The 56,888-nt window shown below is 62.3% G+C and carries 44 protein-coding genes, 2 pseudogenes and 1 riboswitch; of the genes and pseudogenes, 26 read left to right on the forward strand and 20 right to left on the reverse strand.

The window, feature by feature from the left end:
* Nucleotides 1-291: 291 nt before the first annotated feature.
* Nucleotides 292-2,130 carry an ABC transporter ATP-binding protein gene (locus tag V8P77_RS33000; RefSeq protein WP_335916526.1) on the reverse strand — a complete coding sequence of 613 codons (1,839 nt, stop codon included), beginning with the start codon at nt 2,128-2,130 and terminating at the stop codon, nt 292-294.
* On the opposite strand from V8P77_RS33000, the gene V8P77_RS33005 reads away from it, so the two are divergent.
* From V8P77_RS33005 to V8P77_RS33015, 3 genes are all read left to right on the forward strand, one after another.
* Nucleotides 2,123-2,323: a hypothetical protein gene (locus V8P77_RS33005; protein ID WP_335916528.1), complete on the forward strand. Its 201-nt coding sequence runs from the start codon at nt 2,123-2,125 to the stop codon at nt 2,321-2,323. The genes V8P77_RS33000 and V8P77_RS33005 overlap by 8 nt on opposite strands.
* Nucleotides 2,324-2,424: 101 nt before the next feature.
* Complete coding sequence (locus tag V8P77_RS33010) at nt 2,425-2,844, forward strand: GFA family protein (protein ID WP_018072340.1); 420 nt, start codon at nt 2,425-2,427, stop codon at nt 2,842-2,844.
* Nucleotides 2,845-2,949: 105 nt separating this feature from the next.
* Nucleotides 2,950-3,597 carry a VOC family protein gene (locus tag V8P77_RS33015; RefSeq protein ID WP_105008164.1) on the forward strand — a complete coding sequence of 216 codons (648 nt, stop codon included), beginning with the start codon at nt 2,950-2,952 and terminating at the stop codon, nt 3,595-3,597.
* A 22-nt stretch (nt 3,598-3,619) separates the two neighbouring features.
* On the opposite strand, the gene V8P77_RS33020 is transcribed toward V8P77_RS33015, so the two are convergent.
* Nucleotides 3,620-4,150: a DUF1003 domain-containing protein gene (locus V8P77_RS33020; RefSeq protein WP_335916571.1), complete on the reverse strand. Its 531-nt coding sequence runs from the start codon at nt 4,148-4,150 to the stop codon at nt 3,620-3,622.
* A 183-nt stretch (nt 4,151-4,333) separates the two neighbouring features.
* Here V8P77_RS33020 and V8P77_RS33025 point away from each other — a divergent pair, with 183 nt between their 5' ends.
* Together V8P77_RS33025 and V8P77_RS33030 are read left to right on the forward strand one after the other, a co-directional pair.
* A complete protein-coding gene (locus V8P77_RS33025) occupies nt 4,334-6,013 on the forward strand; it encodes an NAD+ synthase (protein ID WP_335916530.1) in 1,680 nt (559 codons plus the stop codon).
* Between the two features lie 101 nt (nt 6,014-6,114).
* Nucleotides 6,115-6,942 (forward strand): TolB family protein, encoded by an 828-nt coding sequence (locus V8P77_RS33030; protein WP_335916531.1) that lies wholly within the window; start codon nt 6,115-6,117, stop codon nt 6,940-6,942.
* Here V8P77_RS33030 and V8P77_RS33035 read toward each other — a convergent pair.
* From V8P77_RS33035 to V8P77_RS33045, 3 genes are all read right to left on the reverse strand, one after another.
* On the reverse strand, nt 6,939-8,000 hold the full coding sequence (locus V8P77_RS33035) for a 3-deoxy-7-phosphoheptulonate synthase (protein WP_335916533.1): 1,062 nt from the start codon (nt 7,998-8,000) through the stop codon (nt 6,939-6,941). The genes V8P77_RS33030 and V8P77_RS33035 overlap by 4 nt on opposite strands.
* Nucleotides 8,001-8,381: 381 nt before the next feature.
* Nucleotides 8,382-8,963, reverse strand: a complete 582-nt coding sequence (locus V8P77_RS33040) for a hypothetical protein (RefSeq protein WP_335916534.1) — start codon at nt 8,961-8,963, stop codon at nt 8,382-8,384.
* Between the two features lie 60 nt (nt 8,964-9,023).
* Nucleotides 9,024-10,898 (reverse strand): methyl-accepting chemotaxis protein, encoded by a 1,875-nt coding sequence (locus V8P77_RS33045; protein ID WP_335916535.1) that lies wholly within the window; start codon nt 10,896-10,898, stop codon nt 9,024-9,026.
* A gap of 362 nt (nt 10,899-11,260) precedes the next feature.
* Nucleotides 11,261-11,449: riboswitch (cobalamin riboswitch) on the forward strand.
* A gap of 42 nt (nt 11,450-11,491) precedes the next feature.
* On the opposite strand from V8P77_RS33045, the gene bluB reads away from it, so the two are divergent.
* Together bluB and V8P77_RS33055 are read left to right on the forward strand one after the other, a co-directional pair.
* Nucleotides 11,492-12,178 carry a 5,6-dimethylbenzimidazole synthase gene (gene bluB / locus V8P77_RS33050; protein WP_335916536.1) on the forward strand — a complete coding sequence of 229 codons (687 nt, stop codon included), beginning with the start codon at nt 11,492-11,494 and terminating at the stop codon, nt 12,176-12,178.
* Nucleotides 12,179-12,379: 201 nt separating this feature from the next.
* The gene (locus V8P77_RS33055; RefSeq protein WP_335916537.1) at nt 12,380-13,126 is read left to right on the forward strand and encodes an SDR family NAD(P)-dependent oxidoreductase; all 747 of its coding nucleotides are present in this window, start codon (nt 12,380-12,382) and stop codon (nt 13,124-13,126) included.
* Nucleotides 13,127-13,135: 9 nt separating this feature from the next.
* On the opposite strand, the gene V8P77_RS33060 is transcribed toward V8P77_RS33055, so the two are convergent.
* Complete coding sequence (locus V8P77_RS33060; protein WP_335916538.1) at nt 13,136-14,233, reverse strand: DUF2865 domain-containing protein; 1,098 nt, start codon at nt 14,231-14,233, stop codon at nt 13,136-13,138.
* Between the two features lie 248 nt (nt 14,234-14,481).
* On the opposite strand from V8P77_RS33060, the gene V8P77_RS33065 reads away from it, so the two are divergent.
* Nucleotides 14,482-15,015 carry a ribonuclease H family protein gene (locus V8P77_RS33065; protein WP_335916539.1) on the forward strand — a complete coding sequence of 178 codons (534 nt, stop codon included), beginning with the start codon at nt 14,482-14,484 and terminating at the stop codon, nt 15,013-15,015.
* 69 nt (nt 15,016-15,084) lie between these two features.
* Here the strand turns inward: V8P77_RS33065 and V8P77_RS33070 are convergent, their stop codons facing one another.
* Nucleotides 15,085-17,397, reverse strand: coding sequence for an NADP-dependent malic enzyme (locus V8P77_RS33070; protein ID WP_335916540.1), 2,313 nt, complete (start codon nt 17,395-17,397; stop codon nt 15,085-15,087).
* A gap of 292 nt (nt 17,398-17,689) precedes the next feature.
* Between V8P77_RS33070 and V8P77_RS33075 the strand changes: the two genes are divergently transcribed.
* Nucleotides 17,690-19,129: an FAD-binding oxidoreductase gene (locus tag V8P77_RS33075; protein WP_335916541.1), complete on the forward strand. Its 1,440-nt coding sequence runs from the start codon at nt 17,690-17,692 to the stop codon at nt 19,127-19,129.
* 53 nt (nt 19,130-19,182) lie between these two features.
* Here the strand turns inward: V8P77_RS33075 and V8P77_RS33080 are convergent, their stop codons facing one another.
* Entirely contained in the window at nt 19,183-19,749 is a 567-nt protein-coding gene (locus V8P77_RS33080; protein WP_335916542.1) for a TetR/AcrR family transcriptional regulator, read from the reverse strand.
* A 232-nt stretch (nt 19,750-19,981) separates the two neighbouring features.
* Between V8P77_RS33080 and V8P77_RS33085 the strand changes: the two genes are divergently transcribed.
* The gene (locus tag V8P77_RS33085) at nt 19,982-21,160 is read left to right on the forward strand and encodes an efflux RND transporter periplasmic adaptor subunit (RefSeq protein ID WP_335916544.1); all 1,179 of its coding nucleotides are present in this window, start codon (nt 19,982-19,984) and stop codon (nt 21,158-21,160) included.
* A gap of 5 nt (nt 21,161-21,165) precedes the next feature.
* On the forward strand, nt 21,166-24,318 hold the full coding sequence (locus tag V8P77_RS33090; protein ID WP_335916545.1) for a multidrug efflux RND transporter permease subunit: 3,153 nt from the start codon (nt 21,166-21,168) through the stop codon (nt 24,316-24,318).
* A 65-nt stretch (nt 24,319-24,383) separates the two neighbouring features.
* Here the strand turns inward: V8P77_RS33090 and V8P77_RS33095 are convergent.
* Nucleotides 24,384-25,131, reverse strand: a pseudogene (locus V8P77_RS33095) (histidine phosphatase family protein).
* Between the two features lie 210 nt (nt 25,132-25,341).
* Here V8P77_RS33095 and V8P77_RS33100 point away from each other — a divergent pair.
* Nucleotides 25,342-26,184, forward strand: a complete 843-nt coding sequence (locus V8P77_RS33100; protein ID WP_003540170.1) for a UDP-2,3-diacylglucosamine diphosphatase — start codon at nt 25,342-25,344, stop codon at nt 26,182-26,184.
* Nucleotides 26,185-26,350: 166 nt separating this feature from the next.
* Nucleotides 26,351-27,571: an MFS transporter gene (locus V8P77_RS33105; protein WP_335916546.1), complete on the forward strand. Its 1,221-nt coding sequence runs from the start codon at nt 26,351-26,353 to the stop codon at nt 27,569-27,571.
* Here the strand turns inward: V8P77_RS33105 and dgcA are convergent.
* Nucleotides 27,523-28,506 carry an N-acetyl-D-Glu racemase DgcA gene (gene dgcA, locus V8P77_RS33110; RefSeq protein WP_335916548.1) on the reverse strand — a complete coding sequence of 328 codons (984 nt, stop codon included), beginning with the start codon at nt 28,504-28,506 and terminating at the stop codon, nt 27,523-27,525. The genes V8P77_RS33105 and dgcA overlap by 49 nt on opposite strands.
* A 102-nt stretch (nt 28,507-28,608) precedes the next feature.
* On the opposite strand from dgcA, the gene V8P77_RS33115 reads away from it, so the two are divergent.
* From V8P77_RS33115 to V8P77_RS33135, 5 genes and pseudogenes are all read left to right on the forward strand, one after another.
* Complete coding sequence (locus V8P77_RS33115; protein ID WP_335916550.1) at nt 28,609-29,778, forward strand: ABC transporter permease; 1,170 nt, start codon at nt 28,609-28,611, stop codon at nt 29,776-29,778.
* A gap of 1 nt (nt 29,779) precedes the next feature.
* Nucleotides 29,780-30,619: an ABC transporter ATP-binding protein gene (locus V8P77_RS33120; protein WP_335916551.1), complete on the forward strand. Its 840-nt coding sequence runs from the start codon at nt 29,780-29,782 to the stop codon at nt 30,617-30,619.
* 9 nt (nt 30,620-30,628) lie between these two features.
* Complete coding sequence (locus tag V8P77_RS33125; RefSeq protein WP_335916552.1) at nt 30,629-31,999, forward strand: MlaD family protein; 1,371 nt, start codon at nt 30,629-30,631, stop codon at nt 31,997-31,999.
* 26 nt (nt 32,000-32,025) lie between these two features.
* On the forward strand, nt 32,026-32,637 hold the full coding sequence (locus V8P77_RS33130) for an ABC-type transport auxiliary lipoprotein family protein (protein WP_027667687.1): 612 nt from the start codon (nt 32,026-32,028) through the stop codon (nt 32,635-32,637).
* 42 nt (nt 32,638-32,679) lie between these two features.
* Nucleotides 32,680-32,850, forward strand: a pseudogene (locus V8P77_RS33135) (sensor domain-containing diguanylate cyclase); the annotation flags it as partial.
* A 27-nt stretch (nt 32,851-32,877) separates the two neighbouring features.
* Here the strand turns inward: V8P77_RS33135 and V8P77_RS33140 are convergent.
* On the reverse strand, nt 32,878-33,753 hold the full coding sequence (locus tag V8P77_RS33140; protein ID WP_077978304.1) for a D-alanyl-D-alanine carboxypeptidase family protein: 876 nt from the start codon (nt 33,751-33,753) through the stop codon (nt 32,878-32,880).
* 371 nt (nt 33,754-34,124) lie between these two features.
* On the opposite strand from V8P77_RS33140, the gene V8P77_RS33145 reads away from it, so the two are divergent.
* A complete protein-coding gene (locus tag V8P77_RS33145) occupies nt 34,125-34,874 on the forward strand; it encodes an aminoacyl--tRNA ligase-related protein (RefSeq protein ID WP_131642158.1) in 750 nt (249 codons plus the stop codon).
* 54 nt (nt 34,875-34,928) lie between these two features.
* Here V8P77_RS33145 and V8P77_RS33150 read toward each other — a convergent pair whose 3' ends face one another.
* Both V8P77_RS33150 and V8P77_RS33155 read right to left on the reverse strand, forming a co-directional pair.
* Complete coding sequence (locus V8P77_RS33150; RefSeq protein WP_335916554.1) at nt 34,929-35,489, reverse strand: cysteine hydrolase family protein; 561 nt, start codon at nt 35,487-35,489, stop codon at nt 34,929-34,931.
* 154 nt (nt 35,490-35,643) lie between these two features.
* Nucleotides 35,644-42,786 (reverse strand): apolipoprotein A-IV repeat region-like domain-containing protein, encoded by a 7,143-nt coding sequence (locus tag V8P77_RS33155; RefSeq protein ID WP_335916556.1) that lies wholly within the window; start codon nt 42,784-42,786, stop codon nt 35,644-35,646.
* Nucleotides 42,787-43,248: 462 nt separating this feature from the next.
* Here V8P77_RS33155 and V8P77_RS33160 point away from each other — a divergent pair, with 462 nt between their 5' ends.
* Nucleotides 43,249-43,632, forward strand: coding sequence for an Hpt domain-containing protein (locus V8P77_RS33160; RefSeq protein WP_003540152.1), 384 nt, complete (start codon nt 43,249-43,251; stop codon nt 43,630-43,632).
* Between the two features lie 262 nt (nt 43,633-43,894).
* Nucleotides 43,895-44,215 carry a 2Fe-2S iron-sulfur cluster-binding protein gene (locus V8P77_RS33165; protein WP_003540151.1) on the forward strand — a complete coding sequence of 107 codons (321 nt, stop codon included), beginning with the start codon at nt 43,895-43,897 and terminating at the stop codon, nt 44,213-44,215.
* Nucleotides 44,216-44,532: 317 nt separating this feature from the next.
* Here the strand turns inward: V8P77_RS33165 and V8P77_RS33170 are convergent, their stop codons facing one another.
* Complete coding sequence (locus V8P77_RS33170) at nt 44,533-45,159, reverse strand: DUF922 domain-containing Zn-dependent protease (RefSeq protein ID WP_131666877.1); 627 nt, start codon at nt 45,157-45,159, stop codon at nt 44,533-44,535.
* A 101-nt stretch (nt 45,160-45,260) separates the two neighbouring features.
* On the opposite strand from V8P77_RS33170, the gene folP reads away from it, so the two are divergent.
* From folP to folK, 3 genes are read left to right on the forward strand one after another with little or no spacing between them, the layout of a single operon-like run.
* Nucleotides 45,261-46,130 (forward strand): dihydropteroate synthase, encoded by an 870-nt coding sequence (folP, locus tag V8P77_RS33175; RefSeq protein ID WP_168287496.1) that lies wholly within the window; start codon nt 45,261-45,263, stop codon nt 46,128-46,130.
* The gene (gene folB / locus V8P77_RS33180; RefSeq protein WP_027667693.1) at nt 46,127-46,492 is read left to right on the forward strand and encodes a dihydroneopterin aldolase; all 366 of its coding nucleotides are present in this window, start codon (nt 46,127-46,129) and stop codon (nt 46,490-46,492) included. The genes folP and folB overlap by 4 nt, the downstream gene beginning before the upstream one ends.
* Nucleotides 46,485-47,003, forward strand: coding sequence for a 2-amino-4-hydroxy-6-hydroxymethyldihydropteridine diphosphokinase (gene folK / locus V8P77_RS33185; RefSeq protein WP_335916572.1), 519 nt, complete (start codon nt 46,485-46,487; stop codon nt 47,001-47,003). Before folB ends, folK begins: the two co-directional genes overlap by 8 nt.
* Before the next feature lie 68 nt (nt 47,004-47,071).
* Here the strand turns inward: folK and V8P77_RS33190 are convergent, their stop codons facing one another.
* The 4 genes from V8P77_RS33190 to V8P77_RS33205 all read right to left on the reverse strand — a co-directional run bounded on the left by V8P77_RS33190 (nt 47,072) and on the right by V8P77_RS33205 (nt 51,075).
* Entirely contained in the window at nt 47,072-47,623 is a 552-nt protein-coding gene (locus V8P77_RS33190; RefSeq protein ID WP_027667695.1) for a hypothetical protein, read from the reverse strand.
* Nucleotides 47,624-47,833: 210 nt separating this feature from the next.
* Nucleotides 47,834-48,913 carry a YcjF family protein gene (locus V8P77_RS33195; protein ID WP_335916562.1) on the reverse strand — a complete coding sequence of 360 codons (1,080 nt, stop codon included), beginning with the start codon at nt 48,911-48,913 and terminating at the stop codon, nt 47,834-47,836.
* Nucleotides 48,910-50,382, reverse strand: coding sequence for a YcjX family GTP-binding protein (locus tag V8P77_RS33200; protein WP_335916564.1), 1,473 nt, complete (start codon nt 50,380-50,382; stop codon nt 48,910-48,912). The genes V8P77_RS33195 and V8P77_RS33200 overlap by 4 nt, the downstream gene beginning before the upstream one ends.
* 198 nt (nt 50,383-50,580) lie before the next feature.
* The gene (locus V8P77_RS33205; protein ID WP_335916566.1) at nt 50,581-51,075 is read right to left on the reverse strand and encodes a SixA phosphatase family protein; all 495 of its coding nucleotides are present in this window, start codon (nt 51,073-51,075) and stop codon (nt 50,581-50,583) included.
* Nucleotides 51,076-51,351: 276 nt separating this feature from the next.
* Here V8P77_RS33205 and dksA point away from each other — a divergent pair, with 276 nt between their 5' ends.
* Entirely contained in the window at nt 51,352-51,771 is a 420-nt protein-coding gene (gene dksA / locus V8P77_RS33210) for an RNA polymerase-binding protein DksA (protein WP_003540142.1), read from the forward strand.
* Between the two features lie 63 nt (nt 51,772-51,834).
* On the opposite strand, the gene V8P77_RS33215 is transcribed toward dksA, so the two are convergent.
* Both V8P77_RS33215 and V8P77_RS33220 read right to left on the reverse strand, forming a co-directional pair.
* Nucleotides 51,835-52,470, reverse strand: coding sequence for a DUF1062 domain-containing protein (locus tag V8P77_RS33215; RefSeq protein ID WP_335916568.1), 636 nt, complete (start codon nt 52,468-52,470; stop codon nt 51,835-51,837).
* 412 nt (nt 52,471-52,882) lie between these two features.
* On the reverse strand, nt 52,883-53,953 hold the full coding sequence (locus V8P77_RS33220) for a flagellar biosynthetic protein FliO (RefSeq protein ID WP_335916569.1): 1,071 nt from the start codon (nt 53,951-53,953) through the stop codon (nt 52,883-52,885).
* Between the two features lie 298 nt (nt 53,954-54,251).
* On the opposite strand from V8P77_RS33220, the gene cckA reads away from it, so the two are divergent.
* Nucleotides 54,252-56,855: a cell cycle histidine kinase CckA gene (gene cckA, locus V8P77_RS33225; protein ID WP_335916570.1), complete on the forward strand. Its 2,604-nt coding sequence runs from the start codon at nt 54,252-54,254 to the stop codon at nt 56,853-56,855.
* The last annotated feature ends 33 nt before the right edge of the window (nt 56,856-56,888 follow it).

The following is a 56,888-nucleotide window of genomic DNA, read 5'->3' on the forward strand; positions in this document are numbered from 1 at the left end:
ATCGAACATGAGTAGAATCAACACCGTGCACCATGTCCACTAAATTTAAACCGGACAGCAGTGGCCTTGTGCCGAGGATCTGATGCGCCGGCTGCAGATGCTCGGGACAAGCCCGCTGCTGTCCGGTTCGCGCTGATGGCTGCCCCTCACCCTAGCCCTCTCCCCGTAAACGGGGCGAGGGGACGTGCCAAACGCAGCGTCGAGGTTGGGGGAAGCGGGTGCGGCATCTCCCCTTCGCCCCGTTTACGGGGAGAAGGTGCCGGCAGGCGGATGAGGGGCTGGCCCAGCCACTCAGATGCTGGCCTGGACGCTGTGCAGATTGGCGTAGACGCCGTCTTGTGCCATCAAGTCGTCATGCGTGCCTTGTTCGACGATGCCGTCAGCCGTCAGGACCAGGATGCGGTCGGCATGGCGGACGGTCGACAGGCGGTGGGCGATGACTAGCGTGGTTCGGCCGTTCGCCAGGCTGAGCAGCGCCTGCTGCACCGCCCGTTCGCTCTCGTTGTCGAGCGCGCTGGTTGCTTCGTCGAAGATCAGGATCTCCGGATTCTTGAGGAAGGCGCGGGCGATGGTGATGCGCTGGCGCTGGCCGCCCGAGAGCTTGACGCCGCGTTGGCCGATATCTGTATCATAGCCTTGGGGCAGGGCGATGATGAAGTCGTGCGCATTGGCGGCGCGCGCGGCGGCTTCCAGTTCGGCATCGCTGGCGTCGGGCCGACCGTAGCGCAGGTTTTCCGCCACTGTACCGGCAAACAGGTAGACATCCTGCTGCACCACCCCGACATGGCGCCGGAGCGAGGCCAGTGTCACATCGCGGATATCGATGCCATCGATCCGGATCGCCCCAGCCTCGACATCGTAGAAGCGCGGTATCAGCGCGCAAAGCGTGCTCTTGCCGACCCCTGACGGGCCGACCAGGGCGACGAACTCCCCGGGGGTGATGGTGAGCGACAGCTGCTCGAGCACCCGCGGGCCATCGGCCTCGTAACCGAAGGCGACGTTGGAAAAACTGATCTCTCCCCTGGGCGCCGGCATCGGCCGCGCCGCCGGTCGATCCGTAATATCGGGAGCGATCTCCAGGATCTCCATGGCCCTGACGAAGCCGGTATAACCCTCCTGCCAGAGGCGCACGAAATTCGCCAGCCGCTGCACGGGATCGACCAGCACGGCGACGCAGAGCAGGAAGGTCAGCATATCAGGTACGGTCAGTTCCGCCGCCAGGATGCGCAGGCCGCCGACGATGATCACCAATATGGTGACGAGCTGGGCGAAGGTTTCGGTGCCGACCGAAAACCATGCTTCGCTGCGGTAGCCTTCGGCGCGGCTTTGCAGGAAGCGCCGGTTCTGCTCGGCGAAGCGTTCCCGCTCCAACGCCTCGTTGGCGAAGGACTGGACGACGCGGATGCCCGCAAGCGCATCCTCCACCCGCTCGTTGACGGCGGCGATCTGCCGCTTGCTGGCTTCGAGCGCGCGGTTCATACGCCGGTTGAAATAGAGGGCATAGGCGACCGCGAGCGGAGTGAGCAGCAGAATCAGCGCTGCCAATGGCGGATCGATGAAAAACAATACCAGCATGGCGCCGCCGTATTTGAGTACGGCGATGGAAAGATCCTCGGGGCCGTGGTGAAAGAGCTCGCCCAGCCACAGGCTGTCATTGGTGATGCGGCTCATCAGCTGGCCGGTACGCTGGCGGTCGTAGAAGCCGAACGAGAGCTTCTGGCAGTGCTCGAAGAGTTCCTGCCGCACCGTCGCCTCGATGCGGGCGCCCATCACATGGCCGCGATAATCGACGAAGAAGATGGCGACGATCTGGACCGCCAGAACGGCTAACATGACGCCGCCCATCGCAAGGATGTGTGCGAAGGCCTGCGGCGCGTCGGGGAGAGCCAGAAGGCGGCTCGTGACGATGTTGGCGCAGAGCGGCAGGGCGACCGCCGTGCCGGCGACCAGGATGGCACAAAGCAGATCCGCCAGCAGCAAAGGCAGATGCGGACGGTAGTAGGAGAGGAATTTGCGCATGCGCGACCGGCGCCGCTCGCGGTCGGCGGCATTCGCATCGTCGCGGAAGAATTTCAGGAAGGGGTTATGGCGTCGCGAGTTTTTCCTCGCGCGGGAGAACCGAATGTTCATGAAGCTGAATGTCCTTGTGGGGGATGTTTCCTTTCTGTTCGGACAGGGTCGCTCTCATGTCAGTCTCCCAGGGTTGAATAAATTGGACCTTCAGTATTGCCGACAACAGCCGGCGATTCAATGCCGCGATGAGATGAGGTTGGCGGCTGTTGTCGTCGAGCAACAGGTGCTTGAGCCGACCAAGCATGGATAAGGCCGTCGATTTTCAAGATTTCTGATGATTTCGTTGAACGGAATGGATTTGACGCTGGGGGTGATCGGCGGCAACGTCCCGTCATAAACGGGAGAGCGATGATGACCGAACGGCATACAGGCGGCTGCCTTTGCGGCGCCGTGCGATTTTCAACGACGGCGAAGCCAGGACCTGTCGTCGGCTGCCATTGCTCGCAGTGCCGCCGGCAGACCGGGTTTTATTACGCCGCGGTCAACGTGGCCCGCGCGGCTCTTTCGGTTGATGGCACCGAGGCGGTCCGCTGGTACCGGTCGAGCGAAGAGGCGCAGCGCGGCTTCTGCTCGAATTGCGGCTCCGCGCTGTTCTGGCAGGCGGACGGATCGGCGGAGATTTCGGTCATGGCCGGCGCCTTTGACACGCCGAGCGGCCTTGCCTTCGGCCATCATATCTACTGCGCCGACAAGGGCGATTTCTACGAAATATCAGATGGCCTGCCGCAATATGACGGGAATCCCCCATCGTCATCCTCGCTGGCCCCGTGATTGACAAAGGTTGATCGCCGAGGCTAGGTTTACCGTGCTGCGTAGGGCGCTTCGTCGAATGCCGAAAGGGCAATGCCCGCCTACAATGTATCAACAGTTGCGCCCATGCCGAATCTCGAAAACCTCAAAAAGCAGGCCAAGCAGTATTTGCGATGGCACCGCGAAAGATACTATCCTGTTGCAGCCGAGATCAGAGCTGCGTTGCCGCGCTTCCGTCATCTCGATGACAGCCAAGTGCTGGAGGCGCGCTTCAAGCTTAGCGACGCGCAGGACCTGATCGCACGTCAAATGGGTTTCGAGGGATGGCAGGCGCTCAAGACAGGAGCCGCAGCCATGACAGATCCGAAAAAACAGCCCGCACCGCAAGCCATCCTGAGTTCGCTATCCGCGCAGTTGTTTGTCACCGATATCAAGGCGTCGTGCGAATTCTTCACCGGCAAGCTCGGCTTCAGGGTCGACTTCGTCTATGGCGACCCGCCGTTTTACGGACAGGTCATCCGCGACAATGCTCAACTCGCTCTGAGGCTGGTATGCGAGCCCGTGTTCGTCGGCGATATCAGGCAACGGGAGCATCTGCTTTCAGCCTCGATCACCGTCGATACATCAGACGAGATCAAGCGCCTGTTCCTGGATTTCCAGGCCGCAGGCGTATCCTTCCATCAGCCCCTCAGGAAGGAGCCGTGGGGCGCCAGAAACTTCATCGTGCTGGATCCGGACGGAAATCTCATCCTGTTTGCCGGTCCGGGCGGGTGATCGTTGCGCAATAAGCGCTGCCTCAGCTTCTGGCGGCAAGCGCGGCGCTGAGGCGGGCCACGTCCTCGCGCAGCGCCGTCAGCTCGGTCAGCACGCTCGTATCGATCTTCTGATGCAGGGAGAGCACTTCGAGCTCGGCCTTGAGATTGACCTCATAATCCTTGGCGGCCTCGAAGCGGTCGCGCTCGGCCTGCCGGTTCTGGGACATCATGATGATCGGCGCCTGGATGGCGGCGATCATCGACAGGATCAGATTCAGAAAAATGAAGGGGTATGGGTCGAAGGGATGCGTCACCAGACCGATGGTGTTCATCAGTGTCCAGACGGCGAGAAAGGCGAGGAAGGCGAGTATGAACGACCAGGAGCCGCCGACGCGGGCGATGCCATCGGCGATACGCTCGCCGAAGGATGACTCGGCGGATAAGGCGGCATTGACGTCGGTCGAGATGATCTTGCGCGCGTGCGCTTTCGCCAGCACGCGCTTTTCGACGGCGCCGAGTTCATCGGCCGGCTTGTCGAAATGATGGTGCACGAAATTCGAAAGATTAGACATGGCCTGTTTTCCGATGCCGGTTATCGCTTCGGCGCCAGTATTCTGCTCTGCCGGCAAATTGCAATGCGTATCGGCGCCGCGCGGCGTGATGCGCGATCCGTTCATAAAAATTTCGTCGTCGCGAGGTGCCGCTTTCGGCCCGAACATGTTGCGGTCGCCGAAGGTGCAAGCTAAATAAATGACATGACACAGGAAAACGCTCTTTCTGATATCTTCCGCATCGCCGTCGGCCAGCTCAACCCGACGGTCGGCGATGTCGCAGCCAATCTTGCCAAGGCGCGCGAGGCGCGCGCCGATGCAGGCCGGGAGGGCGCGCATCTGCTCGTCCTGACCGAGCTTTTCATCTCCGGTTATCCGCCTGAAGATCTGGTGCTGAAGCCCGCCTTCATCCGCGCCTGCTGGAAGGCGGTCGAGAGCCTGGCTGCCGATACCGCCGATGGCGGGCCGGGCGTCATCATCGGCTTTCCCCGGCAGGACGAGACCGGGCGCTACAATTCGGTCGCCGTGCTCGACGCCGGCAAGGTGATCGCGGTGCGCGACAAGATCGACCTGCCGAATTACGGCGAGTTCGACGAGAAGCGCGTCTTCGACCAGGGCGCAATGCCGGGGCCGGTGAATTTCCGCGGCGTGCGCATCGGCATTCCGATCTGCGAGGATATCTGGGGCGATCTCGGCGTCTGCGAGACGCTGGCCGAAAGCGGGGCCGAGATCCTGCTGTCGCCGAATGGTTCGCCCTATTATCGCGGCAAGGTCGATATCCGCCATCAGGTGGTGCTGAAGCAGGTGATCGAGACCGGCCTGCCGCTGATCTATGCCGCCCAGCTCGGCGGCCAGGACGAACTCGTCTTCGACGGGGCGAGCTTCGCCTTCAATGCCGACAAGTCGCTCGCTTTCCAGATGAGCCAGTTCGAGACGGCGCTTGCAGTGACGACGTGGAAACGCGGCGAAGATGCTTGGCATTGCGCCGAAGGGCCGATGGCGCATATCCCTGAAAGCGAGGAGGCCGATTACCGCGCCTGCCTGCTGGGCTTTCGCGACTACGTCAACAAGAACGGCTTCAAGACCGTGGTGCTCGGCCTTTCCGGCGGTATCGACTCGGCGATCTGTGCGGCAATCGCTGTCGATGCGCTCGGCGAGGAGCGGGTTCGCACCGTCATGCTGCCCTACCGCTACACTTCCGAGGATTCGCTGAAGGATGCGGCCGATTGCGCCAAGGCGCTCGGCTGCCGCTACGATATCGTGCCGATCGAACAGCCGGTGACGGGTTTCAGCAGCGCGCTCGCCAGCCTTTTTGAAGGCACGGATAGCGGCATCACCGAGGAGAACCTGCAGAGCCGGGCGCGCGGCGTCATCCTGATGGCGATCTCCAACAAGTTTGGCTCAATGGTGGTGACGACGGGCAACAAGTCGGAAATGTCGGTCGGTTACGCCACGCTCTACGGCGACATGAACGGGGGCTTCAATCCGATCAAGGACCTCTACAAGATGCAGGTCTATGCGCTTTCCCGCTGGCGTAACGAAAACGTGCCGCCGGATGCGCTAGGCCCCTCCGGCGAGGTAATCCCGCAGAATATCATCGACAAGGCGCCTTCGGCCGAGCTTCGTCCCGATCAGAAGGACCAGGATTCGCTGCCGCCCTATCCCGTGCTCGACGATATCCTTGAATGCCTGGTGGAAAAGGAGATGGCGGTCGAGGAGATCGTCGCGCGCGGCCATGATGTCGCGACCGTCCACCGGGTCGAGCATCTGCTCTATCTCGCCGAATACAAGCGCCGGCAATCGGCGCCAGGGGTGAAGATCACCAAGAAGAATTTCGGCCGCGACCGGCGCTATCCGATCACCAACCGGTTCAGGGATCGCTGACGCAATCGAGATCGCTGACGGCGGCAATTCAAAGTGCTACAGCGTCCTTTACGCGTCTGAAAAGACGCGTAAAGGACGCTGTAGGTTTTTCGGGAGGAACCATGCGCAGCTCGGTTGAGATCTACAATGTCAGGACGGGCAGGGCCCGCGAGGTCTGGCAGACGGACAGGCTAGTGGAGGCGCCGAACTTCTCGCCGGATGGTTCCTACCTGCTCTTGAACGGTGACGGGCTGCTTTACCGGTTGTCGCTCGATGGCGGCGAAGTGGTCAAGGTCGATACCGGCTTTGCCGTCAACTGCAACAATGATCACGGCATTTCGCCCGATGGCACTGAGATCGTCATTTCCGACAAGACCGAATTCGGCAAGTCGGCGATCTATACCCTGCCGATCGAAGGCGGCACGCCGCGGCTCATCACCCAGAACCTGCCATCCTACTGGCATGGCTGGTCGCCGGACGGGCGCCAGCTTGCCTATTGCGGCATCCGCGACGACCTCTTCGATATCTACACCATCTCCGTCAACGGCGGCGCCGAGACGCGGCTGACGCATGGCGAGGGTCGCAACGACGGACCGGACTATTCCGCCGACGGCCAATGGATCTACTTCAATTCCAGCCGCACCGGGCTGATGCAGATCTGGCGCATCCATCCCGATGGAACCGGGCTCGAGCAGGTGACTTCGGACAACCAGGGCAACTGGTTCGCCCATCCTTCACCCAACAACGACATGGTGCTGCTCCTATCCTACGACCCATCGGTGTTCGACCATCCGCGCGATCTCGACGTGCGGCTGCGGCTGATGGATATGGACGGTGGCAATCTGAAGACGCTGTTCGAGCTTTTCGGCGGGCAGGGCACGATCAACGTGCCCTGCTGGTCCCCTGACGGCGAAGAATTCGCCTATGTCCGGTATTTTCCGGCGGCTTAAGCGCGGGTCAGGCGCCGCTCGCGGGCGGATTTTGCCAAGTCTTCCAGCACCGCGACCGACATATCCCAGTCGATGCAGCCATCGGTGATGGACTGGCCATAGACCAGCGGTTTGCCGGCAACGAGGTCCTGGCGGCCGGCGACGAGGTTGCTTTCGATCATCATGCCCTTGATGTCGCTGTTGCCGGCGGCAATCTGTGCGGCCACGGATTTGACGACGAGCGGCTGGTTCATCGGGTCCTTGCCGCTGTTGGCGTGGCTGGCATCGATCAGGATGCGCGGGGCGACGCCGAGCTTGACGGCTTCGCCGGTGACCGCTTCGACGTCGGCCGTTTCATAGTTCGGCCGCTTGCCGCCGCGTAAGATTATGTGGCAGTCCTCATTGCCCCTCGTTGAGGCGATGGCCGCCTGTCCGTCTTTGGTTACGGCCGGGAAGTGGTGCGGCTGCGAGGCGGCGAGGATGGCGTCCAGCGCCACACGCACGCCGCCGTCGGTACCGTTCTTGAAGCCGATCGGGCAGGAAAGGCCGGAGGCAAGCTGCCGGTGGATCTGGCTTTCGGTCGTGCGCGCGCCGATCGCGCCCCAGCTGACGAGGTCGGCAATATATTGCGGCGTGATCGTGTCGAGGAATTCGACGCCGGCCGGAAGACCCATGGCATTGATATCGAGCAGCAGGCGTCTCGCAATCCTCAACCCTTCCTCGATGCGGTAGCTGCCGTCGAGATGCGGGTCGTTCATCAGGCCCTTCCAGCCGACTGTCGTGCGGGGCTTTTCGAAATAGACGCGCATGACGATCTCGAGATCGCCGGCGAAGCGGCGGCGCTGCTCCTCCAGCCGTGCGGCATAGTCCCGGGCGGCGACAGGGTCGTGGATGGAGCAGGGGCCGATGACGACGATCAGCCGATCGTCCTCGCCCTGGAGGATCTTATGGATCGCATCGCGATTGCTGGTCACGGTCTCGGTGACAGCAGTATTGCGGTGGATTTCCGCAATGATATCGGCGGGTTTAGTCAGCGGGGTGATCTCGACGATACGCAGATCATCAATGGCATCAGACACGGTATGGCTCCTGTTTGGTCATACCGGCGGAACAAAAAAGCCGCCAGGTAGACTAGCGGCTGTTCGGGTTGTCGTCGCGTCGAATTCAGTTACGCATGGACCCGCATCCGCTGTGAGCAGCGGTACCAATAAAATCGCGAGGCGTTGATTGATGTGATCGACATAAGGCGTGTCTAGCGTCAGGGCCACGTTTTGTCACGCAGAATTTGCTGCCTGAGAAGCTGACGCCCTTGTGGGAGATACATCCGAGGAGGCACAAAGCACGTCGCATTCGATCTCACTCATGCGACGTGCTCCAAGTCTTTGTTTATGCGCATCGCCCAATACCTCTGGGCGCTATGCATCGGCACTGCGTTGCGAACTAGGCGCAGGTCCTGAATATCAGAGAGCGTCGACGTTCACACCGACGGTGATGGCGCCGATTGGCGTTCCTTTGTCATCTGATATCGTCACACTTGCCTGCGACTGCAGCGTCTGGGTCGACTCATCCTTTTCGATCTCATCGACGAAGACGGCGTCCTTGCCGGCGCCGAAGGACTTCTGGAATTTGCCCTCGTCGCCCTGCCAGTAGTCGGATGTGGTGTCGCTTTGACCGACATTCAGCCCCTTAGCATCCATGACGAAGATTTCCGTGATCTTGCCGCCGGAAGCCTCCTTCTTCCCCTGAAGGAATTTCGACAGTGCGTTGTTGAGCACGCCGTCGATCATCGAGTGGTCGGAGCCATCGACTTCGGCACGCCACTTCTTGTCGAGGGCGTCGACATCGGCTGCGCTGAGATTGGCGTTGGCAGCGTTCTGCACTTTGACAGCCTCGATGATGGCGGGGTCGTTGAGCCAGGGCTTGACGTCGCTCGTCACGTAGTCGGAGATCGGGGCAAGCTTGGCATCCTGCGCCATGGATACGCCCACGGGCACGGCAAATGCAGTGCAGGCCAAAAGAAATGCGGGCACGATTTTCTTCATAAGTGTTTCCTTCCTGATTATAGGTTGCTGAGAACTACGGCTTATCGGATGCAGACGACGTCAGAACTCCTCCCAGGCACCGGGAGCAGCGGCAACGGCGGCATTTCCTGCATGCCGCTGCGTGAAGACTCTGGGCTCGGGACGCGGTTGGCGGGCGACTTGAACGGGTTTGGGCTGGCTGGCGGTAGATGCGCCGACGACGAACCTGCCGGCCGAGTCCTGCAGAAGGCGTCCCTGCTGCAGCAGTTCCTGGCAGGCCGCGTTGGTTTCCTCGACCATTGCCGCGTTTTGCTGCGTCGCCTGATCCATCTGGTTGATCGCGCCGTTGATTTCCTGCAGACCCGTCGCCTGTTCGCGATAGGACTGGACGATGGAAGCGATACTATCGCTGATGCGGTTGATCTGCTCCTCGATCTTCAGCAGGGCGTCGCCGGTTTCGTTCACCAGCCCGACGCCCGCGGCAACCTCTTGACCGGACACATTGATCAGGTTCTTGATTTCCTTCGCCGCATTTGCCGACCGCTGGGCGAGTTCACGCACCTCCTGCGCGACAACCGCAAAACCCTTGCCGGCTTCGCCGGCACGCGCGGCTTCGACGCCGGCATTCAGCGCCAGCAGGTTCGTCTGGAACGCGATTTCATCGATGACGCCGATGATGCGGCCGATCTGGCTCGATGAGGTCTGAATACGGTCCATCGCGCCGATTGCATCGCGCACCACCGTCGCTGAGACATGGGCGCTCCGCTTTGTCTCCTCGACCAGCTTCCCGGCATTTTCGGCACGCTGCGACGATGTTCTGACCGTCGTGGTCACCTCATCCAGTGCGGCAGCGGTCTGTTCCAGTGATGCCGCCTGTTGCTCGGTCCGCTTGGCGAGCTGATCTGCGGAGGAGGCCAGCTCGCTGGAGCCGCCTTCAACCGCTACGGAGGCGGCCTTGATCTCCGTCAGCGCGGCCGCGACGGCCTGGACCATGTTGTTGAAATCCTGCCGCAATTTATCGAATTCCGGACCAAGATCGGCCAGATGTATCGAGAAGTCGCCTGCGGCGAGCTTTTCCAATGAATTTGCAAGAGCGGTCATGACCAGCCGTTGGGTGTTGCTGGCCTCTTCCGTGAACAATGCGTTGCGCGCCCGTTCGGCGTCGAGCGAGGCGCTCTGCTCGGCAGCGGCCTGCTCTCTTTCGACCTTCGCAATTGCCTCGTGGCGGAAGACTTCCAACGCGCGTGCCAGAAAACCGATCTCGTCGCCATTTTCCTTATAGGTGACGGGAGAGGCCAGATCGCCTTTCTGCAATGCGCTGATTCTTTCGCTGAGGATCCTGATGGGCCGGCCAACAAGGCTGCGCATGGCGAGAAGGAAGGCGACGACGGCCAAGGCGGTGATCAGCGACTGCGTGAGCAGCGAAACGAGAACCTTCTGCCTGACTTCAGCAGCGATTTTTTCGACGGACCAGTTCGTGACGATATAGCCGGTGGCTTTTCCTGATTTGTCGAGCGGGAGCGGCGCTATGATCGTGACCACGCCGGCGGATATCCCGCCGTCATCGATCGTCGTTTTTTCCGGCTTGGCACCGAGGCTCTTGACCAGATCGGCCGGTGCGGGCAGGCCGTTGATGCCGTCGCGTGTCCACGTGTCGACGGCGGCAGGCTCAGCGTTGAATGCGGCAAACTGCACGAGATCGAGCGAAGGGTCGTCGCGGTAGAGCGAATAGGCCTCGCGAACGGCGTTCGCCTTGCCCCACTTCACGCCGCCCGCGGCCAGAGAGGCAAACTGCTCCGCATCCTTGGACCAGTTGGCCTTGGCGCCATCGATCAATGCCCGGGTTTCGTACATCCAGGTATAGGTGGCGAAGGCGGAAATGCCGCAGAGGTTGACGGCAACGATAATCGCCGCCAGCTTGGCTGTCAGAGGCATCGTTTTCAAAAATTGGAACATTCCGCGGCAGCCTAGAATTGCGGCTCAGTCGGAGATGTTCCCGACCGGCGTCTCAATACGGGCATCCTCGCTGGCGGTTACATCACGAGCCCTCATGCCCATGTCCTGATAGCAACCCAAAACGCGCAAACGCAGTGTGTATTTGATGTGTGAATAAATCATAAAGTAGAATGGGATGCCGGAGCACACGCGGGTTATTTCGCTATTGCGCCCGCTGGAGATCTGCCTCGCCCCGGGGAGAAGAGGTATGTCGCGCGTCCATGTTCCCTACGCGGCCGAAGAAAAGAGACAGATGGCACCGCTTGGCGCGCGCGGCTAGAATCAACCATCTGGTTCGCGGCTTGCCGCCGCGCCGGTTTGCTGAAATAGATGCGCCGTCAGGTGCCCGCCGTCCAGGGCGGGAGAATCGGGAATCCGGTGCAAGACCGGAACGTGCCCAACGCTGTAAGGCCGACGCTTGCCGCTTCATCATGCCACTGGCCCTTTGCCGGGAAGGCTGCGGCAGACGGATGACGCCCAGTCAGAAGACCGGCCTGGCAAGATAGACCGATCCGCGCGGACGGCGGGACGGTTGCGTTGTTGGGGATTTGACGATGCGACCCTTTGACGAGGATGCCCTTTCGGCGGCGTCCGGTTTTTCCTTGGCCGAACGCGAGGCCGTCTATCACGCGATCATGACGCGGCGCGACGTTCGCAGCCAGTTTCGACCCGATCCTTTGCCTGACGATGTTGTGCAGCGGCTGCTGACGGCCGCTCACCACGCACCGTCCGTCGGCTTCATGCAGCCGTGGAATTTCATTCTGGTGAAAAGTGCCGCTGTGCGGGCGCGCGTCCGGGATGCCTTCGCGAGCGCCAACGAGGAGGCGGCGCTGATGTTTGCCGGCGAGCGGCAGCAGGCCTACCGCGCCCTCAAGCTCGAAGGCATCGTGGAGGCGCCGCTCGGCATATGCGTGACCTGCGATCCCACGCGCAGCGGCAGCGTGGTGCTGGGGCGCACCCACAATCCGAGAATGGATTCATACTCGACCGTCTGCGCCATCCAGAATCTCTGGCTTGCGGCGCGGGCGGAAGGGGTGGGCATCGGTTGGGTCAGCATTTTTCGCGAAGGCGATCTGAAGGACATTCTCGGCATACCCCAACATATCGAGGTGGTCGCCTGGCTCTGCGCCGGTTTCGTCGACCGGCTCTATGACGAGCCGGAACTCGCCGTCAAAGGCTGGCGGCAGCGGCTACCGCTCGAGGAACTGGTCTTCCACGATGGATGGGGACTGAACACCTAGGGCAGTGCGGTGGGGCATGGCCTCAATCGCACAGTCACGCCATTGACGGTCAAGGTGAGCGAACCGATGCCGGTATCGTGGGCGCCGTGCGAGGCCGAGATATCTTTATTCCTGTCCTCCATATCGATAGGCTGAAGCCGAAATTCCGGAATTTCCAATAGATATTCGGCTTCGGCGGCTCAATCGGAGGATAACGGCCCAATGAACATGATCGACTTGAAGGAACGTATCATCGTGATCACAGGCGGTGCGCGCGGCATCGGCTATGCCATTGCAGAGCGCGTCATCCAATCCGGCGGCAAGGTGGCCATCTGGGACCTGAACGAAAACATGGCAAACGACAGCGCTTCCGCTCTCGGATCCGGCACGGTCGCTTTCGGCGTCAACGTCGCAGATCCCCAATCAGTGAAAAACGCGGCGGCGGCGACCGAGGAGATTTTTGGCCGTATCGACGGCCTCGTCAATTCCGCCGGGATTACCGGTCCGGTCAAGCCCACAATCGAATACGATCTCGGCGAGTGGAAAGACGTTGTCGATGTCTGCCTGACGGGAACCTTCAACTGCTGCCGCCACGTCGTTCCGGTCATGTCAAAGCGCGACTACGGGCGGATCGTGAATATCTCCTCGGTTGCGGGCAAGGAAGGAAATCCGAACATCGCCGCCTACAGCGCAGCGAAAGCTGGTGTGCTCGGCTTCACCAAGTCTCTGGGCAAGGAACTCGCAAAGACGGGGATCGCCGTGAACGCGGTAACGCCGACCACAGCAAAGACACCTATATTGGACGGGCTAACACCCGAATTTATCGAATATATGCGCGTCCGCATTCCGCGCGACCGTTTTGTCGAACTTGGTGAGATCGCTTCCATGGTCGTCTGGCTGCTCTCCGAAGAGAACTCCTTCACGACCGCATCGACGTTTGATCTGAGCGGCGGCCGTACGACCTACTGACCATTTCAATCACTGCTGCTGTTGCGGCTGCGGGCCCGGCGTTGCCGGGTTGGCGAGGTCGATCGAGCCCTGATCGCCGGCCAGAAATTGCGGGCCGACCTGACGGACGCGGTTCTGCGTCGGATCATACGGGCGCTCGGGAACGGACGGTTGCGGTGGGATTTGCGCTGCCGCATCCTTCGCCGGGGGATTGGTGCGGATGGTGGTGATCGAGCCCTGCTGCGGCGGTTCGCTCACCGCCTGCTTGCCGCGCATCTCCTCGTAATAGGCGGTGAGATTGCAGGCGCAGGCGGACTTTTCCCCGGGCGTGCGGTTCTTGTAGGCAAAGGCGTTCTTCATGGCGCTGTAGGGCGTGCCCGTTGCGACCGAGATCATGTTCGAGGCTTCGGTGCTTGTCACGTCACGATAGAACAGTTCGGTCTCGATGCCCGGGCACATCTTGGCGCAGGTTTGGGCGTCGCGGCCGAAATCGACCGATGTGGCGTTCGAGCTGATCGGGAAGAAGCCGCCGTCGCAGCTGCGCACGCACATGGTGCTGACCGGCGAGAGCATCTCGGCCCGCGGCAGGCCGTAACGCGGATCAACCTCTTCACCGCCGCCGAGCGGAATGAAGGTATCGGTGCGCATCGCCTGTTCCTCGACGCTAGGGGCGGGGTCGGCGGCGCTGCGATCGCTCGGGGCATAGAAGTTTTCGCTGTTGCAGCCATTGCGGTCGAGAGCGGCGATCAGTTCACGGCGCGCGTCAGCGGCGCCGTTCTGACCTGCCAGTTCGTTGCGGCGGTCCTGGAGATAGCGAATATTGTCGATCATGCGGGCTTCGGACTGCGAGAGCTCGGCGCAATAATCGGCATTCTCCCCACCGATCACGACCATGCTGCCCGAGGTGCAGTCATTGCTGCGCAGCTCGTTGCGAACCTTGCGCAGCTCGAGGTTCTGTTCGGCCATGGCGCTGGAATATTGGCGCGCTTCCGGGCCGTTGCCATTGCCGATCGATCGCGGCAGGTCGGCAAGGCGACCGCGCAGGTCCTCACAGACGGCGCTGCTTTGCGCGGCGGCAGGCGCCGCAAAGGCAAGGAGAAGGGCAAGAGACAGGTTTCGGCGTTTCACGGCGTCGTCCCGGAATGAGCAAAGAATCGATCGGTCGATTGCGGCGTTGATCGCCGCCAGTTCTCTTAGGGTATTTCTCTTAATAAGCTGGGATAAATTCCTAGCGTATTTTCGCGATTTTATCCAGCGGACCGCCGGAGACCGAGTGTTCGATTATGAAGAGGCTGCCGATGGTAATCAACGAGGCCAAGCGCTCCACTCCAATCTCCTGATCGCTTGGGGAACGTACTCATATCCGGACGTCGAATATGACAGGTATTGCTAACGAACTCAGCTCCCCCGCAACGACAGTCGGGCTGCCGGAAACCCAACACGGCTTCCACGTCTTCGTGGACGGTTGTTATGAACCCGGTTCCGGGCACGGAGGCTGGGCATTCGTCGTTTATCGCGATGCGGCGGAAATCGCGTCCGGCTTCGGTGGCGCCGAAGAGTCCGCCAATAATTCGATGGAATTGACCGCCGTCCTCAAGGCGGCAATCTGGATCAACAGCGAAGCAAGCGGCGAGCCAGCGACCATCTGGTCCGATTCCGTCTACGCCATCAAAGGCTGCAACAGCTGGCGACATATCTGGAAGAACAACGGCTGGAAGAAAAGCAGCCCGAATGGGAATGCCCGAAGGCGAACGATCGCCAATGCGGAACTCTGGAAAGCGGTCGATCTTCAGCTATCCCAGAATGCGCTCATGACCATTGCCTGGTGCAAAGGCCATTCCGGCATTGCCGGCAACGAACGCGCGGATGCGCTCGCGGATAAAGGGCGCCTGTCGATACGGAGTGCCTGATAAGTGTGACATCAGGAGATGTGCCGGGACGGCTTCAGAGACTTTTTCGTTGAGTTGCGGGCAGCCGGCTCACGCCGGCTGTGATGCCTCGACGACGGCGAGTGCTGCCATATTGACGACGCCGCGGGAGGTGACCGAGGGGGCGAGGATATGGGCGGGCAGGGCGGTGCCGAGCAGGATTGGGCCGACATGCAGGCCGTCGGTCATCGACTTGACCACACCGAGGGTGATGTTGGCGGCATCGAGGTTCGGGAAGACCAAAAGGTTCGCCTCGTCGTGCAGCGTGGTGTCCGGCATGACGCGCTTGCGCAGCGCTTCGGTGATGGCGCTTTCGCCGTGCATCTCGCCGTCGACCTCGAGGTCGGGTGCAGCATCGCGCACGAGCTGCAGGGCGTTGCGCATCTTCGTGGCGCTTTCGGACTCACGCGAGCCGAAGTTGGAATGCGAGACGAGGGCAGCGCGCGGCGTAAGGCCGAAACGGCGGATTTCCTCGGCCGCCAGCACTGTCGCCTCGGCGACCTCCTCGGCGGTCGGATTGAAGGTGACATAGGTGTCGGTGAAGAAGGTGGCGCCGCGCTGCGAGATCATCAGGCTGAGGGCTGAGAAGTCGCGGACATTCTTGCGCTTGCCTATGATCTGGCGGACGTCGCGCAGGTGCTTCTCGTAGCGGCCTTCGAGGCCGCAGATCAGCGCATCGGCTTCGCCGCGCCTCAGCGCCAGCGCACCGATGACGGTGGTGTTGGTGCGCACGATCGTGCGGGCCGCTTCCGGGATGACGCCGCGGCGGCCGACGAGGGAGAAATAAAGATCGACATATTCGCGGAAGCGCGGATCGTCTTCCGGGTTGATGACTTCGAAATCCTGCAGCGGGCGGATGCGCAGGCCGTATCGCTTCAGGCGTGTCTCGATGACTTGCGGGCGGCCGATGAGGATCGGTTCGGCAAGGCCTTCTTCGAGCAGCACCTGGGCGGCGCGCAGCACGCGCTCGTCCTCGCCTTCGGAAAAGATGACGCGCTTGCGCTCGGCGGCCTTGGCCGCAGTGAAGATCGGCTTCATGACGAAGCCGGAGCGGAAGACGAAGCGGTTTAGCTGGTCGAGATAGGCGTCGAAATCCTGGATCGGACGGCGCGCCACGCCGCTCTGTTCTGCGGCCTTGGCGACCGCAGGTGCGATGCGCAGGATCAGGCGCGGATCGAAGGGCGAGGGGATCAGGTAATCGGGGCCGAAGACCGGGGTCTCGCCGGAATAGGCACGCGCGGCAACATCCGACGGCTCTTCACGGGCAAGGGCTGCGATGGCGCGCACGGCCGCCATCTTCATTTCCTCGTTGATCGTCTCGGCGCCGCAATCGAGCGCGCCGCGGAAGATATAGGGGAAGCAGAGGACGTTGTTGACCTGGTTGGCGAAATCCGAGCGGCCGGTGCAGATCATCGCGTCGGGACGGGCAGCGCGGGCGAGATCGGGCATGATCTCCGGCGTCGGATTGGCGAGCGCCATGATCAGCGGCTTGTCGGCCATCTGCGCCAGTAGCTCCGGCTTCAATACGCCGGCGGCCGAAAGGCCGAGGAAGACGTCGGCGCCGCCGATATTTTCGGCGAGCGTGCGCGTATCGCTCTTCTGCGCATAGGTGGATTTCCATTCGTCCATCAGCTCGATCCGGCCCTCATAGACGAGGCCTTCGAGATCGTGGACCCAGATGTTTTCGCGTTTTGCCCCGAGAATGACCAGCAGGTTGAGGCAGGCAAGGGCGGCAGCACCGGCGCCGGAGGCAACGATCTTGACGTCGGCGATGTTCTTGCCGGCGAGTTCCAGCCCGTTCAGGATCGCTGCGGCGACGATGATCGCCGTGCCGTGCTGGTCGTCGTGGAAGACGGGGATCTTCATCTTCTCGCGCAGGCGCCGCTCGACCTCGAAACATTCCGGCGCCTTGATGTCTTCGAGGTTGATGCCGCCGAAAGTCGGCTCCAGCGAGGCGATGGTCGAGACCATCTGCTCGACGCCCGGGGCATCGATCTCGATATCGAAGACGTCGATGCCGGCGAATTTCTTGAAGAGCACGGCCTTGCCCTCCATGACCGGCTTGGAGGCCAGCGGGCCGATATTGCCGAGGCCGAGCACGGCGGTGCCGTTCGAAATGACGGCGACGAGATTGGCGCGCGAGGTATATTCGGCCGCCATCTCGGGATTGTCGCGGATGGCAAGGCAGGGGGCGGCAACGCCGGGCGAATAGGCGAGCGCCAGGTCGCGCTGGTTGCCGAGCGGCTTGGTTGCCTGGATCTCCAGCTTGCCGGGGCGGGGATAGCGGTGGAAGAAAAGTGCCTGCTCGTCGAGATCGCCGCTCGTCAGGTTCTTTTCCGTCTTCGATTTTTCCAGGTGATCCATCGCCGCCTCCGTGCACGTCTTTTGAGCTCCCTCCATACATCAATCGGATACGTGCGACAGTATGGAAATGGGGGGTGGGCGAAGTTTTCGTGAGGTGATGGTGCGTCGTGGGATACCCCTCTGCCCGGCAGGGCAGAGGGGTATCGTCAAGGTGTGATGAATTCACTCTATATGCGCGGCGTGTCGTCGTGCCGGCCCTGGTACTAATCCTTTTGGAAACTTGTCTGGCCGCGGCAACAGGAGCAGGATGCCGGCCGCGACGGTGCGGGGCGCCGGTCGCATGGAGGAAATCATGGACAATTTGAACCTCACGACCCTGCAAAAGGGGCAGACGATGGTCAATGACGTGGCCATCGACGCTTTTGCCGCCGGATTTCGCGGCAGTCTCCTGACCAGCAAAGACATGGATTACAACGAGGCGCGGACGATCTGGAATGCGATGATCGACCGCAGCCCCGGGCTCATCGCGCGTTGCGCGGGTGCCGCCGATGTCGTGCGGGCGGTGCGGTTTGCACGCGACAACAATCTGCTCCTTTCGGTGCGCGGCGGTGGGCACGGCATTGCCGGCAACGCGGTCTGCGAGGGCGGTTTGGTCATCGACCTGTCGGCGATGAAATCGGTGCGGGTCGATCCGCAAACGCGGCGTGCCAGGATCGAGCCGGGAGCCACGCTTGCCGATGTCGATCAGGAAACGCTGGCCTTCGGGCTGGTGCTGCCGACCGGTATCAATTCCACCACCGGCATCGCCGGCCTGACGCTCGGCGGCGGTTTCGGCTGGCTGACCCGTAAATTCGGGCTGACGCTGGATAATCTGCTTTCGGTTGATGTGGTGACGGCCGATGGCGAGCTGGTCACTGTGAGCGAGACGGAAAAACCCGACCTTTTCTGGGCGCTGCGCGGCGGCGGTGGCAATTTCGGCGTCGTGACCTCATTCGAGTTCAAGCTCAACCCTCTCAACACAGAGGTGCTCGCTGGCCTCGTCGTGCATCCCTTCGCCGATGCGGAAATGGTGCTCAAGGAGTACCGACAGGCGCTGGAAGCGGCCCCAGACGAACTGACCTGCTGGGTGGTGATGCGCCAGGCGCCGCCGCTGCCGTTCCTTCCCGCTGAATGGCACGGCAAGGAGATCGTCGTGCTGGCCATGTGTTATTGCGGGGATGTCGCGGCGGGAGAAAAGGCGACGGCCAGGTTGCGCGCGATCGGAAATCCGATTGCCGACGTTGTCGGCCCGGTGCCATTCACCGGCTGGCAGCAGGCATTCGATCCATTGTTGACGCCGGGCGCGCGCAATTACTGGAAGAGCCAGGATTTTGCCTCTCTCTCTGATGCGGCGATCGAGGTTCTGCTCAATGCCGTGCGCAAGCTGCCCGGCCCGGAATGCGAGATCTTCATCGGCCATGTCGGTGGTGCGGCTGGTCGTGTGCCCACCGAGGCCACCGCATTTCCGCAACGCAGCTCGCATTTCGTCATGAATGTGCATGCGCGCTGGCGGGAAGCCGGGATGGATGGAAGCTGCATAGGTTGGGCGCGGGATCTGTTCGAGGCAACAAAGCCGCATTCGGTCGGCACCGCCTACATCAACTTCATGCCCGAAGACGAAGGCGACCGCGTCGAGACCGCCTACGGCGCCAACTACGCTCGCCTTGCCGAGATCAAGCGGCGCTACGATCCGAACAATCTGTTCCGGATGAACCAGAATGTTAAACCGATGGCGGCAGTGCGAGCTGCCTAGCCCCGACGATCCCGCGCTCGGGTGATATAGCCGGGCGCGGGATGAGGCGCCAATCACTTATCACCCCCAGTGAGTTCGATCAATTCGCGCAGCAGAACCGCGTCGTCGGACGCGGCATTGTCGTCAGGCCGTAAAACATGGGCAAGCCATGCGCCGTCCGCCGCCAGGCGAACGATCTCGAGCCGCATTCCCATGTCGGTTTCGGCGTGCCTGACCAGCCGGTCATTCATCCATCTGTGCCAGAGGCTCTTGGAGTAGGGGTCGGCGAGCACCGTCATCGTCTGCGCCGACCACGGGCTGTTGTTAAGGGCGCGGTCGGCAAACAGGGTGCGGACATAGGCGCGGGTAAATGTGCCATGGCCGCCCTTATCCTTTTCAAGCTCCTCGTCGATCTCGCGATCGAGGCTTTCCATCATGCCGTCGAACACGGTCTCTATAAGCGCCTGCTTATTGGGGAAGTGATGAAACAGACCTCCCTTGGTCACGCCGGCGGCACTCGCGACCGCCTGCAGGCTAACGGCGGCGAGACCATATTCCAGCGCCAGCTTGGTGGCGCAATCGAGAAGAGCCTGCCGCACGACGTCCGGCTGTTTCTTTCTGTTGCGGGGGCTATCTACCAATGCATGACCTGTGTTCGAGAAGCTTCGCGCCGAGGCGGCCCGAGAAAGATCAGTATCACTCCCGGGATCGCCGGGCCATGGAAGTTCCGATCATGATAATGCTATCATACCTACCGGTAGGTATCTTGCAATGCAAAAAAAGATCGACTATCTGTCGGCTGAGGAGGCCCGCCGAACGTCATTTCGGCGGGCTGTGCTTTTTTGGACCCCAGCGGGACCAGCAGGAAGGCTAATGAACATGCTTTTTCGAACGAAATCATTGCGTTATACGCTTGTCCTGGCGCTCATATTCGGTGCCGGCCTGCCGGCTTACGCACAGGAAGGCAGCACGATGCCGCCAGCAGCCGTCAGCGTCCTGACGCTCAACGCGCGTCCGGTTCCCGTTATCAGCGAGCTGCCGGGCCGTATTGCAGCGACGCGCGTTTCCGAAGTGCGGGCCAGGGTTTCCGGCATCCTGCAGGAACGGGTCTTCGAGCAGGGCAGCCTCGTTCACCAGGGTGACGTGCTTTACCGGATCGATCCGGCGCTGTTCCGGGTCCGCGTGGCGAGTGCCGAGGCAAGCCTCGAGCGCGCCAGGGCGACGCAGCTGAATGCCCGCCAGCAGCTGGAGCGGCAGAAGTCGCTGCGCGACCGCGATGTTGCAAGCGGTATCGAATATGATGCGGCAGCCGTCGCCCTTGCCCAGGCCGATGCCGATGTCGCGCTGGCGCAGGCAGCACTCGACGAAGCGAAGATCAATCTCGGCTATACCGAAGTCCGCGCACCGATATCAGGCATCATCGGCGGCGCGCTGGTGACGGAAGGCGCGCTGGTGACGGCCGACGCCGGCGATGCGCTGGCGATGATCCAGCAGATCGACCCCGTCTATGCCGACTTCACGCAATCCTCCGGGGACCTGCTGGCGCTGAAGCGGGCGGTCGAGAACGGCAGCCTCACATCGACCGAACCAGGCAAGGCCGACATCAAGCTCGTCTTCGATGACGGCACGGTCTATGGCGAAGCCGGTAAGCTGCTCTTCAGCAGCGCCAGCGTCGATGCGACGACGGGCCAGGTCACCCTCCGCGGTGAATTCCCCAATCCCAAGGGCGACCTGCTGCCGGGTCTTTACATCAGGGTCCGCATCGAACAGGCCGTCCGTGAGAAGGCAATCCTCATCCCGCAGCGCGCCGTCATCCGCACGGCCGACGGCAAGGCGCAGGTCTACGTCGTCCAGGAGGGAGACGTAGCACAGCCGCGTGACGTGGAGCTCGGTCAATCCTTCGGCAATGAATGGGTGGTCGAAAGCGGCCTGTCATCCGGTGAGCGTCTCGTTGTCGACGGCAGCCAGAAGCTGCAGCCGGGTGCAAAGGTCGCGCCGGAAGAGTGGCGGGATGGCCAGCTCGCGTCCGGTGACGCCAAGAAGCCGGAGTAAGGTCGATGGCACGTTTCTTTATCGATCGCCCGATCCTAGCCTGGGTCTTTGCGATCTTCATCTCCCTCGCCGGTCTGATCGCGCTGCCGTTCCTGCCGGTCGCGCAATATCCGAAGGTCGCGCCGCCACAGCTCAGCATCACCACCAGCTATCCCGGCGCTTCGCCGCAGGATATCTATCAGGGCGTCACCCGCCAGATCGAAGAAGAGCTGAACGGGGTCGAGCACCTTTCCTATTTCGAGTCGACGTCGGATACATCGGGTGCGATGACGATCACCGCGACCTTTGCGGCCGGAACCGATATCGACCAGGCCTCGGTCGACGTTCAGAACGCCATCCGCCGCGTCGAACCGCGGCTGCCGCAATCCGTCAAGGATCAGGGTATTACGGTCGAGGAGGCGTCGTCGGGCTTCCTGATGTTCATCTCGCTGACGTCGACGGACGGGAAGACCGACGAGGTGGCGCTCGGCGACTATCTCAACCGAAACGTCATCGGCGAGCTGCGCCGTCTCGAGGGCGTCGGCCGCGCCCAGCTATTTGCCTCGCAGCGGGCGATGCGCATCTGGATCGATCCCGACAAGATGGTCGGCCTGAATCTCACCGCGTCCGACATCAGCGCGGCGATCTCGGCGCAGAACGCCCAGGTGGCGGCAGGCCAGATCGGTGCAGCACCCAATCCGATCTCGCAGGACCTGACGGCGACGGTGCTGGTGAAGGGGCAGCTGACCGACATCAAGGAGTTCGGAGACATCGTGCTGCGCGCCAATGCCGACGGATCGAACGTCAGGCTGCGCGACGTCGCGCGCATCGAAGAGGGCAGCGAGAGCTACAGCTTCTCCACCCGCTTGAACGGGCAGCCGAGTGCCGCCATCGCCATCCAGCTGTCGTCGACGGGCAATGCCGTCAATACGTCCAACCTGGTCAAGGCGAAGATGGAGGAGCTCTCGCGTTTCTTCCCTGATGGCGTCGAATATTCCGTTCCCTATGATACCAGCCCGTTCGTCTCGGCATCGATCGAGAAGGTGGCGCATACGCTCGCAGAAGCCGTCGCGCTTGTCTTCGTCGTCATGCTCATCTTCCTGCAGAGCTTCCGCTACACGATCATTCCAACGCTCGTCGTGCCCGTCGCACTGCTCGGGACGCTTGCTGTCATGTTTGCCGCCGGCTTCTCGATCAACGTGCTGACGATGTTCGCGATGGTGCTTGCCATCGGCATTCTCGTCGACGACGCCATCGTGGTGGTGGAAAACGTCGAGCGGCTGATGGCGGTGGAAGGGCTGTCACCGAAAGAAGCGACAAAGAAGGCGATGCGGCAAATCACCGGCGCGATCCTCGGGATTACGCTGGTCCTCTCCTGCGTCTTTGTGCCAATGGCGTTTTTCCCGGGCTCCACAGGCATCATCTACCGCCAGTTCAGCCTGACGATGGTCGTATCCATCCTGTTTTCGGCCTTCCTGGCGCTGTCGCTAACCCCGGCGCTTTGCGCCACCTTCCTGAAGCCGATCAAGGGTCATCACGAGAAGAAAGGCATCGCCGGCTGGTTCAACCGCAACTTCGACCGGCTGACCGGGCGTTATGCCCGCACGGTCGGCGGACTGGCCAAGCGTTCCTGGCGGGTCATGACCGTTTATGTTGCGCTGCTCATCGGCCTTGGCTATCTTTTCGTCAACCTGCCGAGCAGCTTCGTGCCGGATGAGGATCAGGGCTTCCTGATCGTCGACGTGCAGGGACCGCCGGAGGCGAGCCGCAACCGCACGGTGGCCTCGCTTGAAAGCATCGAAGCGATCTTCAAGAAGGAACCGGCCGTTGCCAACGTCGTTGCGATCCAGGGCTTCAGCTTCTCCGGGCAAGGACCGAACGCCGCCCTGGTGTTCGTCACGCTCAAGAACTGGGCCGAACGCGGCGCCGGCAATTCGGTGCAGGACATCTCCAACCGCGCCAACATGCAGCTGTTTGGGCTGAAGGACGCCACATCCTTCGCGCTGTCACCGCCGCCGATCGAAGGTTTCGGCACGACCAACGGCTTCACCTTCCGCCTTCAGGATCGCGGGGGGAAAGGCCAGGCGGCACTGACCGAGGCGGCGGGAATGCTGATCGGCAAGGCATCGCAGAACCCCATCATATCGGGCATCCGACCGGAAGGCATGCCTGACTCCGCCCAGCTCGCGCTCGTCATCGATCGTGAAAAGGCAAATACCTTCGGCGTCGCCTTCGCCGACATCAACAGCACGATCACCGCCAATCTCGGCTCGAGCTATGTCAACGACTTCCCGAATTCGGGCCGCATGCAGCGCGTCATCGTGCAGGCGCAGGACAAGAGCAGGCTTCAGGCGGAAGACCTGATGAAGCTCAATGTCCGCAATGCGAGCGGCGGCATGGTGCCGCTATCATCCTTCGCCGTTGCCGAATGGCAGAAGGGACCGGCGCAGATCGTCGGCTATAACGGCTACCCTTCCGTGCGTATCTCTGGCGCTCCTGCGCCGGGATATTCATCGGGGGCGGCGATTACCGAAATGGAGCGGCTGGCCGCCGAACTTCCCGACGGCTTCGGCTTCGAATGGACCGGCCAGTCGCTGGAGGAGCTCAGATCGGGATCGCAGGCGCCGTTCCTCTTCGGCCTCAGCATCCTTTTCGTCTTCCTGCTGCTGTCGGGGCTTTACGAGAGCTGGTCCATCCCGTTGTCGGTGATGCTGGTCGTGCCACTTGGCGTCATCGGCTGCGTGCTCGCGGTGATGAGCCGCGACATGTCCAACGACATCTACTTCAAGGTCGGCCTGATCGCGATAATCGGACTGTCGGCGAAGAACGCCATCCTGATCGTCGAATTCGCCAAGGACGGCTTTGCCGAAGGGAAATCGCTGATGGATGCCGCGATCGAAGGCGCCCGTTTGCGCTTCCGGCCGATCATCATGACCTCGCTCGCCTTCACTTTGGGCGTGGTGCCGCTGGCAATCGCCACCGGCCCAAGTGCGGCGAGCCAGAATGCCATCGGCACGGGCGTACTCGGCGGCATGATCTCGGCGACGGTGCTGGCGATCTTCTTCGTTCCCGTCTTCTTCGTCTTCGTGCTGCGTCTCTTGAGGACGAAGCGGCCGGAGACTGTAAACGAGGAGGCGCCGGCCGGGCAGGAGCCGGCAACCGTCACGTCGCCGACCTGAGGTGAAGAGTTGGCGGGTTGCCTTGCGCAACCCGCCGCACCGTTGCGCCGGTCCGATTTCAGGAGTTATACAGTCGGCTTCGGCGTGATCGTCACGTCGGCGCCATAGGCTTCGCGCAGTTCGCCTTCCTGTCCCGGCTGCCGGTCGGCGGCCTGATGCAGCAGGATTGACTCGTATCCTTGCGAGCGCGTCCCCTCGATCAAGGTGATATCGGCGTTTCCGGGATTGTCGGAGCGCTCGAACCACTCGACAGGGCGGTGCAGGAAATTCATTTCGACTGCCCGGTTGGTGACGCCATGACCGACGATCACGACGTTGCGGTCGCTATTTTCGGCGTCGTACATGACCGTCTGCAGGAACAGGCGCACCCGCTGGGCCACATCCGCCCGGCTTTCGCCATCCGGCGGCCGTGCGTAGAACTTGCCGCTGTTGCTGCGCAGCCTTGCCCATTTTTCGAACTCGTCGGGAAACTTCTGCTTTTGTTCGGCGTGGTCGTAGATTTCGGTGAAGAGACCGAAATCCTGCTCACGCAGCAGATAATCCTCCCTGATCGCCGACGAAGCTTTCCGGCAGGGCTTCGAGCAGCGCATCCTTGCTCTGCCGGGTCCTGAGAAAGGGCGAATACCAGATATGCAGCTTGCCGAAACCCGCGCTCGGCAATGCCTTGAGATAGGACGCGATCACGCCGCCTGCCTCGAGAGCCTGCCGATGGCCCCATCGCGTCAGCGGCACGTTGTGATCGCCGAATTGGCGATAGGCCTGTTCGTTGATGTTGCCGAGGGATTCGCCGTGGCGAACGAGAAAGAGACGCATCAGCCATCCCGCATTGTCGAATATGAATCGCCGCCATCATGAACGCCCTGAATGCGCACAGCAACATTGTCGCCTGGCCGTGCGGCGACGGCCATGCGGCCGCGCGGCGACAGGCATTCTGCCAGCGCGGGATGAACAGGTTTGCAGGGCTTTTCCCCAGCTTGTCATCTTCCTGAAACACGAGTCTGATTTTGGAAGGTTAGATGAAAGATGGGACATGAGCGGCAGCTCGTGAAAGACATGATGGAACCCAGACATTTCCGCACGCTCTTCATTTCCGATGTCCATCTCGGCTCGAAGGCCGCGAAGGCCGACTTCCTGCTGGATTTCCTGCGTCACCACGAGGCCGATACGATCGTGCTCGTCGGCGACATCGTCGACGGCTGGCGCCTGAAGCGCAGCTGGTATTGGCCGCAGGTCTGCAACGACGTCGTCCAGAAGCTGCTGCGCAAGGCGCGCAAGGGCACGCGCGTCGTCTATATTCCCGGCAATCACGATGAATTCCTGCGAGCCTTCCCGGGCATGCATTTCGGCGGCATCGAGGTCGTCGAGCGCATGATGCATGACGGCGCCGACGGCAAGAAATACCTGATCCTGCACGGTGACGAATTCGATGTCGTCGTCCGCAATGCGCGACTGCTCGCCTATCTCGGCGACTGGGCCTATGACACGGCGATCCGCATCAACATCATCCTGGCGGCAGTGCGCCGCCGGCTCGGCATGCCCTACTGGTCGTTCTCGGCCTGGGCGAAGCTCCAAGTCAAGCATGCCGTCAACTTCATCGGCGAATTCGAGCGCGTCGTGGCCGAGGAAGCCCGCAAAAACGGCGCCGACGGCGTCATCTGCGGACATATCCATCATGCCATCATCCAGGATATGGACGGCATCCGCTACATCAACACCGGCGATTGGGTTGAAAGCTGCACGGCGGTCGCCGAGCACGAGGACGGTACCTTCGAACTGATCACCTGGCGGTCGCTTGCCAGCAGCGTGCCGGCGCTTGCCGCCATCGAAATGCATGACGAGGGTGAGCTGGCCCCGCAGGCCGCCTGATTTTGGCGCCGGCGCATCCGCGCCTGCGCTCCATCGAATTTAGCCGTTACCGTTAGGCGACAGGCCCTATTTTATTTTCTAAAACGTTTCAGAACGGCTATTTCTCGCAATAGTCGCTTCCAGGGTGGTGTGTTAGGACAACGACCAGTTTCCTTCAGGTCCACCCATGATTCCCGCTCAAAATTCCCCGACGGGTGAGGGAGCGCCGCCGCGCTTCCGGCTGCTCAGTGCGCTTTCCTATTGCGCGCCGCTGCTCGTCAACGGCGTCGTCCTGCCGTTCTTCCCCGTCTGGCTTGCGGGCCACAGCTTCAGCGACCATGAAATCGGTGTCATCCTGGCCGTTCCTATGGTGGTGCGCGTGCTGGTGGCGCCTGTTGTCGCCATGATCGCCGACCGCATGAAGGAGCGCGCCGACGTGCTGCTCTGGTCAGGCGGCCTGTCGCTGCTGACGGCGGTAGCACTTTACTGGACGACGACTTTCTGGCCTGTCTTCATCGTCTTTACGCTACAGGGCGCCACCTTCGCGCCCTATGTGCCGGTCGTCGAATCGATCGTCATATCGGGCGTGCGCCGCTGGGGGCTCGATTACGGATCGATGCGGGTCTGGGGCTCGATTGCTTTCATCGTTTCGACGCTGGTTGGCGGCGAACTCATCAACCAGTGGGGCGGGGGGATGGTACTGCCGATCATGGTGTTCGGCTTTATCATGACCGTGGTCATGGCAGCCTTCTGCCCGCGCATCGGGCCGACGCGGCGGCGGGGCCAGCCGATCGATCTTCCGGCCGCCACCGGCAGCGGCCTGCGCGAGCCGCACCTGCTGCTGCTCTTGATCGGCGTTGCCATCCAGCAATCGAGCCATGCGGTGCTCAACGCCTTCTCCTCTATCTATTGGCACCACCTCGGCTTTTCCGGCACCGAGGTCGGCCTGCTCTGGAGCGCTGGCGTCGCTTCGGAAGTGACGGTGTTCTTCCTGTCGAAGCGCCTCAGCCGGCGCTTCGACGCCTGGACGCTGATCCGCTTCGGCTGCGCCATCAGCGTCTGCCGCTGGATCCTGTTTCCGATGAATACGGGATTTGCTGGTTTTTTTCTGCTGCAATGTTTCCACGGCTTCACCTACGCCTTCGTGCATACCGGCGTTCAGCGGCGGATCGTGGCGACGGTGCAGGAGACGCAGGAATCGTCGGCCCAGGGCGCCTATTTCTTCTATGTCGGCATGGCAATGGCGCTGATGACCCTGGCGTCGGGTTATCTCTATGCCTGGCTCGGCGTCGTCAGCTATTACGTTATGGCCGTGGTGGCGTTCGTCGGCCTCGGCCTCGTCATCTCAGCCTATTACCTTCAGCCCCAGAGGGTGCTTTCGGGCGGAAAGACCAGGGAAGCAGCGTAGCGCAGGCCGGGTTCGCGGTCGCGGGCAAGCAGCAGCGGACCGTCGAGATCGACGAAATCGGCGTTCTGGGCGAGCAGAACGGCGGGCGCCATGGCAAGCGATGTGCCGACCATGCAGCCGATCATGATGCTGAATCCAAGCCGCTCGGCTTCGGCCTTCATCGCCAGCGCCTCCGTCAGGCCGCCCGTCTTGTCGAGCTTGATGTTGATCGCGTCGTAGCGGTCGGCAAGGCTTGCGAGATCGCCGGTGTGGTGGACGCTCTCGTCGGCGCAGACGAGGAGCGGGCGGTGGATTTCGGCGAGCAGCCCATCGCGTCCGGCCGGCAGCGGCTGCTCGACGAGGGCGATGCCTGCTTCCGCGGCGATATGGAGATGACGCTCCAACACCGCTTCCGGCCAGCCCTCATTGGCGTCGAGGATGATTGCGGCATCGGGCGCGGCGGCGCGGACGGCGCGGATGCGGCTTTCATCGTCGCCGGTGCCGACCTTGACCTTGAGCAGGGCACGGCCGGCATGTTCGCCCGCCTGGGCGGCCATCACCTCCGGCGCACCGAGCGAGATGGTGTAGGCGGTGGTCAGCGGCTTCAGATCGGCAAGGCCGAGACGGGCGGCGACGCTGTCTCCCGTCCGTTTCGCCTCAAGGTCCCATAGGGCGCAGTCGACGGCGTTGCGGGCCGCACCCGGCGGCATCGCCGCCAGCAGGTCGTGGCGCGAGATGCCGGCCTCGATCAGCGGCCGCGCCGCCTCGATCTGGGCGAAAACGCTCTCCATGGTCTCGCCGTAGCGGCGGTAAGGCACGCATTCGCCGAGCCCCCGCGCACCCTCTTCGACAAGCGTGCAGGTGATGACCTCGGCTTCGGTCTTTGCCCCGCGCGAGATGGTGAAGGTCCCGGCAATCGGAAAGGAATTCATCTGGATATCGAGGGTGCGCGGCATTATTGCTCTCCTGCGAGCATGGAAATTGCACGGTGCTTCTGTATATTGACGCGCCGGGCGACGAACGATCTGCTTCGCGATTCGGCAATGTCGCTGTAAGCCTTGAAAGACACAAGTATCTTGAACGCCGAGAATCGCAACGCCGCCTCACTTGATGTGAACGACCAGGCTGATGGCTCGGGACAGCGTGTGCGTCTTCAGGGAAATTGGCGCAGCGCCTACATCCATCTGGTGCTACGCGATTTCGAAAAGCTCCTGCAGAAGAAGACCGGCGACCTGACGGTAGACCTCTCGGAGATTTCGGACATCGACACAGCCGGAATCTGGCTGCTGTGCCGGCTGAAGAAACAAGAAGAGGCCGGCGGGAGGGCGGTTCGCTTCGAAGGCACCAACTCGCATATCGACGAAATGCTCGAGATGTTTTCCGAGGAGCCGGCCAAGCCCGAGCCGGAGCAGACGGAGAAAGTCTCGCTTGCCGCGCGCATCCTCGCGCCGATCGGCAAAATGACCTATGAGGTCTGGGACAATTTCGCCGCCGCCATGTATATCCTTGGCTCGGCGGTGCGCGGCGCGCAGATGAAGTTCGGCCGCGGCAGCGGCGTTTCGCCGGCCTCCATCGTCAACCAGATCGACCATATGGGCGTTCGCGCCGTTCCGATCATTCTGTTGATGTCGTTTCTGATCGGGGCGATCATCGCCCAGCAGGGCGCTTTCCAGCTGCGCTATTTCGGCGCGGAGGTTTTCGTCGTCGATCTCGTCGGCATCCTGCAATTGCGCGAAATCGGCGTGCTTCTGACCTCGATCATGATCGCCGGCCGTTCGGGCAGCGCCATCACCGCCGAAATCGGTTCGATGAAGATGCGCGAGGAGATCGATGCGCTGAAGGTGATGGGCCTGAACCCGATCGGCGTACTGATCTTCCCGCGGCTGGTGGCACTGACCATTGCGCTGCCGCTTTTGACGGTGCTCGCGAATTTCGCGTCGCTGGGCGGGGCTGCCGCTGTCGCCTGGGGCTATTCCGGCATCACCTTCGCCAACTTCCTGTCGCGCCTGCACGAGGCGGTGACACTGTCGACGGTGCTCTCAGGCATGATCAAGGCGCCCTTCATGGCGCTGGTTATCGGCATCGTCGCCGCCGTCGAGGGGCTGAAGGTCGGCGGCAGCGCGGAATCGCTCGGCCAGCATGTGACGGCCGCGGTGGTGAAGGCGATTTTCGTTGTCATCTTAATGGACGGGCTTTTCGCGATGTTCTATGCAGCGATCGATTTCTAGCATGGCGGACCGCGTGGACGAGCAACCGATCGAAAGCGAAGAACAGGGCAGGGATATCGTGCTGTCGGCGCGCGACGTCACCGTCGGCTTCGGCTCTAAAGTCGTGCTCGACAATCTCAACCTGAATATCTATCGCGGCGAGATCCTGGGCTTCGTCGGTGCGTCGGGCACCGGTAAATCGGTGCTGATGCGCACCGTGCTTCGGCTTCTGCCGCGTCGCTCCGGCACGATCAAGATCCTCGGCCAGGATTTCGACGAGCTCGACGAACCGCAGCGCAACGCGCTCGACATGCGGCTCGGCGTGCTGTTCCAGCAGGGGGCACTGTTCTCGTCGCTGACGGTCAAGGAAAATATCCAGGTGCCGATGCGCGAATATCTCGACCTGCCGCGCTCGCTGATGGATGAACTGGCGCATCTGAAAATCCGCATGGTGGGGCTCGCGGCCGACGCTGCCGACAAATATCCGTCCGAACTGTCAGGCGGCATGATCAAGCGCGCCGCCCTTGCCCGCGCGCTGGCGCTGGATCCGGAACTCGTCTTCCTGGACGAGCCGACCTCGGGTCTCGATCCGATCGGCGCGGCCGAATTCGACGAACTGATCGCCAACCTGCGCGATAGTCTGGGACTGACCGTGTATATGGTGACGCATGACCTCGACAGCCTGTTTTCGGTCTGCGACCGTATTGCCGTGCTCGGAAAGAAACGGGTAATGGTGGAAGGCACGATCGACGATATGCTGGCCTATGACGATCCGTGGGTGCAGGCCTATTTCAAGGGTAAGCGGGCGCGGTCGATCGTGCCGCAGGACGATGGCGCGCGGCACGGCAGCAGCGGGAAGTGACCGGATAAGATGGAAACCAAAGCCAATTACACGATTGTCGGTTTTTTCACGGTGCTTGTGATCGCGGCGGCCTTCGGCTTCGTCTATTGGATGGCCGAATATGGCCGCGGCGGCCCGATGACGGAGCTGATCGTGCGTATTCCGGGCTCAGCCAACGGCCTCAGCGTCGGCTCGCCGGTGCGCTTCAACGGCATCCAGATCGGCTCGGTGCAGACGCTGTCGATCGATGCCGACGATCCGCAATATTCGCTGGCCTTCACCCAGGTGCGCACCGATGCGCCGATCTACCCCTCGACCAAGGCCGCCCTTGAAATCCAGGGCTTGACCGGCGCTGCCTATATCGAACTGTCGGGCGGCCGCAAGGGCGAGGAAAGCATCCTCCAGCATGCGATCGACAATAACAAACGCGCCGTCATCGTCGCCGACCAGTCGAGCGTCACCAATCTTCTGGCGACGGCCGACAAGATCCTCGATCGGGCCAACGACGCGGTCGGCGAACTTCAGGGTTTTATCGAAGATTCGCGCGGGCCGCTGACCGCGACTTTCAAGAATGCCGAGACCTTCTCGGATGCGCTTGCCAAGAATTCCGGCAATATCGACGCCTTCCTGCAGAGTGTGGGTGAGCTCTCCAATACGGTGAAGGCCGTGTCCGGCCGTGTCGATTCGACGCTTCAGGCCGTCGAATCGCTGGTCAAGGCGGTCGACGCGCAGAAGATCGACAACATCGTCTCCAATGCCGAGAAGATCACCGCCAATGTCGCCGATGCCTCAGGCGACCTCAAAGGGGCGATCCAGAAGTTCGACCAGACGGCCACCACCTTCAACGATTTCGGCAAGCAGGCGCAGGCGACGCTCGATCGCGTCGATACGCTCGTTGCCCAGATCGATCCGGCGAAGGTGAAGGGCTCTGTCGACGACATCGCGCAGGCAACCAAGGATGCGCGTACCGCCGTCGCCTCGATCCGTGATGTCGCCAACACCGTTTCGCTGCGCCAGAAGGACATCGACCAGACGATCCAGGATGTCTCTCAGCTTGCCAACAAGCTGAATTCAGCGTCGACCCGCATCGACGGCATTCTCATCAAGGTCGATGCGCTGCTCGGAACCGACAATACACAATCGCTGTTTGCCGAGGCGCGCAATACGCTGGAATCCTTCAAGAAGGTGGCCGACAACCTGAATTCGCGGATCGGGCCGATCGCCGACAATCTGCAGAAATTCTCGAGCGGTGGCTTGCGCGACGTGCAGACTCTCATCAATGACATGCGCGGAACCGTGAGCAATCTGAACGATACGATCAGCAACTTCGACCGCAATCCGCAACGCCTGATCTTCGGCGGGGACACGGTCAAGCAATATGACGGCCGGACGCGGCGTTAAACTTGGGAAGTCAGGGGTAGCCTAATATGGTCGCATCGCATCTGTTGTCGCGCCGTTCTTGGATCAGGGGAACGGTGATCGCGCTGCCGCTGACGGCGCTGATCCTTTCCGGGTGCGGCACCGCGGCCAAGAACGATACTTATGATCTTTCCGCCGCCGTCGACGGCAGCGGACCCGCGGCCAAATCCCGCCAGATCCTGATCGCCAGCCCGACGGCGCTAAGGTCGCTCGACAGCGAGCAGATCGTCATCCGTGTTTCGCCGTCGGAAATCCAGTATCTCTCAAAGGCGCAGTGGGGCGACAAGCTGCCGCGCATAGTGCAGTCGAAGCTGGTGGAAGCCTTTGAGAACTCCGGCAAGCTCGGCGGCGTCGGCATGCCGGGGCAGGGGCTGGCGATCGACTATCAGGTCGTCACCGATATCCGCTCCTTCGAAATCGATGCTTCGAACGGCAATCAGGCGGTGGTCGAAATTTCCGCCAAGATCCTCAACGACCGCAACGGCTCGGTGCGCGCCCAGAAGGTGTTCCGCGCCATGGCGCCGGCCGGCGGTGACAATGAAGGCTTCGTCAAGGGCCTCGACCGCGCCTTCTCCACGGTTGCCTCCGAGATCGTCTCGTGGACGCTACCCTTGATCTGACCGGCGTTTGCACGACGGCGCCTCGATCCGCGCCTTGCTTTGACGATCGACTGCACCGTCAAAGCCATCGGCTCGGAGAGCGCCGGCATTTCAGTCTCGAATACATCAGGCATTCCTTCGGAATTCATTCTGCCTATCAGAGGCGAAGGATTCGAAACGAATTGCAGGGTGATCGCGCAAGACCGGCAGCATCTGGAAGTGGCTTTCAGGTAACCTGTCGGCAGGTCTCCGCTCATCGATCTACTTCGTCGGTTGCGAATCCGTCATCGTCGCTCCCGGCTGATTACCCGGTATGGTGGAAGCTGTGGCGTTTGATGACGGCGACAGGGTGCTGTCCAGCAGGCTTGCCATCTTATCGTCGCGTATGCTCGCGGTCTTTTCGCCCATGACGACGCCGACCACGCGGCGGCCATCCTTCAGGGCCGAGGTCACGACGTTGTAGCCCGATGCATCGGTGTAGCCTGTCTTGATGCCGTCGACGCCATCATAGCGATACATGAGGTTGTTGTGGCCGCGCAGCTTCATGCCGCGGAACTGGAAGCCGCGCATGGAGAAGAGCTTGAACTCCTCAGGGAAGTCCCGCATCAGCGAAACGCCGAGCGTCGCCATGTCCCGCGCCGTGGTGACCTGCTCCGGATCGGGAAGGCCCGACGGGTTCTTGAAGACCGTATCCTTCATACCGAGCTGGCGCGCCTTGTCGGTCATCGTCTTGGCGAAGGCCTGTTCGGTGCCACCGAGCTGTTCGGCAATCGCCACAGCCGCATCATTGGCGGAGAGCACGACGATTCCTTCGACCGCTTCGCGCAGCGTCACCTTGCGGCCGGCGCCGACAGCGAGCTTGAAAGGCTCCTTGCTCTCGGCATTTTCCGACATGGTGAGCTTCTGGTCCCAGTTGAGGCGTCCGTCATGGAGGGCCTCGAAGGCGAGGTAGAGCGTCATCATCTTGGTCAGCGACGCCGGATAGTTCAGATCGTCCTGATTGGAACCTTCGAGGACCTGGCCGGACTGGGCATCCACGACGAAGCTTGCCTGGCCTGCCTGAACCTGAGTGAAAGCGCCCATCAGGAAAAAGGAAGAGAGCGCGGTAGCGAGGAGCCGGGATGTCGTCTTGGTCATCAATGTTGCTGTCTCTGTCGTTTGGATGGCGGAGTGAGCCGTTCTGTTTGAATATGAGCGGATCAGAAAAGTTTGTGACGGAATGAAGGACAGCGGGCAATAAAAAAGGATCTTCCACAGCTCATTCCTTTTGTCTCACCCTCTTCGGTTTTGACAATGATGCGTACGGCACGTAGAAAATGCACCATGAGCATGAAGCGCGTGACCTTCTCCCGTCATATCAGCACCTGCCCGCAGGTCGCGATTGTGCGCGCTCTTGGCGGACGAGGTCTTCGCGTCCTGCTGTGACGTCAGGGCGCTAGGCGCCCGGCGCGCTGCTGGACGTAAAGCCCCTCACCACGTCAATCAAGGTTGCCAGGGAGACAGGCACCGTGCTCAATATTTATCATGTCAATTCGCTCGTCCATTGGGAGGAGCGCGAGATCCATTTGCGCGATCATATGATCGGCTTCTTCTCGCAAGAGGTCCGCAGCTTCCTCAGATCCGTCAATCCGGCCTGGGATGTCAGGAGGGTCGAGGCGCCGGCGCTGATGCCGCGGTCGCTGGTTTCAAGTGCCTATTCGAACGCCGATATCTGGATCCAGGAACAGCTCTCCACCAGCGATATCGCGCTGGTGCTGAGACCGGAGACCACGCCGTCGACCTACGTCTACATGCAGCATATTCTCGGCAATCACTCGAAGACACGGCTGCCGCTCTGCGTCTGGCAGGCCGGCAGATCCTATCGCCGCGAGCAGGAACAGCCGAGCAAACACATGCGGCTGAAGGAATTCTGGCAGCTCGAATTTCAATGCGCCTACACGGCCGACAGCGGCAACGACTATCACGCCGCCTGCCTTGAGCCGGTCCGCCGGATGATCGCATCGCTGATCCATCTGCCGACGCGGATCGTACCCTCCGACCGGCTTCCGGCCTATTCCGAGGTGACTGTCGATATCGAGGTCGACAATGCCGACAAGTGGATGGAGGTCTGCTCGATCTCCCGACGCACGGACTTTCCGCAGCGCTACCAGTCGCAGCCCAAAAAGGGAGCGGCGGTCGACCATGACGTGCTGGTGCTTGAGATCGCCATCGGTCTCGATCGGTGCCTCTACAACTGGAACATAGCGGCCGATCGATGAGATATCGGAAGCCGGGGCTGCCAAGCAGTCCCGGTTCTCCTGCAGCCCGAAAATTTATGAAAAGGCTATCTCGGCGGCGGGACGGATTTCTACCGTCGCCTTGCCCGCATCGAAACCATCGAGTGTTTCGTTGTGATGGGCAATGATCTCGGAAAAGGTCAAGGTCGCCGTGTCACCGGTCGTGTGACCATCGGCAATCAACGTCACGTCATATCCCAGCGACACGGCACGCCTGACTGTCGTGTCGACGCAAAATTGCGACATGCATCCACCGATGACGAGGTGGGTGACCGATCGTTCGTCCAGGCGTTCGGCAAGGTCGGTCTCGAAGAAGGAGTCGGCGCTTTTCTTGCGCACAACGACCTCGGCCTGCCTCGGCGCGACCTCGTCGCGCAGCGCCCAACCTGGCGTGCCGACAGCCAATCGATGGCCGCTATCGCCGTCATGCTGAACGAGTATGATCGGCGCGCCCGCCTGCCGAGCTTTTTCCTGTAGTGCTGCCAGCCGCGCGATGGTCTCATCAAGTGCGGCATCAATATGAGGTTGTCGCTCCGGCGAGGCTTTGTCGCTAAGGATCGCATTCTGCACGTCGATGATCAGAAGGGCCTTGGTCATTTCTGGGAGGTTTCCGTAGCTGGACGGCGGATGGTTTCGTTTGGGAATACCTGTTTCGTTTCTCCGCAGAGAGGCCTAATCACACCCGCATTATAGAACGAAAGCCGCCTGACACGTGTTCAGGCGGCTTTCCAATCGCGGGTACCAGTCAGGATCAGCCGAGCCTGCCTGCGGCATGAGCGAGCATGGTGTAGACCTTGCCCGTATCCGAGGTAAGGTAGGACTGCGTTACCGTCCGGTTCGGGTCGGTGCGAGCGACGTCAGCGAGCAGCTTTTCGAAATCACCGATGTAGCGGTCGACGGCGGTGCGGAACTCCGGTTCGCGGTCATATTTGCGCTTGATCTCGTCGAAGGTCTGCTGGCCCTTCAGCGTGTAGAGGCGGCGGGTGAAGACGTCGCGCTCGCCGCGCTGATAGCGGCGCCAGAGATCGACCGAGGCGTCATGGTCGATGGCGCGGGCGATATCGACCGAGAGCGAGTTCAGTGATTCGACGACGTGGCGTGGATTACGGCTGTCATTGCTGCGCGCGGCCGGTGCGGCAGTTTCCGCCGGGCGGGCAGGAACACGGGCGGCCGCGGCCTCGTCGGCGGCGTCCTCACGCGATGCGCCACGCAGGAGATCGCTGATCCAGCCGCCGCTTTCCGGACGAGTCGGCTCTTGGCGATCTGTTCCCGGGCGACCTGTTTCCGGGCGGCCTGTTTCCTGGCGAGCGGGGGCAGGCGGCGGCGCGGCGCGCTGGGGGGCGGCGGCCGGCGCAGACGGTGCGATCGTTCCGCGCAGACCTGTCGCTTCGATCGGCGGGGGTGCTGCCGGCTGCGGCGGCTGGGCTGCGATCGGCTGGGCGGGACGCGGGGCCGGCTGCACCTGAGCGAGCGTGCGGGCGACGGGCTCGGAGATTTCAAGCTGCTGGCTGGAGCGGCCGACGAGCTGGGAGATATCCTGCAGCGCCTTGATCTGCTCGGCGACGGCCCGGCGCATGGCCGAGGCGCTTTCCTTGGCTTCCTCGGGAAGATCGAAGGCGCCGCGCTTCAGTTCGGCGCGGGTGGCGTCGAGTTCGCTGCGGATGTCGGCGGCGGAGCGGCGGATATCCTCTGTGGCTCCGGAGAAGCGGCCGACGGCATCATCGATCGCTTCGCGTAGCGCTTCGCGCAGGTGCTGGGCGGCGCCGTCGGAGGCGCGGCCGGCTTCGCCGAGCATGCGCTCGACTTCCGACAGCGAGGCCGTGAGACCGCCGCGAATGCGATTGGAGAGATCGCCGGAACGGCGCTCGACATTGGCAAAGGTGCCGTCGATCGTCGTATTGGCCTCGTCGCCGGCGCGGGCGATTGCCTCGCGCATCGTCTCTGCCGCTTCCTGGGCGCGCTTCTCGGTTTCGGTGAGAATGCGGCCAATATCGGCGAAGGAGGATTGCACGCCCTCGCGCAAATTGCCGGTAACCTGGCTGGAGCGTTGCTCTGCCCGTTCGAACACGGTCTCGATCATGCTCCCGAGGCCTTGCATGGTCTTTTCGATCTCCGCGGAGCGCGAGACGAGGCCGACCGAGAGCGTCTGCAGAGCGCTCTCGCGCTCCTCGAGCGTCGAGGCGAGGTTGGACTGGGCGGCGCCGAGAAGCTGCGAGGCCTGGGTCAGAACCTTGGAGTGTTCGTCGAAGCGGCCGATGATGCCGCCGACCTGTGCCAACGTCTGGCCCGAGATGTCGGAGAGGCGATCGACCTTGCCTTCGAGAAGCCTGGTCGAGGCGGAGACCATTTCGGCGGCCTTGGTGGCCGAGTCGGCAAAGCGCGTGGTGGTATCTCCGAGACGGCCGTCGACGCTGGCCAGCTGCTCAGCGGCGCGGTTCATCATCATCGCCATCGCCGCACTGCTTTCCGACATGCGCTCGACGAGGCCGTTGACATTGCCGACCAAGCTGTTCTCGATCGCGCTGACGGCATTGGCGACATTCTCGGTTCGGGCGGCAACGGCGCTGGCGAGCGCTTCGTTTTCGGCGCGCAGACGATCGGCGCTGAGGTTGGCCGCAGCGGTGATGCGGGCGGCGGCCTGCTCGCCGGCATCGGTGTACCGGTCGATGATCGGACGGGCCGTTTCGTCGAGGATGCGCGTCAATTCGACCGAACGGCCTGATAGCATCGAGTTAAGGTCGCGGGTACGCTCTTCGAGCGTGGAGCGGATCGAGTTGCCGCGCGCTTCGAGCGCCCGGTCGATGTCGGAGAACGTCGTATCGATCTCGCGGGCACGCTCCTCGAGATTGGTGCGAATGGCGCTGCTGCGAGCTTCGAGCGCGCGGTCGACGTCCGCCATGGTGGCCGTAATCTCGCTGCCGGCGCCCGACAGTGTCGAGCGGATGGCGTTACCGCGTGACTCCAGAGACTGGCCGGCATCCGACAGCACCTTGGAGATGGCATTGACTTGCGTGCCAACGATGGTCTCGGCCTCGGCGACCTTGTTGACGATGGCGTTGCCGGCTTCCGAGAAAGTCTGGGCGACGGCAGCGGCCTGGCTTGCCAGCCGGTTCTGAGCTTCGGCGACGCGAGTGACGATCTGCGACGAGCGCTCATCCATGGTGCGGGTGAATTCGTCGCTTTTCACATTGAGATCCTCGGCGAATTGCTGGCCGGTCTTGCCAAGCAGTTCGGTGGTTCTCGTCGCTTCGCCTTCCATTCCCTGGGCCGCGTCGGCAACTGCGCTGCGCAGCGTCGAGGCGAGACCAGCGGCCTTGCCTTCGATGGTGCGGTTGACGGCCTCGAGGCCGACGGTCAACGCACGGTCCATCGTAGAGAGGCGTTCCTCGATGCGTTCATTGCCGCGGTCGAGCGTTTCGGCGAGGCTCGCGGTGCGGCCATCGATGGCGCCGGTCAGGCTGGTGGTGCGGCTGTCCAGCGTCTCGGCCAGATTGACGGTGCGGCTGTCGATCGCCTGAGTGAGGTTTGCGGCACTGCCTTCGAGCGTCGCCGAGATGCGCTGCGTGGCGTCGTTGCTGAGCGCGCCGAGACGAGAGACGCCGTCGGCAAGCACGCCGGACAGCTGGCCGCTGGCCGCTTCGACCTTTTCGGCAACGCCGCCGACGCCGTCGCGGATGCGGGTCTCGATCGCCGCAAGACCGGCTTCCACACGCGCTCCGGTTTCTTCAAAACGGCCCGTCAGGCTTTCTACCGACCGATCGAGATGGGTGGACAAATCCTGGGTGGAGCTCGAAATCGCACTTGCCGCCTCCTGGAAGCGGCCGGCGATCTGGCCGGCGCCTGCATGCATGCGATCTTCCAATGTCTGGGCGCCGGCATCGATCGCCTGGCGGATCGCGACCTCACGGTGCTCCAGCGACAATTCGAGCATGCCGACACTCGTCGCCACCGAGGTACCGATGCTGGTCGCCTGTTCGGCAAGCGTATCGCTGATCAGCGCATGGGCCTGGTTCAGCGATAGGTCGATGGCGTTGGCGCGGTCTTCGAGCGTCGTGCGGATGCGCTCATGGGCAGAGGCGAGTCCGCCCTCGATGCGCGCCGCGGCCTCGTCGGCGAGGCCTCCGAGCCGCGTATGTGCATCGGTCAGGCGGCCTTCGATGCGGCCGGTCAAGCCGCCGACGAGATCCTCGAAGCGGGCGCCGCCGGCATCGAGAACGCCCGAGAGGGCAGCGCTATGCTCGGAAAGCGCATTTTCGAGCCGCTGCTGATTGTCGGTATAGGCGGTGCGGATCGCATCGGTCTTGTCGGAGAAGGCACCGGCGACTCGTGCCTCGGCACCGGAGACGGCCTCCATGATGGCGTTGCTGCGGGCTTCGAGCACGCTGTCGAAGCGGCTCTGGTTATCATCGAGCGAAATGGCGAGCGCCATGGTCTTTTCGTCGAGCGTATCGGTGAGCCGATCGTGGGTTGCCGTCACGGCGCCGATGATCGCGGCGGTACGGTGGCCCAAGGCTTCCTCGAGGCGGGTCTGGCCTTCGCTCAGCGAGGCGGCGAGGGCGGCAGCCTTCTGGTCGAGTACACCGTTCAGGCCAACATGCGTGCCGGAAACCGCATTGGTGATCGCATCGGCGCCTGTTGTCAGCGTTTCCTCCAGACGGCTCTGGCTCTCGTTCAGCGAGATGGCAAGCGCCATCGCCCGATCGTCGAGTGTCTCGGACAAGCGGTCGTGGGTGGCGGAGACTGCATTCAGGAAGGATTCCGAGCGGCTCTCCAGCGTATCCTGCAGGCGGCTCTGACCCTCGTTCAGGGAGGCGGCGATCGCCGTCGCCTTTTCGTCGAGCGTTTCCGAGAGACGGTCGTGCGTGCCGGACACAGCCTTGAGGAAGGCTTCGGAACGTGTTTCCAGCGTGTCTTCGATCCGCGACTGGCTCTCATTGAGCGAGATGGCGAGCGTCATCGCCTTCTCGTCCAGCGTCTCGGACAGACGGTCATGCGTGCCGGAGACCGCATTCAGCAGGGCCGCCGAGCGGGTTTCCAGCGTGTCTTCGATACGCGTCTGGGTTTCGTTGAGCGAGATGGCGAGTGCCATCGCCTTTTCGTCCAGCGTGTCGGAGAGGCGATCATGGGTGCCCGAGACGGCGTTCAGCAGGGCTGCGGAGCGGGTTTCGAGCGTATTCTCGATACGGGCATGGCCTTCGCTCAGCGAGGTGGCAAAAGCTGCCGCCTTGCCGTCCAGCGTCTCGGAGAGGCGATCATGGGTGCCGGAGACGGCGTTCAGCAGAGCGGCGGAACGGGTTTCAAGTGTCTCCTCGATACGGGCCTGGCTCTCGTTCAAGGACATGGCGAGCGCCATCGCCTTTTCGTCGAGCGTCTCGGAAAGACGGTCGCGCGTGCCGGATACAGTGTTCAGCAGTGCCTCGGCGCGCGTTCCAAGCGCGTCCTCGATGCGGGCATGGCGCTCGTCGAGCGAAGCCGTCAGGGCGGCCGCCTTCGTATCCAGCGTTTCCGACAGTCGCTCATGCGTGCCCGACACGGCGTTGAGGAAAGCGGTGGAGCGGGTCTCGAGCGTATCCTCGATGCGGCTCTGACTTTCGTTGAGCGAAATGGCGAGCGCCATCGCCTTTTCGTCGAGTGTTTCCGAAAGGCGGTCATGGGTGCCGGAGACGGCGTTCATCAGGGCAGCGGACCGAGTTTCGAGCGTGTCCTCGATGCGGGCCTGGCTTTCATTCAGGGAAATGGCAAGGGCCATCGCCTTTTCGTCAAGCGTCTCGGCAAGACGGTCATGGGTGCCGGAGACGGCATTGATGATGGCGTCGGAGCGGGTCGTCAGCGCTTCCTCGAAGCGGCCGTGATGGGTGGTCAGCGCCTCGATCAATGCGCCGCCGCGCTCTGCCATGACGCTGTCGATACGGCCGTGGGCCGTGCCGAGCGCCTCGCTGATTTCGGCCGCACGGGCGGTAAGCACGCTGCTCAATTCCTCGGCGCGACCGCCGAAGGCAGTGGTCACCTGCTCGGTGCCAGCGGCGACGGCAGTCGCCAGACCGGTGGTGGTGGTGCGCAGCGTGTCGCGGAATTCGGCCGAGCGTGTCTGAAGGTTGTTCTGCAGCTCGGAGGTGCCGGTCGCAAGCGCCAGCGCGATTTCCGAGGTCGCGCTCTGCAGCGCAGAGGTCAGCTCGCCGGTGCGGCTGGTGAGCGCGCTGGTGATTTCGTCCGCGCGGCTGCCGAGCGTGCTTTCCAGCACTTCGTGGCCGGTGGCGAGCGCGGTGGCGAGCGCCAGCGACTGGTCTGATATCGACGAACCGAGCCGGTCGATGCCGGAGCTCAGAATGCCGTCGATCGAATCCGAGCCGCCGGTCAGCGTCTCGTTGATACGGGCGAGGCTCTCCATCAGCTTGGTGTCGAGTGAACCGGTGCGTTTGTCGAAGGCGCTGGTGAATTCGGAGACGCGTTCGTCGAAGGCAGTCGACAGCTGGGCGACGGTCGTCTGCAGCCGCTCCTCGAAGAAGCCGGAGCGCACGTCGAGATCCATGACGGCGTCATCGGCGGTGGTCTGCAGGCTCTGGCGGAAGCTTGCGCCCTTTTCGTCGAGCGCGCTGTTCAGCTTCGACAGCACGTCGTCGAGCGTGCCGCCGATGGTGCGTTCGCCTGACGTCAGGCTCTCATTGATCTCGCGGGTGCGCGCAATCAGTATCTCGTTGAGCTGGTGCGTACGCTCGTTCAGCGCCGCATTCAGCTTTTCGGTGCTGCTATCCATGGTCGAGGCGCGCGTCTCGAACTGGCTGAGCAGCCTTTCGCCATGATCGTTGAGATTGACGGAGAGGGCTTCGAGGCGGTTGTCGAATTCGGTGGCCAGCGCGAAACCCGAAGCGTTCAGTGTCTGCAGCAGGGTATCGGTCTTGGCGGCGAGCAGGCTGCCCATCGACTGCAGGGCGCTGTCCGATTTTTCCAGGATCGTCGCGGCGCGTGTGTCGATCAACGAGGCGAAGGCTTCGCCCGATGTGGCAAGCCGCACCGCGATCTCTTCGGTCGCAAGCGACAGTTCTTCCTTCAACTGGTCGTGGACGGTGCCGATCGAGGTGCGGATACGGTCGGCATGGTTGACGATCGCCTCGCGCTCGGAGCCGAGTTCGTGGACGAGGCCGCGAACGCGCAACTCGTTGTCGGCATAAGAACGTTCAAGCGCATTGACTTCGGAATGGACGAGCGTTTCCAGCTCGGAGGCACGCGCGATGGTGCGCTCGATGCCTTCATTCATGGCCGAGACCTCACGGCGCACGGCCTGACCGACGGTCATGATGCGCTCGGAGGCGATGGTTTCCGGCTCTGCCAGGCGCAACGCCACCTCTGCCATGGAGCGGGCGGCGTTGCGCATGTCCTGGGCGCGGGAGATCATGATGGCGAAGGCATAGAACATCATCACGGGAATGATGATGCCGACGAGGCCGGCGATGACGCCAGGCAGGGCGACTAGATCGGCGAGCGAACGGATCTGCCAGATCTGCGGAGCATAAAGCAGCGACATCAGGCCGAGGCCGGCCATGACCCAAAGCACGGAAAACAGGGTGGCGGTACGCACCGCCGAGCGGCTGGAGGCGCCGTCAAAGGATTTCAGGATAGAGGCGGGCGTATTGCGGCTGGCATCGTTGGCGGGCGCGAAAGCCGGACCCCTGGAAGCCTGCTCGCCAGCGGCACCGCGGCGGCTGCGGCGCTGCGCTTCTTCCTGGGCCTGCTGGTTACGCGCATTTACTGGATCAGACACATTAGCCTCCGGGGCCTGGGGCGCGTCGCCGCGGCGAGACGGTACGTTATCCTTGCTAAAGTCGATCTGGAGCGCCTCGTCCAATGCCTTGAACGCCTTGTCCTCAATTGACTCATTATATTTGTTGTTCGCCATTCGGTTATGCCTCGTTACTGTCAGCCAGTCCGACAGCGCATCCTGGGCTTCCGCCTCACCCGGGAACAACTTTGCCGTTCCAGCCCTCCATCCCAACGAAGGACGGATAAGCATGTCATTTCAGAGTAGATAGCCGCTTTTTCAAACGGAAGGTATCAAAACACTACCATTATCCACTCGCTCGGCAAAGGCGCGTACCATAAACCCGCTCCACCAGTATCGTAGTGACACATCTGGGCTCTTCACACAATTAATGAAGGCTTGAGATTCATGGCTCGTTAACTCGTTGTTAACACCTTTGAATCCTAGCTACGGCTTAAAAACCAATAATTTAGGGATATTTAACGGACGTTAACCATATGGCGAGATTTCCGCCCGGAATGTGCCGGAATTTAACGTGATGGCCACCCTCCTGTCGCAGAACTGTTGCAACTGCAGACGACAGAGACGGGAGAATTGGCAATGGCAGCCCAGATGGCAGCATTGAACATCGTATTCGAGGCGCCGGATAATGCAAAGGGACCGTGTCCTTCCAAGGTCCGGCCGATCGATCTGGTGCATCTCGCAAAGCAGACGATGGGCGACAAGACGCTGGAACTCGAAGTCCTTCAGATGTTTGCGCGCCAGGCCCGCGCATGCCTCCAGGACATTGCCAGCGGCGAAACCATCCGTATCGGCGCAGCCGCGCATCGGCTGAAGGGCGCGGCAAGCTCGGTCGGCGCGTTCCGCGTGTCGCAGACGGCGGAAGCCGTCGAGGAAAACGGCGGCGATGCCGGCGCGACGGCAGCGCTCGGCGCCGCCGTCATCGACGCTGAGAATTTCATCCTGAAGCTCTGCCGCGGCTGATCTCGAGGTTTTTATCTGACGCATGTCGTTGTCCCAAAACCGCTGCGTACTTTTGGGCGACGTGCATAGGATAGCGTTCGAACGAGGCCCATTGTTCCATTGCGGGACCGCGGGTCTTTTTGCGACGTCCCTTATGACGCTTTGAAGACGGCGGGCGAAGGCCCGATCTGCGAGGCTGTGGCAAATTTCCCCAATATTGACTGATGCGTCGAATTGTCGGAAGAAAATCCGCCCACCCACTTGAAGACCGGAAATAGTCCTGATGCCCAAACTTACCATCGTCGCCTTCGACGGCACGCGCTTCGACCTCGACGTCGACCAAGGCTCCACCGTGATGGAGAATGCCGTGCGCAATTCGGTCCCCGGCATCGAGGCCGAATGCGGCGGCGCCTGCGCCTGCGCGACCTGTCATGTCTATGTCGACGAGGAGTGGACGGAGAAGGTCGGCCAGCCGGAAGCGATGGAAGAGGACATGCTCGACTTCGCCTTCGATGTGCGCCCGACCTCGCGGCTGTCCTGTCAGATCCGGATGAAGGCTGTCTATGACGGGCTGGTGGTGCATGTGCCGGAACGCCAGGCCTGACGCGTACTGCGTTTCAAACGTCGCCTAAAAAACTCGATACCAAAAAAGACGCCTCGCGCGCTAGAGCGAGCGAGGCGAGGCGGGCGCATTACCTACGGATGAGGGAGGAACATCCGCGGCTTCGGAACGCGCCAGGAGAACCCAGCGATGAAAGTGCAGATGCCGTACCTGAACTTTCGAATGTGTTCATATTAACGCGTTCCGGTTGAGTCTGCCAGGATGAAAAATGACCATTCAATCGCTGGGGAGGGTGCAAGTTTCGCACAAGTTTCGTTATGCAGCTAAGGTTTTCCGCTCGCAACCAGACTGAAAAAGCCTTATTTTGCGCCGGCTCGACCATTGATTCGATTGTTCAGCAACCTCAGCATCCGCTTCTGGAAATTGACCGCCTCGACCCGGTCGAATCGCGCCTGCTGCCGGTCGTGCTCCTCTATACCGCGAGCTGATTCGTTGGAGACGAGTTCCTGCATGGCTTCGCAGCTGCGCTGCTGCGGCAGCGCGCGGATGGCGCGCTCCATGGCGCGGGCCTGGTCGCGGGCGATCTCGGCATGGCGCTCCTCGTGGCGCTTGATATCGCTCGACAGCGCGTCCCAGATCATCGACAGCTCCTTGCTGGCGCCCTTGCGGCTGCTCCAGCGCGGCAGGATGATCTGGGTGTGGACCGTGACCTTGACGTTGCCGACGCGGCAGCGCCCGTTATTCTGAATATAGGTTGCCTCGCCGCCGAAGCGGATCTTCGTAGCGCCGGGATGGCGCGCCGAGGAACCACTCGCCGTCGGGCCGCGCCGGCTGAGTTCGCGGTCGAGCTCATCCGCGGTTTTGCCGCGAATGTCGAAATAGGAATAGCTTTTCGATGCGATCACTTCGGCTGCCGACGGGCTGCAGAGGGAAAGAGCAATGGAAAAGGCGATAGGAACGACCATATAACGCACTGCAAGCGGCATTCTGAACGCAACCCGTGTTGAAATCGGCAGGAGCTTGGGGCATAGCCACCCCAAGCGCAATATCAGATGGCGCTTTTTTCGTCATCAATGGGATAAGTCTGGTGACAGGGCTCGAAGGCAGCATATGGCGTGTCGGCCATGGCCGGGAGATCGAACTCGGGCGTCGTTCGGTGATCATGGCGATCATCAACGTGACGCCGGACTCCTTTTCCGATGGCGGACGCTTTGAAACCGTCGATGCGGCGGTCGAACAGGCGTTGCGGGCGGTGAGCGAGGGTGCCGGCATTATCGATATCGGCGGCGAATCGACCCGGCCGAACGCAGCAATCGTCAGCCCTTCTGAGGAGCAGGCGCGCGTGCTGCCCGTCATCGAGGCGCTGCGCGGCCGCACCCAGGCGCTGATTTCCATCGACACCTATCGCGCCGAAACGGCGCGGCTTGCAATCAGTGCCGGCGCCCATATCGTCAACGACGTCTTCGGGCTGCAGAAGGAGCCCGATATCGCTGATATCGCCGCGGTGACCGGAGCCGGACTCTGTATCATGCACACCGGTCGCGACAGGGTAAAACTTGTCGATGTGATTGCCGATCAGGTGCATTTCCTCGAACGATCGCTTGATATCGCCGCTGCATCAGGCGTCAACCGCGACCGCATCGTGCTCGATCCGGGCTTCGGCTTCGCCAAGGAGACGCCGGAGGAGAACCTGGAACTGATGGCGCGGTTTTCCGAACTTTCCCGCTTCGGCCTGCCGCTGCTCGCCGGCACGTCGCGCAAGCGCTTCCTCGGCGCCGTGACAGGGCGAGAGGCGCAGGACAGGGATGCGGCAACGGCTGCGACCAGCGCGCTGCTCAGACTTCAAGGAGCTGCGGTTTTCCGGGTGCACAATGTCGCAATCAACAGGGATGCGCTCGATATCGCCGATGCTATGCTTAATGCGCGCCAGGAATTCGAGAGGAAGCGGCCGACATGACCACCTACACGATCACGCTGCAGAACTGCGCCTTCTTCGCGCGCCACGGCGTGCATGACGAGGAGGAATTCCTCGGCCAGCGCTTCTTCGTCGATGCCGAGCTCGATGTCGTCGCCGGCGAGGCGCTGGAAAGCGATTCGATCAACGACACCGTCAATTACGGCATCGCCTTCACCGTGATCGAGCAGATCGTCACTGGCAAGCGCCGCTACCTGATTGAGGCCTTGGCGCTCGATATCGCCAAGGGGCTCTGCGAGACATTCCCGCAGATCCGGCGAGCCAAGATCACGGTGCGCAAGCCGAACGCGCCGGTGCCCGGCGTACTCGATTTCGTGCAGGTGAGCGTTGAGCACTTTGCCTGAGGCCGCATTGCAATCCGCCACACTTGGGCTCGGCGGCAATATCGGCGACCCTGTGAAGGCGATGGCTGCGGCACTGCAGAGGCTGGACGGACGGGACGACTGCCGGGTTACGGCGGTCTCGCGGCTCTATCGCACGCCGCCCTGGGGAAAGACCGACCAATCGTTCTTCTTCAACGCCTGCGCTGCCGTCGAGACCAGGCTGGAGCCCGAGGATTTGCTCGATGTCTGCCTGTCGATCGAACGGGAAATGAAACGCGAGCGCATCGAGCGCTGGGGGCCACGCACGCTCGATATCGATGTGCTGACCTATGGCGACGTGAACCAGGACGCGCCGCGGCTGGAACTGCCGCATCCGCGCATGACCGATCGCGGTTTCGTGCTGATGCCGCTTGCCGACATCGCGCCGAGCCTTGTCGTCAGGGGCAGAGCGGTCAGCGACTGGCTGTCGGATGCCGAGTTGACCGGCATAGAGCTCGCCGACGACAGCCGCGAGTGGTGGCTGAGCGCCTGAAGCAGGGAACCTGAAACGGAAAACGGCGGGAGTCCCGCCGCTTCAGGAAAATCCGCTGTGCGGTTTCTCTATTGGATCGAGCCGACGGCCATCTCGTCGACCTGGCGGGTCAGCGTCAGGCCGATCACCGGGATCATCTGGCTTTCGACCTTGACCGAAACGGTGACGTTCATGGTCTTGTCGTCGCGCACTCGGGCGATCATCGCACCGTTCAGCTTGGCGCGGTTGATGCCGACGACGACGGTATCCTCGCTGACGGCGCCGGAGACGACGTCAAGGCCCTTGCCGGCTGCGCCGTCGAGGAACTTGCCCTTGTAGGTCGAGCCCGACTGCGAGATGACGGCGGTCATCGGCTGCTTGAAGACGCCGACGCGGCAGGTACCGTCGAGCTTGATGCCGGCGCTGCTGTCGCCTGTGGGCTCACCGATCAGGTTGCAGGTGAATTTCGTGCCCTTGTACTTGCCGGCGACGATTTCGCCGGGGCCCTTCCAGGAGCCGGCAACGGAATCGAAGAAGGCCTTGTCACGGGTTGCAGCGGTGGCTGCCGGTGCGACATCTGCGACGGGAGACAATGCCGCGGCGGCCAAGCCGCATACGATGAGAAACTTGCGCGAATACATGGATTTTCCTTGGCAAACACCACTCACGAACTGGCCGCAAGTTTTGCCGAAGAATGGTTAATCCTTCCTTTCGATTGTGCCGAAATGCAAGGAAATGCAGGGCTTTCGTGTGACGGAGATTTTAACACTCCGCCATTACAGCCTTGAATCCGCTGAATCTTCACACACTTTACGTTGGGGAAGGTGAAAGCTGCCGAACCAGTGCGTCATTCAGGGATTGTTGCCGCGCGGCGACATGGAGGGAGTGAGATCGCCGATGAAATCACCGATTCCCGGCCGCTTCAGGGCGCGGAAGGCGAGCGGACGGCAGAGATCCATGGCCGCGATTCCAATGCGGGCGGTCATCAGGCCATTGATGACGCCTTCGCCCAGTCGTGCCGAGAGCTTCGAGGCCAGCCCGTGGCCGAGCACCTGTTGGACGAGGCTGTCGCCGACCGCGATCGAGCCGGTGACGGCCAGATGCGCCAGCACGTCACGCAGCAGACGGAACATGCCGAGCGTGCCGGGTCGGCCGCCGTAAAGCTCGGCCATGGCGCGGATGAGGCGCACGGCCTCGTAGAGCACGTAGAGCAGGTCGACCACGGCGCGCGGGCTGACGGCGGTAACGATCGAGACGCGCTTGGAGGCGTCGACGATCAGCGCCCGGGCCTTGCGGTCGAGCGGAGCGAGCAGTTCCCGTTCGGCCAGCGCGATCAGATGCGGGGGATCGATGACCTCGCCCTCGGTCGCCTTCAGCGTCGCACGGCCCTTTGAAGTCTCGGGATTTGCCGAGAGCAGCGCAGTCAGCTGCGCGACGACGGCGCGCGCCTTCACTGGTCGGGTTTCGAGCATCGCCGCGTCTGCCTCGGCCTTGATCGTCTGGACGGCGGCAAGGCGCATCATGCCGACGGTTTCGCGGATGACGAGGGCCAGCACGGCAAGGATGCCGACCGCGAGCACGGCAAGGGCGGCATAGCCCAACCAGTCGGCGCGGGTGAAGAGATCGCGGATCAGGCGATCGGTCCAGAGGCCGATGGCCAGAGACAGCAGGATGCCGAAGGCGCCGGCGGCGATCTTGCCGAAGGAGGTCCGCCGCTTGCGCGGCGCGGCAGCGGGGACCGCGCTCAGATCCTTGTCGGGATTGAGGAAGGGATCGTCTTCATCAGGCGTCACGACGATATTCTCGGAGAAGCTTTCCGGCTTGCGACGCTCACCTCCTCGCCGGCCGTTATCGCGCGGCTCGGCGGCCTCGTCCTCGTAGCTGAAGGCGGCGGGCGCGCGGCGCGGCGGATCGGACGGGGGCTTGCTCATGCGAGACGGTCTCCGAACAGGAACTGCATGGCGCGGTCGAGGCGGATATGCGGCACCGACAGCTTGATGCCGCCACCGGTTTCCTCGAGATGCGGCGGGCGGAACCTGACGACGTTGACATCGGGCAGCTGCAGGCCGGTCTCGCCCGAGGCGATGCGGTCGAACAGGCTTTCCGGATCCTCCGGCAGGTCACCGGGGAAGATCGCGGTCTTTCTCTCCCCGTCGAAGCGCTCGCCGGCGATGGTTTCGCCCTCCATCGGCGTGCCGACGATGACCGGCAGTTCATGGCCGTCACGCTTGACGGTCGCCTCGCGGGTGGCGCGCACGGACGCAAGCGCCATGACGTCGATGCCGGCGCCGGCCATGCCGATGCGGTCGATGGCGCGATCCACCAGGCGGCGGGTCAGCGCATCGAGCCGGTCGTGGCTTTCATGGTGAAGATGATCGGCCTTGGTGGCAGCGACCAGCACGCGGTCGATGCGCCGCCCGAGCAGGGAGGATAGCAGCGAATTGGTGCCGGGGCGGAAACAGGCGAGCACATCGGTCAGCGCGCGTTCCAGATCCTGCACGGCTTCAGGGCCGCGGTTCATCGCCTGCAGCGCATCAACCAGGACGATCTGACGATCGAGCCGGGCGAAATGCTCGCGGAAGAAAGGTTTGACGACGACCGATTTGTAGGCCTCGTAGCGCCGCTCCATCATCGTCCAGAGCGAGCCGCGGCCTGGACGGCCGTCCGGCAGAGCCAGCGGCGCGAAGGTCAACGCCGGCGAGCCGTCGAGATCGCCGGGCAGGAGCAGACGGCCAGGCGGCAGGGTGGAAAGCGAGCGTTCGTCTGCCTTGCAGGCTTTGAGATAATCGGCAAAGGCGGTGGCGAGGTCGCGGGCGACCATCTCGTCGGCGCCGGCATGGATATCGGCGGCGCGCGTCAGCGCCAGCCACTGGCTCGATAGTTCGGAACGGACGCCGGTTTCGGCAAGTGCCAACGTTTCCTCGCTGAACGTTCGGTAATCCTTGCCGAGCAGCGGCAGGTCGAGCAGCCATTCGCCGGGATAATCGACGATATCGATCGACAAGCGGCCAGGCGAAAACAATCGATTCCAGCCGCTGGCGCTCTGATAATCCAGCGTGATGCGCAGTTCGGATATGGCGCGGGTCGAATCCGGCCAGATACGGTCCTTCACCAGCGCGCGGATATGGTCCTCGTACTGAAAGCGCGGCACGGCATCATCCGGCTGCGGTTCCAGCCGCACCGCCGAGACGCGGCCGGATTGGACCGGCTCGAATAGCGGCAGTCGGCCGCCATGCAGCAGATTGTGAACCAGCGAGGAGATGAAGACCGTCTTGCCGGAGCGGGAGAGGCCGGTAACGCCGAGCCGCACGGTCGGATTGACGAGGCCGCTCGCCCGGTCGGCGAGATTGTCGAAGGCGATGCGGGCATCATCGGCAAAGGATGTCAGTCGTGGCGGCAAGGCGCAATTCCGGTTGGTGACTGCCCGCAATATAGGAAGGGCGCGCCGCCCGCAAAAGAAGCGGCGCTAGAGCATTTCCGTTTTTCTTCGAATCACGGAAATGCTCTATTTCATTGTTTTTTCGCGATTCCCGGCAAAAGCGCTTCGCGCTTTGCCTGGCAAAACCGCGGCACACTTTTGCTGGAATTGCTCTAGTCTTCAGACGACGACGAAATCGCTGAGGCGCCAGACGGCGGCGGGAGCGTCGTAATCGACGACGGCAAGGCCTGCCGTCGGGAAGCCGCCAGGAAGGGCGCTTACCATCGCCTCATGACCGATCAGCGCCTCCAGCGCTTGTTCCATGGTTGGATTGTGGCCGACCAGCATAACGGCCGCCTCATCCTGGGCGTCGACGATATCGAGATAGGTATCGACCGTGGCGTTGTAGAGCGCATCGACATACCGCACGTCGAGCGTGACGCCCATCGCCCGGTGGACGGCGCCTGATGTGTCGCGGCAGCGCAGCGCCGTCGAACTGATCAGAAGATCGGGACGGTAGCCCTTGTCGGCGGCCTTATCGGCGATGATCTCGGCATCGCCAAAGCCCTTTTCGTTCAGCGGCCGGTCGAAATCGCGCTGTCCGGGTTCGGCCCAGGCGGCCTCGGCATGACGCAGGAGATAGATGCGGTTGGGCGGAGGCAGCGGTACGGTCATGGGCAAATCCAGGATCGGGCGGGTCTTTTCAGTAGCGGTTGCGATTGGTCGCCGTCAATCGCCAGGCGGGCCGCAACTGCCTAAAACGTGGCCGACAACACGGCGTTTTGAAGGCGAAGCAAAAAACGGCGGCCGGAATAACCATGACAAAATAGATCGTTAGCTAAAAATTGTGACAGATTTAAAAATCTGTTTACCTGTCGTATTTGGCTTGAATCGCGACTAGCGCTTGGGATATACACCCCGCCAGATGAGATGTTCTTCAGGAGAATCGCGTTGAGTGAGAAGATCGATCTTAGCAATTACGTTCCCTCGGAAGAGGAAGAGTTCATGAACGTAAACCAGCGTGCCTATTTCAGGTCCAAGCTGGTTGCATGGAGAAATGATATCCTTAGAGAAGCGCGCGAGACACTCGACCATCTGGCCGAGGAAAGCGCAAACCATCCTGATCTCGCTGACCGAGCGTCGTCGGAAACAGACCGGGCGATCGAACTTCGCGCCCGTGATCGGCAGAGAAAGCTGATTTCCAAGATCGATGCGGCACTGCAGCGCATCGAAGACGGCACCTACGGCTATTGCGAGGAAACCGGCGAACCGATCGGCCTCAAGCGTCTTGACGCGCGCCCGATCGCGACATTGTCGATAGAGGCGCAGGAGCGTCACGAACGCCGCGAAAAGGTCTATCGCGACGAATGAGAGTTTTCATGCAGGCATGAGAGCAGAACAGGCGCCGCGATCTGATCGCGGCGCCTTTTACAATTACGGTGAGCTTCCGGTTGCTACAGACCGCCACCATTGCTCCCGGCCGGTCTCGTCGGCGAGGTCGACTGCAACTCTGGTGCCGTTCTTGATCCGCCGCCGCAAAACGTCGGCTCGATTCGAATCCGTCCGCAGCATGCCGCCATCGTGAAGAGCCTGTAGCCGGGTGCGTGAAACTTGCAACTCGGACGCCAAGAGGCGGTCGAGGCGCGTGCTGGATGGAAACGGAACCATCAGTTCGATTTCCAGTCTCGTCCAATTGGCAGTTTCCTGCTGCATCTCTTTTGCGATTTCAAATTCGGCAAACTCCTCGACACGCTGCGACTTGCGCCTGAGAGCTTCGAGGTTGAACGTTTCTGCCCGGATCCAATCCGGATCGCTGGACTGCAACGCCTCAATGACTGCGGAATCGATGTCGCGAACATTCCGACGCTCGAAGATCGGACGATTCCACGTCTTTTCGCAGCTCGAGCATTTGTAGATAAGCCAGGCATCGAGCTTGCGGCCATTGGCGTTGAGCCGGATCTTGTCGCTGCATCGGAAAGCTCTGAGGCCCCCGCAGCCGCTGCATACAATCCAGGGCTGGGGCGCCGTTTTCGGCAGAATGGTCCATCGGACCCAAAGGGTATTGCACATATCGTGTTGGTCTTCCGTTCGGAAGTCCACCAGGATGATGCGTGAGAAAACCCTTGCGGGCGCGGTGTGGCGATGTTCTGGGCGGCGGAAGAGCTGAGACAGCGGAGCTGCACATGGCACATGTCAACAATGCCAAACCGGTCTCTCGCCACCACCCGATGAACATGTTCATACGCCGTCAGTGTGTCGCTGTCCGGCAGTACGGGTGAAACTGGAGTGAGACCGGTATTTACTTAGGCAAAGTATGACCTCGATGCGCCAACGCTCTTCAACCGGAGCGATAACAAATTATCAGCACAAGATGGAGTCCCCTGACGCATCGGGAACTGAAAGTCGCCGCATTGCGGCTTTTATGCAACTTGATGATGAAGGAAGGTCGGATGTGCGTTTCCGCTCACTTGTCGCGCCCGGGTCACTTGTCGCGGTTGACGCTCATCTCGCCGAAGATGCGGGCGACTTCCTTTTGCAGATCGGTATCGGCGCCGGTGATCGGGGCCATTTCCGGATCGCGGCGCGGCAGGTTTCCGGGTTGCGGCGCTCCGGGCCGAGGCGCCTGGTTTGCCGGCGCCGGCACGATGCGTTCGGCCGTCAGATTGTTCGACATTTCCTGTTCCAGCACCCGCTGGAAATCAAGACGGCTCGCTGCTGCCGACTGCGCAGCCGAATCGTCTTCGGCGCTACCTGGCGCGGCGCGTGCGGCCGCCGGCATGTCCTTGACAGGCGGGGCGGAGACCTCGGGTTCGATGCGCTGATGCGGCAGCACGCGCTGGCGGGCGGCATCGAGGATTTCGGCGGCACTCGATGTATCGTGGAACGGTGCGGGCTGCGCGGCCGGGGGAGCGACCGGACGCTCCAGCGGACGCGGCTGGGGTGGGACGGCACGCAGAGGATTGTCGCGTTCGGCCGACAGCGGAGCTGTCACGGGCTCTGCCGGAAGAGGGCTCGTGACCACCGGCGGTGCCACGGCCGGCTGAGCTGGCGGTTGGGCCGACGGTTGGGCCGACGGTTCTGGGCGCGGGCGCGGCTCCGACGGAACCGGCGCGGAGAAAGCGGGCTCGGCCGCCGGCTCGACACGGGCTGCGACCGGCGGGCGTGGTGGCGAGACCGGCGGCGTTTCCGGTCGCGCGACGGATATCGGATGCTGCTCAACGGGATGGGGGCGGTTGGCGCTTTCCGGCTGCTCGGCTGCCGCGGGCAGGATACGGCTTTCGATGACGATATCGCTCGGGCCGCCGATCATGATCAGGTGCTCGACGTCGTCGCGGCGCACCAGTACCAGCCGGCGACGGGCATCGACGGCTGCGGCATCCAGCACCTGCAGGCGGGGCTGGCGATTGCGGCCGCCGCGCACGAAGGGCGAGGGCGCCCGGCTGCGGATCACCCAGAGCACGATGATGAGCAGGAGAAGCGCCAGACCGACGCCACCGGCCGCCAGCAGGAAACGGCTGCCATAAGCTCCGACAACATCATCCAACATAGTCACTCACTCCATTTCGCATTCGGCACATATTGACGACTTTTCCGTTCCTTAGGCAAGGGCCGCCGATGCTGTCCAGTCACGGGAGAACGCGATTTCGTGTTCCGCTGCAGACACTCGGCGACCTTGTGAACGGGTGGCAGCGTTGGGCTTTTGGGGCAGATGGCGCTGTTGCCTGTGAATTCAAGCAGTCTTGCCGGCCAGCGGTGTTTTTGCCGACGCGGCAAATTGCTAAGAAGGAAAGAGTGCCTGATTCCTGCTTCGTGTTCGTGCTACGAAGCGGGAGGGCTTATGTGAGGAATATATGACGAAACCGCGTCAGGCCGACGACTATAACGCACCGCTTGTGGATCGTGGGGGGCGTTCTGGCACGGTCTTGCGCATTCTTCTGCTGGCGCTCGTGCTGATCGCGGCGGCCGGCGCCTTCGTCTTCTTCAAAAAGTCGCTCGACAACGAGGTCGTGCTTGGCGGTCTCGGCGTGCTCGCCATGGTCGGCATCTTCTTCCTGGTGTCTTCGGTCATCGGCTTCATCGAGGTGATGCCGCAGCACCAGTCCGACAGCCTGGCGCGCGCCTTCCTCAACAGCCATCCCGACGGTACGCTGATCACCGACGAAAAAGGCCGGATCATCTATGCCAACGCCGCCTATGGCGCGCTGACCGGCGCGCGCAAGGCGACCGAGGTGCAGACGCTGGAAACGCTGCTGTCGCGCCACCGCGAATCCAACGAGGCGCTCTACAGGCTGGTCAACGGCCTGCGCGAGGGCAAGGAAGGCCGGGAGGAGTTTCGCCTGTTGCGCGCCGTCGGGCCTGGCAGCAACAGCTCCGGTGCGCATTGGTACCGGCTGAAGGCGCGGCTGCTGCAGCCGGAGGAGAACGGCGGCAAGCCGCTGCAGATCTGGCAGATCACCGACATCACCGCCGAGCGCGACGACCAGGAGCGCTTCTTCAAGGAACTGCAGAACGCGATCGACTATCTCGACCATGCGCCGGCCGGCTTTTTTTCCGCCGGCAGGAAGGGCGAAATCTTCTACCTGAATGCGACGCTTGCCGAGTGGCTGGGCCTCGACCTCACCAAGTTCGTGCCGGGTTCGATGACGATCGGCGACGTCGTGGCGGGCGAGGGACTGGCGCTGATCCAGTCGGTGCAGGCCGAACCGGGCCTGAAGAAGACCGTGACGCTCGATCTCGACCTGCGCAAGAGCAACGGCCAGAGCCTGCCGGTGCAAATCGTTCATAGCGTCACCTCGATGCGCGACGGCGCTCCGGGCGAAAGCCGGACGATCGTGCTGGCGCGTGAAAAGAGCGATGCCGGCGGCCAGTCCGCTTCGGCCGCCGCCATGCGTTTCACACGCTTTTTCAACAATACGCCGATGGCGATCGCCTCGGTCGACGGCGACGGGCGCATCTTGCGGACCAACGCGCCGTTCCTGAAGATGTTCTCCGGCGTCGTCTCGCGCGACGACCTCGAAAAGGCGCCGCATCTTGAAACCATCGTGCAGGAGAGCGACCGGCCACAGCTCGTCGCGGCGCTGGCGGCGGCCAAGGACCGGCAGGGCGACATCGCGCCCCTCGACACCCGGACGCCGATCGACGAGGCGCGCTATTTCCGCTTCTATGTCAATGCCGTCATCGACCAGAGCGACGAGGCGCCAGAGGAGGCGGCGATCGTCTATGCCGTCGAGGTGACCGAGCAGAAGGCGCTGGAGGCGCAGATGGCGCAGACGCAGAAGATGAATGCCGTGGGAACGCTCGCCGGCGGCATCGCGCATGATTTCAACAACGTGTTGACGGCGATCCTGCTTTCCTCCGACCACCTGCTTTTGCAGGCGCGGCCTTCGGATGCGAGCTTTGCCGACCTGATAGAGATCAAGCGCAACGCCAACCGCGCCGCAGTGCTTGTGCGCCAGCTGCTCGCCTTCTCGCGCAAGCAGACGATGCGGCCCTCGGTGCTGAACCTTACCGATGTCGTCGGCGACCTGCGCATGCTGGTCGACCGGCTGCTTTCAGGCACCAATGTCAAGCTCGACGTGCAATATGGCCGCGACCTCTGGCCTGTCAAAACCGACCTTTCGCAGTTCGAGCAAGTGTTGATCAATCTCTGCGTCAATGCGCGCGACGCGATGCCCGAGGGTGGCACGCTGACGCTGCGCACCCGCAATCTGACCGCCGCCGAGGTCTCGGCCTTCAACTACTCCTACATGCCGGCCGAGGACATGGTGCTGGTCGAAGTAGCCGATAACGGCACCGGTATCGCACCGGAGATCATGGACAAGATCTTCGAGCCCTTCTTCACCACCAAGGATGTCGGCAAGGGCACGGGTCTTGGCCTCGCCATGGTCTACGGCATCGTCAAACAGTCGGGCGGCTACATCCAGCCGGAATCCGAAGTCGGCAAGGGCACGACCTTCCGCGTCTTCCTGCCGCGCCACATCCCGGAGCCGGCGGTAGCCGCCGAAGCAGGCTCGATCGACGGCGCCATCGCCGGGGCCGAATTGGTGCCGCTGCCGGTATCGCCGCAGCAGCCGGAAGACCTGACGGGATCGGCCGTTATCCTTCTTGTCGAGGATGAGGAGGCGGTGCGCCGCGGCGGCAAGCGCATGCTGGAAACGCGCGGCTATACCGTGCACGAGGCAGGCTCGGGCGTCGAGGCGCTGGCCATCTTGGAAGAACTCGACGGCAAGGTCGATATCGTCGTCTCCGACGTCGTGATGCCCGAAATGGACGGTCCGACGCTGCTGCGAGAGCTGCGCAAGACCTATCCCGACATGAAGTTCATCTTCGTCTCGGGTTACGCCGAAGATGCCTTTGCCCGCAACCTGCCGCCCGAGGCGAAATTCGGCTTCCTGCCGAAGCCGTTTTCGCTGAAGCAGCTCGCTGTTGTGGTGAAGGAGACGTTGGACGGGTGAGGGTATGGGTCAGAGAGGTCGTGCCGTACCGCA

Source organism: Rhizobium aouanii, assembly GCF_037002925.1.
GTDB lineage: Bacteria > Pseudomonadota > Alphaproteobacteria > Rhizobiales > Rhizobiaceae > Rhizobium > Rhizobium aouanii.

What these genes read in the sequence shown, in the direction of transcription:
- V8P77_RS33190 (WP_027667695.1), bottom strand. Translation starts at nt 47,623, where the DNA reads ATGTATTCGCGCAAGTTTCTCATCGTATGCGGCTTGGCCGCCGCGGCA.
- V8P77_RS33030 (WP_335916531.1), top strand. Translation starts at nt 6,115, where the DNA reads ATGCGCAGCTCGGTTGAGATCTACAATGTCAGGACGGGCAGGGCCCGC.
- V8P77_RS33160 (WP_003540152.1), top strand. Translation starts at nt 43,249, where the DNA reads ATGGCAGCCCAGATGGCAGCATTGAACATCGTATTCGAGGCGCCGGAT.
- V8P77_RS33125 (WP_335916552.1), top strand. Translation starts at nt 30,629, where the DNA reads ATGGAAACCAAAGCCAATTACACGATTGTCGGTTTTTTCACGGTGCTT.
- V8P77_RS33170 (WP_131666877.1), bottom strand. Translation starts at nt 45,159, where the DNA reads ATGCCGCTTGCAGTGCGTTATATGGTCGTTCCTATCGCCTTTTCCATT.
- V8P77_RS33205 (WP_335916566.1), bottom strand. Translation starts at nt 51,075, where the DNA reads ATGACCGTACCGCTGCCTCCGCCCAACCGCATCTATCTCCTGCGTCAT.
- V8P77_RS33065 (WP_335916539.1), top strand. Translation starts at nt 14,482, where the DNA reads ATGACAGGTATTGCTAACGAACTCAGCTCCCCCGCAACGACAGTCGGG.
- V8P77_RS33085 (WP_335916544.1), top strand. Translation starts at nt 19,982, where the DNA reads ATGAACATGCTTTTTCGAACGAAATCATTGCGTTATACGCTTGTCCTG.
- V8P77_RS33155 (WP_335916556.1), bottom strand. Translation starts at nt 42,786, where the DNA reads ATGGCGAACAACAAATATAATGAGTCAATTGAGGACAAGGCGTTCAAG.
- V8P77_RS33130 (WP_027667687.1), top strand. Translation starts at nt 32,026, where the DNA reads ATGGTCGCATCGCATCTGTTGTCGCGCCGTTCTTGGATCAGGGGAACG.
- folB (WP_027667693.1), top strand. Translation starts at nt 46,127, where the DNA reads ATGACCACCTACACGATCACGCTGCAGAACTGCGCCTTCTTCGCGCGC.
- V8P77_RS33150 (WP_335916554.1), bottom strand. Translation starts at nt 35,489, where the DNA reads ATGACCAAGGCCCTTCTGATCATCGACGTGCAGAATGCGATCCTTAGC.
- V8P77_RS33010 (WP_018072340.1), top strand. Translation starts at nt 2,425, where the DNA reads ATGACCGAACGGCATACAGGCGGCTGCCTTTGCGGCGCCGTGCGATTT.
- dgcA (WP_335916548.1), bottom strand. Translation starts at nt 28,506, where the DNA reads ATGCCGCGCACCCTCGATATCCAGATGAATTCCTTTCCGATTGCCGGG.
- V8P77_RS33165 (WP_003540151.1), top strand. Translation starts at nt 43,895, where the DNA reads ATGCCCAAACTTACCATCGTCGCCTTCGACGGCACGCGCTTCGACCTC.
- V8P77_RS33195 (WP_335916562.1), bottom strand. Translation starts at nt 48,913, where the DNA reads ATGAGCAAGCCCCCGTCCGATCCGCCGCGCCGCGCGCCCGCCGCCTTC.
- V8P77_RS33000 (WP_335916526.1), bottom strand. Translation starts at nt 2,130, where the DNA reads ATGAACATTCGGTTCTCCCGCGCGAGGAAAAACTCGCGACGCCATAAC.
- V8P77_RS33090 (WP_335916545.1), top strand. Translation starts at nt 21,166, where the DNA reads ATGGCACGTTTCTTTATCGATCGCCCGATCCTAGCCTGGGTCTTTGCG.
- V8P77_RS33105 (WP_335916546.1), top strand. Translation starts at nt 26,351, where the DNA reads ATGATTCCCGCTCAAAATTCCCCGACGGGTGAGGGAGCGCCGCCGCGC.
- V8P77_RS33075 (WP_335916541.1), top strand. Translation starts at nt 17,690, where the DNA reads ATGGACAATTTGAACCTCACGACCCTGCAAAAGGGGCAGACGATGGTC.
- V8P77_RS33070 (WP_335916540.1), bottom strand. Translation starts at nt 17,397, where the DNA reads ATGGATCACCTGGAAAAATCGAAGACGGAAAAGAACCTGACGAGCGGC.
- V8P77_RS33045 (WP_335916535.1), bottom strand. Translation starts at nt 10,898, where the DNA reads ATGTTCCAATTTTTGAAAACGATGCCTCTGACAGCCAAGCTGGCGGCG.
- V8P77_RS33055 (WP_335916537.1), top strand. Translation starts at nt 12,380, where the DNA reads ATGAACATGATCGACTTGAAGGAACGTATCATCGTGATCACAGGCGGT.
- V8P77_RS33015 (WP_105008164.1), top strand. Translation starts at nt 2,950, where the DNA reads ATGCCGAATCTCGAAAACCTCAAAAAGCAGGCCAAGCAGTATTTGCGA.
- cckA (WP_335916570.1), top strand. Translation starts at nt 54,252, where the DNA reads ATGACGAAACCGCGTCAGGCCGACGACTATAACGCACCGCTTGTGGAT.
- V8P77_RS33040 (WP_335916534.1), bottom strand. Translation starts at nt 8,963, where the DNA reads ATGAAGAAAATCGTGCCCGCATTTCTTTTGGCCTGCACTGCATTTGCC.
- V8P77_RS33005 (WP_335916528.1), top strand. Translation starts at nt 2,123, where the DNA reads ATGTTCATGAAGCTGAATGTCCTTGTGGGGGATGTTTCCTTTCTGTTC.
- V8P77_RS33140 (WP_077978304.1), bottom strand. Translation starts at nt 33,753, where the DNA reads ATGACCAAGACGACATCCCGGCTCCTCGCTACCGCGCTCTCTTCCTTT.
- V8P77_RS33215 (WP_335916568.1), bottom strand. Translation starts at nt 52,470, where the DNA reads ATGTGCAATACCCTTTGGGTCCGATGGACCATTCTGCCGAAAACGGCG.
- V8P77_RS33025 (WP_335916530.1), top strand. Translation starts at nt 4,334, where the DNA reads ATGACACAGGAAAACGCTCTTTCTGATATCTTCCGCATCGCCGTCGGC.
- V8P77_RS33120 (WP_335916551.1), top strand. Translation starts at nt 29,780, where the DNA reads ATGGCGGACCGCGTGGACGAGCAACCGATCGAAAGCGAAGAACAGGGC.
- bluB (WP_335916536.1), top strand. Translation starts at nt 11,492, where the DNA reads ATGCGACCCTTTGACGAGGATGCCCTTTCGGCGGCGTCCGGTTTTTCC.
- V8P77_RS33020 (WP_335916571.1), bottom strand. Translation starts at nt 4,150, where the DNA reads ATGTCTAATCTTTCGAATTTCGTGCACCATCATTTCGACAAGCCGGCC.
- V8P77_RS33100 (WP_003540170.1), top strand. Translation starts at nt 25,342, where the DNA reads ATGGGACATGAGCGGCAGCTCGTGAAAGACATGATGGAACCCAGACAT.